A 57,671-nucleotide genomic window follows, 5' to 3' on the forward strand; every position below is an offset into this window, starting at 1 on the left:
TCGCTTTATATATGGAGGATTTGATACTAAAATATCAAAATCACCATTTATCCCATCAAGTAAAGAAGTGTGATGAAGCTCAATATCCACGTCAAATTTAGATATATTTTTCTTAGCCCAAAAAAGCGCTAAATCACTGATGTCACTAGCTACAAATTTAGCTTTTTTTAGTCTTAGAGCCAAACTTATACTTATGATACCGCTTCCAACGCCTATCTCGCAGATCTTAGGATTATCAAATTTTTTAGCGATCTCAAGCGATTTTTGTACTAAAATTTCAGTCTCAAATCTGGGTATTAAAACACCATCTCCTACGTAAAACTCACTATCTAAAAACTCACAAACACCAGTTATATACTCAAAAGGCTCACCGTTTTCATATCTGTAAACAATATCAAAAAAACCTTGCTCGTCTTCTAGCTGAGCCTCTGAGTTTAAAAATATCCATTCTTTGCTAGTTTTTAGATGATAACAAAGCAATTTATTTGCAAGATTTGCGCTATCAAGTCTATTTTTTGCATGTTTTAGCGCGTCAGTTATTTTCAAGCTTAGTTATCCTTTCATAAAGACTAGGATGTGAGTGATAAACAAAGCTATAAAACGGATGAGATAACGGAAAAGCTTTATTTTCATTGCCGAGTTTTTTAAGTGCTGAGATCATATCTTCTTTGGTTGAGTTGTTTGAGCCAAACTCATCAGCGCCAAACTCATGGGATCTTGAATATGCCGAAATTATCGGCTCGAAAAATGCAGAAACTACCGGAGAGTAAAGCAACAAAAATATAAAAAAGCTTCCGCCATCACCATTTAGTCCAAGCGCGTTGTAAATAGAACTTGGTATATTGCCAAAAATAGCAAAAATAATAAATAATAAAACAAACATCAAAGCTATATTTTTTAGTAAATCTTTATGCTTAAAATGTCCAAGCTCATGCCCAAGAACAGCTATAATCTCATTTTTACTAAGCTTTTGCACAAGAGTGTCAAAAAGTACAACTCTTTTTGTAGCCCCAAGTCCGCCAAAATAAGCATTTAGTCTTTTATCTCTTTTACTAGCATCTATCACAAAAACACCGCTACTTTTGAAACCACATTTATTAAGAAGCGAGTTTATAGCACTGTTTAATTCATCATTGTTTAAAGGCGACATTTTGTTAAAAAGTGGAGCTATAATGGTAGGATATATCAAATTTATCATTAAAATTATAGTAAAACTAAGCCCAAAAGCCCATATCCACCAAGCCTTTCCAAGCCACTCAAAACAAAGAAGTATCGCCCATACTACAAGTCCACCAAACACAAAAGTTAAAGCAAACGTTTTTAATGTATCAAGCAAAAAAATCTTTGGAGTGATATTTGAAAAACCAAGTTTTTTATCTTTTACAAAAGTCTCATATATACCAAAAGGAAGCCCAAGAACTGAAGAGATGAGCAAAAAAGCTACTACTAAAAGTGTATTTTGCAAAATCGTATCATCTTTTACTATTAAATTTTGCAAAAAAGATGCACCAAAAACCGACCATAAAATAAGCAAGACACAAGAATATAAATTTGATATTATGCTAAATTTCTCATTTATTATAGCTACATTTGCGGCTTTTTCATAATCAACTTGTTCTAGTACTACTGCCGGTTTTTTGGCGGCTTGTTTTACGAAATTTATTTGTAAAAAACTTAGATAAATTTTATATATGGTATAAATTATATAAATACCGATTAAAAAAAATAGCATTAAATCCCTTTAAATTTTTATAATTTTAATAGATATTATCATAAATGGGTAAATTTATTTTATAAAATTATCGTAAAAACTACTTATAAAAACGACTAAGATCAAAAATGGTATTATATATCTTATGTAAAAAAACCAAATATTTACTATTTTAACTGACTTTTGGCTACCATAAAGTATCTCTTTTTTGGCTTCGTCCTTGAGTACCCAACCAACGAAAATTGCGCAGAGCAAAGATGTGAGTACAAAAAATATCGTAGCGCTTATAGCGTCATAAGCATCAAAAATATTTTTACCAAAAATGCTTACGTTGCTAAGTACATTTGTAGACATAAGAGAAGGTAAATTTCCAAGTAAAAATATACCACCGAGTACTAAAACTATCGCATTTATACGTTTTATATTAAATTTTTCCTCTAAAACAGTTATCAAAACCTCATAAATAGGAAGTGAAGTCGTAAGAGCAGCTATCATAAGTAAGCTAAAAAATGCTATAGCAAAAAATGAGCCAAAATACATATGAGAAAACACAATAGGAAGGCTTTTAAAAACTAGGCTTGGTCCGCTATCTGGCGCAACGCCAAAAGTAAATAAAGATGGAAATATCATAAAGCCAGCAACAACGGCTATAAGTGTATTTAAAAGCCCTGTTATGATAGAAGTTTTTACTAAATTTTCATCTTTTCTAACAAAGCTCGAAAGTGTTATCATAACTCCAAAACCAAGAGATAAGGCAAAAAACACTTGTCCTAAAACATCTATAAAAAGTTTGGCATTTATCTTGCTAAAATCAGGAGTAAGATAGAATTTGATACCTTCTAAAGCACCATCAAGAGTTAAGTTTCTAAGTACCATACCTATCATTAGCAAAAACAAAATCGGCATTAAGAATTTAGCCGCTCTTTCTATACCAGCAACTGCACCACGTACCAAAATCACGAAATTTATAATAACAAAAACTATAGTAGCTATGCTTATAGCAAAAGGTGCATTTATGATATTTTTATCATAGAAAGTAGCAGTGGTTTGTGCAGTAACCACACTAGATAAATTCAAATTTCCAAATAAGATATTATAGATATAGTTAAGCACCCAGCCACCTATGACCATATAATACGCCATAATCCCAAAAGCTCCACAAAGTCCCATCCAACCTACTATTTTCCAAGCTTTATTTATCTTTTTACCGTTTGCAGTGCTTCCAAAAGCATCTACTGAGTTTATATGAAGACGTCTTCCTATAGCATTTTCAACTAGTATCATAGGTATACCGATCACTATCATAGCTATACAAAATGTCAAAACATAAGCACCGCCGCCGTTTTGTCCGACAAGATACGGAAATCTCCAAGTTGCTCCAAAGCCTACCGTTGCACCAGCTACGGCCAAAATATATGTGAGTTGAGAACTCCAAGTTTGTCTATCGCTCAAAATGCCATCCTTAATTTTATTATTTTTGTGAAAGCTCTAGAACTTCGAAATATTCGTTTTCTAGCGAATTTAACTCGCCTTTTTTCTCTTCAAGTTCTTCAAATAAAACTTGAAGTCCTACTTTTTGGTAAATTTCAGGCACAGAGAGTGCGTGATTTAATTCTTTTATGCGATTTTCGATCTCTTCAATGAGAGCTGGATGATTTTGTAAAATTTGGTTTTGTTTATATGAAAGCTTTATAGGCGCCGTTTTTTGTTTTTCTTTGACTTGATCATTTGCTTCAAATTCTTTTTCCATATCATTTAACTGCTTAAGCTCTTCTTCGATATCTAAATATTCGCTATATTCCATATAAATTTGTTCTATTTTGCCGTGTTCATAAGCCCAAAGTTTGTTTGTTATCTTATCTATAAAATATCTATCGTGGCTGACTATAAGTATAGCCCCCTCAAAGCTTAATAAATACTCTTCTAAAATATTTATAGTAGCGATATCAAGATCATTTGTAGGCTCATCAAGTATCAAACAATCATATTCTTTTGTAAAAAGTAGTGCTAGGGCTAGGCGATTTTTCTCTCCTCCACTCAAAACAGAAACCGGTTTGTCTAAAAACTCTTTTGGAAATAAAAAGTTCTTTAGATACCCATACACATGATAATTACGCCCACGTACGATGATGTGATCACCGCCATTTGGACAAAATAGCTCTATGAGCGATTTATCATCATCTATACCGCGTCTTGTCTGATCAAAATATCCTATCTTTATATCTCCACGGTTTATAGTACCACTACTAGCTTCAAGTTCGCCTAAAATTATCTTTAGCAAAGTAGATTTTCCACTTCCATTTGGGCCGACTATACCTATACGCTCGCCTTGCAAAACACGTGCATTAAAATCTTTAAAAAGTTCTTTTCCTGCGAGAGTTTTTGAAAGATTTTTACATTCAAAAAGCATTTTTTTACGATTTTGGTTAAGTCCGCCTTGATTAAAGCTCTTTGAAGCACGCTCAAGCTCAAGTTTAACTTTGCGAATAAGGCTAGGATTTTTCTTAGCTTCCTCTCGCATAGCAAAAACTCTTTGTTTTCTACCTTCATTTCTTTTAAGTCTAGCTTTTACTCCACGCCTTAGCCATTCTTCTTCGCTTTTTAGCTGTTTTATAAGCGTTTCGTGGCTTTTAGATAAGGACTTTAAAATCTCTTCTTTTTTAGTCAGATAATTTGCATATCCTCCATCAAAACTCATCAAATTCCCATCTTCTATCTCGACAGAGCGAGTAGCAAGTCTATCTATAAAATATCTATCGTGGCTTATAAAAACTATAGTTTGATTTGAACTAAGAAGCAGTTCTTCTAAAAATCTGACCATATAAACATCAAGGTGGTTCGTAGGCTCATCAAGTAGCAAAATATCTGGTTTTTTGAGTATCAAAGCACCCAAAGCTACACGGCGAATTTCACCTCCACTAAGAGAGCTAACCGGACGATCTTCATACTCTCTAAGAACAAAACTATCTAGCACACGTTCTATTTTATTTTCGATATTCCAACCGTCTTTGCTTTCTATAAATTTAATAAGATCATCTTGCTTGTGAAGCAATTCTTTATTTTGAGGATCATTTGAGATAAAATTTAAAGTTATTTCATACTCGCTTCTAGCGTCAAATATCTCTTTTAGCTCATTATTTAATGCTTCTCGCACGCTCAAATGTTCGTCAAATTTCGGTGATTGAGCTAACATTTGGATAGAAATTCCGTTTTGCGTTATGACCCTACCACTATCTATTTCGTAAGCACCACACAAGATCTTCATCATAGTGCTTTTTCCGCCACCGTTTTTTCCTATGATAGCGATTCTTTCTTTTTCATTTACACTAAAATCTACCTCTTTTAGTATCTCTTTGTCACCAAATTTTTTACTTACACCGATCAGATCTATGAGCGCCATATTTTAGCCTTTATTCACATCTTTTCTAAAATTCATGAACCATACGGCACAAACTATAGATAAAAACCCCAACCCAACTAGATAATACCCAAGATACATAGGATCAAATTTATGCACCATAGCTACTGCAAATGGTGGAGTAACACCGCCTGCGATAGCATAAGCTATATTATACGAAAAAGAAATTCCGCTAAATCTTATCTTGTTTGGATACAAAGCAACCATAAAAAACGGAGCGCCACAAGGTCCTATACTACCGAAGAATCCAGCTATCAAATAAGCTACAAGCACTGCTTCAAAGCTACCACCGGTATATAAAATCTTAAAATAAGCAAAAACAGCCACGATAAATACAGCAGAAAAACCTATAGTCGCTTTAGAAACCCCTATTTTGTCTGATATTTTTCCATAAACAAAGCATCCAACACACATAAAAACTATACAAGCCATTTGCATATAGATAGTAGTTATCCTACCTACTTCAATACCTGCTTCTTTAAATGCTGCTGGCATAAAATTTGGCATCAGAAGTATCATCACGACTATACAGCCAGTTAGCACCCAGCTAACTAGCATCGACATTATATTGTCTACTTTATTGTATTTTACGACTGTTTTGATAGGCATTTTATCTATATCATTAATAGCTTGCATCTTTTTAAAGATAGGAGTTTCGCTTAAATAAGTCCTTAGATATATAGATATGATACCAAAGATACCACCTATTATAAAAGGTAAGCGCCACATACCGTTTTGTATCTGCTCGTCGCTCCAGATATTTTTAACTATCATAGTAACTACGCTACCTAAAAGTATGCCTGCTACAACAGCTGAAGTCAAAACGCCGACACTAAAATATAATTTAGGCTTTGTAGCGTGCTCACTCACAAAGACCCAAGCTCCAGGAAGCTCACCACCTATAGCAATACCTTGTAAAAGACGTATAAGCACTAAAAATATAGGGGCGGCGTATCCTATAGTCTCATAAGTCGGCATAAGACCAAGAGCAAACGTCGGTATGACCATAAGAAGTATTGAGAGCATAAACATATTTTTGCGACCGTTTTTATCACCAAAATGCGCCATAATAATACCACCAAGAGGTCTAGCAAAATATCCTGCGGCAAATGTTCCATAAGTATTTAAAAGTGCCCAAAAAGAGTCAAGAGTAGAGGGAAAAAATAGATGAGATATATAAGAAGCAAAAAATACAAAAATAATAAAATCGTAGAATTCAAGCATTCCGCCTAAAGACGATAGGCTTAAAATCTTAAGTTCATCCTTATTAAAGCCCCGTTTGCTCATTTGAAGCACCTTTTAATTAAAATTTAAAGGTTAGATTATACAAAAAGTTTTATAAGTGTTTGATTAAAACAGACACTTATAAAACTTTTTGATAAATTTTATTGATAAATTTAGCTTTTTGCGGTTTTTATAGCATCATTTAAGCAGTCAAATATCCTATCTTTACCTACTAAATTTATAAGCGAATATAAATTTTGATCTTTATTTGTCACTATATAGATATCATAACCATTTTTTAGCTGCATATCTATCTCGTCTTCAAGAGCGTATATACCGCTAAGATCAACAAATGGCATCTCCTTTATATTTATGATAGTTTTTTTTGAAGCCAAATGATTTAACGCGTTTGCTATTTTTGAGCTAGACCCAAAGAAAAATGCACCATAAATCGATACTATAGTCAGATCTTCGTCTTTTTGATAATCCACCTTTACTGCTTTATTTACTTGATATACAAGCACCAGCGAAGCCACTAAAACTCCAACTCCCACAGCAAATATAAGATCTACAAAAACAGTTAGTAAAAACACTAAGATCATAACGCTCAGATCACATTTTGGAGCAGTTTTCAACTCTTTTAAAAGTCGATAATCAAATATATCAAATCCAACTTTTATAAGTATCGCTGATAAAACAGGTATGGGCACATAAGATACTAAATCCGAAAAAGATAGCAAAACAAGAGCTAAAAACACTGAGCTAGTTACGCCTGAGAGTCTTGAGTTTCCGCCTAGTTTGATGTTTGTAACTGTTCTCATCGTAGCTCCTGCGCCGACTAAACCACCAAAGAATCCAGCCATCATATTTCCTATACCTTGACCGATGAGCTCACGGTTTGAGCTATGCTTCGTCTTTGTAAGAGAGTCTGCGACAAGCGAAGTAAGAAGCGAATCTATACTTCCAAGAGCAGCTAAAACTAAAGCGTAAGTAAGTATGATAGTTATGTGAGCATAGCTGATCTGTGGTATGATGAATGTCGGAAGAGATGAAGGAATGAGCCCTATGGTTTTTACATCTAAATTTAAAAAATAAGACAATAAGCTAAAAAGTATGAGTGCTAAAAGCGGTGATGGGACGATCGCACTTATTTTCTTAGGAGTAAGATAGATGACTATTAATGCCAAAGCACCCAACATCAAGCTTTGTGAGTTTATATCTATACTAGGCAAAGCCATCAACGCTTCTATAGTTCCGTTTGGATTTGAACCGCCTAGTAAAGGCGAAATTTGAAGCAAGATGATGATGACGCCGACTCCGTTCATAAATCCAGATATCACCGGATATGGTATAAATCTAACAAATCTACCTATCTTAAAAACTCCAAGCAAAATTTGAAAAAATCCAGCCAAAACAAAAACCATTATAAGCAAGCTCATATCGCCCCCAAGAGCTACAACAACGCTAGCAGTAACTACTGTCATAGGCCCCGTAGGTCCTGAAATTTGCGTCTTTGTTCCTCCAAATATAGCCGCAAAAAAACTTAACAAAATAGCTCCATAAAGTCCTGCAGCAGCCCCAAGTCCGCTTGCTATACCAAAGGCCAGGCAAAGCGGTAAAGCTATGACTCCAGCAGTTAGCCCACCGGCGATATCTCCTCTTATATTCAAAATAGCACCTTTAAATTTAAATTTGAAGATTTTATTTTATTCCTTTGATAATAAATTCTTTATTAAATTTAAATGGCTTAAACGTACTTTAATAATAAAATTTAATAAATAAAACCAAATATTTATATACATTTTGATAAAATACAAACTATGAATGCAAATATAATCATCATAGACGACGAAGAAGATCTATGCGAACTTTTAGAGTACAATCTTACTAGATCTGGCTTTAATGTCACGACGTTTTTAGACACGAAACGAGTTGAGCAATTTTTAGAAGAAGAGGATGTGGATCTGCTCATAGTAGATAGAAACCTAGGCGGAGTCGAAGGAGCTAAATTTGTAGAAAACCTAAGACATAAAGGCTACAACGAACCAGTCATCTTTTTAACAGCAAAAAACTCGAGCAAAGACAAGCTAGAAGGCTTTGAAAGTGGAGGAGACGACTACATAACAAAACCTTTTGAAATAAGCGAGCTGATAGCTAGGATAAATGCTTTATTGAAACGTACAAAACGTCAAAGCGAAGTATATAAATTTAAAAATATAACACTAAATTTAGATACGAATGAAGTCATGGTAAATGATAAGATAAAAGAGCTTACGAGACTTGAGTTTTGCTTGCTTTTAGAGTTTATCAAAAACAAAAATACACTGTTAAATAGAGACACGCTCATAAATGAAGTTTGGCATAATGATGAAGCAAACGAAAAAACAGTAAATATCGCCGTCAAACGCTTAAGACAAAAGCTAGGAGCGGCAGGGGATTTTATCAAATCAGTACGCGGCGAAGGCTATAAACTTTGCTAAGGTTATCACTACTTTATATAGTTTTTATAGCTATATTTTTCTTTTGTTTTTGGCTAGTTTTAGGCAATGAATTTATAGAAAAAATATACCTTATCGTTATCGTTAGTCTATTTTTATCTATGAGTTTTTTATATATATCTTATGAACTTTCCATATATAGGATTAAAAAGATCAAAGAATTACTCATAAAAAAAGATAAAAAGCTCAAAAAACAATCCGCCAAACTAAGACTTAGAAATTTACAACTAGAAAATTTGCTAAGTGGTATGAGCCATGAGTTTAAAAATCCACTTGCAGTCATACAAATGTCGGCTCAAACGATACTTGAAGATAAAAATATGAGCGAAGAGTTTAAGCTCAAATTTATAAACAAAATCATCTCAAACTCAAATAAACTAAACAATATCATAAATCGTCTCAGGATAGGCTTTGGCGGAGATATCACACCAAATTTGACTACATTTGACGCAAAAGTTTTATGCAAAGAAGTTGTCGCTAACCTAGATCAAAAATACAAAAACAAGATCATAAGTATAAGCGGAGAAAAAATACTAAAAGCCGACTACGATATGATATATCAAGTAGTTCTAAATTTATGTGAAAATGCTCTAAAATACTCAAACCAAAACGTACAAATTCTCCTAAATGAAAACGGAGTTTTTATCACGGATAATGGGGAAGGTATAGACGAAAACGAGCTAAGACTCATACAAAAAAAGTTTTATAAATCAAAAGAATACGACTGGAATAACTCTTTAGGACTTGGGCTTTATATAGTTAAGTTTATCCTTAAACTGCACGGTTTTGAGTTTGTCATCAGATCTACTAAAGGTGTAGGCTCTACATTTGGCTTTAAGGACAAACCTGCTCCCGGGTTTAGGCTAAAATATCAAGAAAACACAAACGAAGTAGAATTTAAAAAAGGTCAAATTTGAAAAAGCTAAATCTCACCACGCTCGCGACTCCTATATTTTTTGATATGTTGCTTCGCACGCTTACTCTTATCATAAATACGATTATGGTGGCAAAAGTAGATGTTAATTTAGTCGGCGCTATGGGAGCCGGAAATCAAATTTTTAACCTTTTCGTAACTGTTTTTAGCTTTCTTAGCATAGGTTGCAGCGCCCTTGTAGCTCAAAGCTTAGGAGCAAAAAATACGAATTTAGCTGCTAGAGCCATCCATATAAGCCTTAGTTTTAACGCTATTTTAGGTCTATTTTGCGCCGGTTTGATATTTGCAAATACGCATAAAGCTTTAGAGCTATTAAACATTCCAAACGCCGTCATAGAAGATAGTTACAAATACTTACATATGCTTTGTATAGCGCTATTTTTAGAATCCATAAGTATAGTTATGGCTTCTATAATCAGGGTAAAAAACTTTGCTTTTGCCATTATGCTCATATCGGCATTTATGAATTTACTTACTATATTTGGTAACGCTATTGCGTTATTTGGTTTTTTCGGATTGCCAAATTACGGGCTTAGCGGAGTAGCCATATCAGTAGTATTTGCTAGGATAATAGGTATGATAATGCTTGGTTTTGTACTAGTAAAAGTAGCAAAAGTACATATCTACTTCGGATTATTTTTCAAATTTTCTAAAGATATAATCCTAAAAATCCTAAAAGTCGGACTTCCTAGTGCAGGTGAAAACCTACTTTGGATAGGTCAATACATGGTAGCTTTTAGCTTTGTAGCAAGTATGGGCGAAGCAAGCCTTAGCGTACAAACCATATATTTTCAAATTTCTATGTTTATATTTTTAGCAAGTAGCGCTATAAGTATGGCAAATGAGATAATCATCGGACATTTAGTCGGTGCTTGCGAATTTGACAAAGCGTACGAAAAAGCGTTTTACACGCTAAAAATTGGCTGGATTATAACTTTAGTAGTGCTTTTTATCTTTTATCTGAGCAAAGAAGAGATAATGAACGCTCTAAATTTAAACGAAGAACTAAAAGCCATAATGAGACCACTTTTTACGCTTTCTTTGATACTTGAAAGCGGACGCACTTTCAATATAATAATGGTAAATTCGCTCAGGGCTAGTGGAGATGCTAGATTTCCTTTTATCGTAGGAGCCGTGTTTATGTGGGGCGTGAGCCTACCTTTAGGATATATTTTGGGTAAATACCTTGGATATGGAATAATAGGTGTTTGGATAGGATTTTGCGTAGATGAATGGGCGAGAGCTCTAGCAAATACATTACGTTGGAGAAGTAAAAAATGGCAGTCGTATCGTCTAGTTTAAAATTTGGTAAATTTAACGTAACTATAAACTATAAGCCTGTAAAATACCTACGTCTAAAAGTCACTCCAAACGGCGATATAAGTATATCTGCTCCATTCTTTACCTCAAAAATAAATATCTTAAATTTACTTAATAAAAACGAAAGCTGGCTAGAAAATACACTCGCAAAAATAAAATCCAAAGACGATAAGGTTAAATTTTTAGGAAACGCTTATGAACTTAAATTTGATGAAAATATCAAAGAAATTTTGGTTTTAGATACTCAAATTATAGCTTCCTCTAAAGCACAGTTCGATAAATTTCTACACTTAAAAGCCAAAGAAATATTTCAAAAATACATAGAGTTTTATCAACCAAAAATATCCAAACAAGTAACCCACGTAAGCATTAAAAAAATGACTTCTCGCTGGGGTAGTTGCAACTCCAAAAAAGGATATATAAACTTAAATTTAAATTTGATAGCAAAAGATGAACGCTTTATCGAGTACGTCGTACTTCACGAGATGACACATCTAATTTATCCTCATCACCAAAAGAGCTTTTATGATTTCATACAAGGCTTAATGCCAGATTATAAAATAAGAGAAAAAATGTAGTATTAATTTTTAGTACGCATATTTTATTAAGCCAAATTTTGGCATAATTATAACCCTTTTTAAAAATACACCAACAAAGGAGATCCAAATTTGGAAACGATAAACGTTGATTCATACTCTACTCTCGTAGTTATGGTGCTTGTTTTGTTGCTCGGAGCTTTTGTGATAAAAAGAGTAAAATTTTTGCGAGTTTATAATATCCCAGAGCCTGTCGTAGGCGGTATCATCGCGGCAATTTTATTTTTATGTCTTTATAGTTTTAGCGGTATAACGCTTAAATTTGATAGCTCGCTCAAAGATCCTCTTATGCTAGCATTTTTTTCTAGTATAGGGCTTTTAGCAGACTTTGCGTCCCTTAAAAAAGGTGGCAAAAAGTTAGTCATATTTTTATTTGTCATTAGCGGACTTTTAATCTTGCAAAACATAGTTGGTATCGGAGTTGCTCTTGGACTAGGAGAAAACCCTCTCATCGGACTTCTTAGCGGATCTGTTACTATGAGCGGAGGTCATGGTACAGGGGGAGCCTGGGCAAATGAGTTTATAAAAGCACCGTATAATTTTAGCGCTGCTTACGAAGTAGCTATGGCTAGTGCGACATTTGGTCTCATTGCAGGCGGTATCATCGGCGGACCTGTTGCAAAGTATCTTATACAAAAAAATAACTTACAAACCCCAAATATCCATGAAGAAAGCAGTGCTACTCCTATGCTAAACTTCGAATCTCCGCAAAAAACAAAGCTCATCACTCAAGAGTCGTTTATACGCTCTTTAGCTCTCATTGCGCTTTGTCTTTACATAGGAAATTTCGTCGCAGAACATATAAAATCACTAAATATAGGTTTTACGCTTCCTACATTTGTGTACTGTCTATTTACGGGCGTCATCCTTAGAAACTTGCTTCAAGCTCTAAAGATCCACGAAGTCTTTGATAGGGAAATTTCAGTTATTGGAAACGTTAGCTTATCGCTTTTCCTTGCTTTCGCGCTAATGACTATAAATCTCTGGCAGCTAGTATCTTTGGCGCTTCCTATACTAACTATACTTGTAGCGCAAGTAGCCTTGATGATAGCCTATGCGGTATTTATTACATTTAGAGTATGCGGACGCGATTACGACGCTGCTGTTTTGGCTGCTGGACACTGTGGATTTGGACTAGGAGCGACACCTACTGCAATGGTAAATATGCAAACAGTCACAAATAACTATGGTATGAGCCATATGGCATTCATCATAGTTCCACTTTGTGGAGCGTTTTTCATAGATCTAGTAAATGCTTTAGTGATAAACGGATTTCTTGGCTTTTTAGGCTGATACTTATAGTGGAGCAGTTGCTCCACGCAAATCTATATAAATTTATATACTTCTTAAATAGCAGTAAATATAGTGTTGTAAAATTAAAATAGAAATTTGATTTTGAACTTACACATAAGAAATTACTCTTAAATATTACCTTACAACACGCCTAGCTCGTCTTTATACTGCGCAATAATCTTATGAGCTATTTCGCGATGTTTTGTAGCCTTTGATCGTATCTATAATATCTTGTTCATTAAGATATATATTTTCATCTATCGCAAAACCATAAATAATCGAACTTATGCTATCAAATTGCTCTTTTGTGAGTTCATTTTTATATTTATTTAATATATCCAAACTTTTATATAAAGGGCGATCTGCAACCATAATAAATTCCTCATTCAATTAAAAAATTTGTTAATTTCGTTAATTTTGTGATTGTTAAATTATGTTTAATTCAAATAAATTATATTTTTAGCTAAGATACTTTAAGTTAAATACCATCAAGTAAAAACTTGCTTACTCCTTTCTTTTTTTGATTTTGATGCTATTTTTTGTTATATTTGCTATGGCGATTTTATTCATATTTATCCCTTACGTTAAAATAGAATTTGAAATTTAAACAAATAAATTTAAATATTTTTATAATATTTTAATATAAATAATATACTAAATAGATATTTTTGTAGGATATATCTCATTTTAATTGCTATACAAATAGTAATTTTTTATTGAGTTTCATCTATAAAAATGAAGAAATCGAGTTTGAATTTATATAAAGTGTAGGTACTTTAGAATGAGAAATATGGATTTTATCTTTGTAACGCTCATTCTAAAGTTTTATAATAAACAACGGCTAATACCAACTAGCTAGAGTTGAAACATCTTTAAAGCAAATTTAAAATGACTTGACATCTTTAGCTTAGTCGATAAACCTTTTTAAAAGCCCTTCATAAGCATCGATGCGTCTATCTCTAAGAAACGGCCACCATCTGCGCACTTGCTCGCATCTTTTAAGATCGATATCTACTATAGAAGTAATCTCATCACAATCATTAGATCGGAAAAACTCTTCACCTTGAGATCCAAAAACAAAACTATTTCCCCAAAATCTTATACCACTCTTAGCGTCTGGAGCATTTTCAAAACCTACTCTATTTACCGTTACGACAGGAAGTCCGTTTGCTACTGCATGTCCCCTTTGGACTGCCACCCAAGCCTCAAGTTGGCGTGATTTTTCGTCTTCTTCATCGCCATCAAACCAACCGATTGCAGTAGGATAGATAAGAATCTGAGCACCCTTTAGAGCCATAAGACGCGCAGCTTCTGGATACCACTGATCCCAGCATACCAAAACTCCAAGTCTTCCAACGCTAGTATCTATAGGCTCAAAGCCTAGATCGCCTGGAGTAAAATAAAACTTTTCATAAAAGTTTGGATCATCTGGAATATGCATTTTACGGTACTTTCCAGCTTCTTTTCCATCGCTATCAAAAACAACCGCAGTATTATGATAAAGCCCGGCTGAGCGTCTTTCAAATAGTGAAGTTACCAAAACTACTTTAAACTCACGCGCTACTTCTGCCCAGTAAGCAACATCGCTTTCAAAGTCGCACGCTTCATCAAAAACCGCGACATTTTCATCTTGACAAAAATAACTTCCTTGATGAAGCTCTTGCAAAACTACCAAATTTGCACCGTTTTGTGCTGCTTCTTCAATGCGTTTTGTAGTCTGTCTTATAGTCTCTTCTTTGCTACCATAAAATTTATGTGCGATAAGTGCTACTTTCATATCTCCTCCTTATCTCTGTCATCTTCAATGTCAAAATGCGTATCAAACACCCATTTTTGTGTACTAAATTTACTCTTTATATCACTTTCTATATCATCGGCAACTTTGTGAGCTTTGGATAATGATATATTTGGATCAAAAACCAAATGAACGCTAAAAAAGCTCTTCTCACCACTTTTTCTAGTTTTTAGATAGTGATAGCTCTTAACATCTTCTTTTGAGTTTAAAATATCTATTATAGCACGTACAACATCACTAGGCAACGCTCCGTCTAAAAGTATATAAACCCCCTCTTTTACAAGTCCAAACGCACTAAATGCGATATAAATACTAACTACTATACCAAAGATCGCATCCACAACGTCATATCCTGTGATCCATATCACAAATAAAGCTATGAAGATAGCTAAGTTCGTAAGCAAGTCAGTTTTATAGTGTAAAGCATCAGCTTTTATGATAAGATTTCCTGTTTTTTTATAAACCCTTCTAAGATATAAAACCAAAAGCCCTGTCAACACCATAGATATAGCCATAACTAGCATAGCGCTCGTAGTTTCTACACTTTTTGCACCATTTAGCAACTTTTGTACGCTAGAATAACATATAAAAACAGCTATACCGACGATAAAAGCACCCTCAAACAGAGCGACCAAAGCTTCTACTTTGCCATAGCCAAAGTTAAACTTATCATTTGGGTTTGCATTTGATTTTTTTAAAGCAAAATAATTTAGCACAGAAACAAGGCAGTCGAGCATAGAGTCGATCGCAGAGCTAAGAACAGCCAAAGAGCCACTTGTTATACCTACTACAAACTTAACTATTGCTAAGATGATAGCAACAGCGCCAGCAACGACAGGCGCACTCATCTTATCCCTTTAAATCTGTTTTGACTAGAGCAGTGAAGTGAGCCATTTTGACGCACAAAAACACTACTATCTACGCCGATCACGTCTAAATTTGGTAAAGCATTTTGCAACGCTCTTAATGCAAATTTATCTGCTTTTTCATCTCCATACGTCGGCACTATAAGAGCTCCATTTATAAAGATAAAATTGCAGTACGTCGCTGCTAGTCTGCGATCTTCATAAAATAACGGTTTTGGGATAGGAAGTGCTAAAAGGTTAAAACCAGTCTTTTCAAGCTCATTTTTCATCAAATTTAACTCATTGAAATGCTCGTCACTCTCATCATCACAGGCGGAGTAAGCTATTGTGTCTTTTGAGATAAATCTCGCTAAAGTATCGATATGGCTATCTGTGTCATCACCTTTTATAAATCCGTGATCTAGCCAGATTATTTTATTTAATCCAAAAAGATCAATTAGCTTTTTTTGCAATTCTTCTTTTTCAAGCTGGTTTCTATTGTCATTTAGCAGGCATTTGCTAGTAGTGAGCATTACTCCATCACCGTTAAACTCGATGCTTCCACCCTCTAAGATGAGCTGAACACTTCTTAGTTCGCCTTTTAGGGTCTCAAAAAGCTTTTTATTTACTGCGTTATCTAACATGCTATCAAATTTAGAGCCCCACGCATTAAATTTAAAATCATAGCTTATAGTTTTAGCACCATCTAAAACATCGATAGCACCGTAATCTCTTATCCAAGTATCATTCGTATCTATGCACAAGAACTCTACATTTTTAAATTTAGAAAATCTAACAAAGTCGTTAATTTGAGGAGCTATAAGAAGGACTTTTTGATACTTGCAGATCTGGCTTACTAACTCTTCATATGATCTTAAAATATCATCAAGATATGGCTTCCAGTCTGTATTAACATGTGGAATGCTAAGAAGTATTAACTCTTGATCATCCCATTCTGCGTAAGTTTTTATCATAAATGCTACCTTGAAACTATAAATTTAGAAGTTTGCAAGGATAGCATATAAGGATTTAATATTTTATAAAATTAATCCAAAAGAAGCTTTAGCTCATTTTCAAAAGCCGATTTTGGATAAAGCCCCAAAAACTGCTTTATCTTTTTTCCATTTTTATCAAATATATAAGTGACTGGAGTCCCCATAACTCCGCCTACCACGCTAGATAAATAACTAACTGATTTAGGAGCCGAAGTACTCATAAAAGAGATGCCTTTTTCTTTTAGCGTAAATATATCGCCATCATATCCGGTCGTATCACCCATCACTCCATATACTTTTATCTTTCCGTCATACTCTTTAATGAGCTCATTTATGATAGGTACTTGGCTCTCGCAAGCCCCGCACATAGTAGAAAAGAAAAATAACATATATGGCTTATCCCAGCCTACTATCTTTAGCTCTTTTTTAGCAGTATCATATGTAGTATCAAAGCCGTTTTTATCATTTAAAGTCATATGATGTCTTGAGCCATTACCACAACCTATCAAAATAAATGCAAATATAAGCGAAAATATCAAATTCTTCATCGTAAATTCTCTATTCTTTCAAGTTTTCCATGTCTTAGATAGACTACTTTATCCGCGTATCTGCCAAGCTCCTCATTATGAGTGATGAGAAGTAGAGTTTTACCCTCGCTTTTTAGTTTTTGAAAAGCTTGTAAAATTATTTTTTCATTTGCTTCGTCTAAATTTCCAGTTGGCTCATCAGCTATTATAATATCTGGGTTATTTATGAGAGCTCTTGCGATACAAACACGTTGTTGCTCACCACCGCTAAGCTCGCTTGGCTTGTGACTTATCCTATGAGCAAGCCCTACTTTATCAAGAGCGTCTTTAGCACTAGCTTTATCTACACAGCTATGATAAAACTGGCTTATCATCACGTTTTCTAACGCGTTTAAGTATGGTACTAAGTGAAATTGCTGAAATACTAATCCTATCTTTTTGCGTCTAAACTCTAGAATTTGTTCTTGACTCAAAGAGTTTATATCGCTATTGCAAAGTCTATACTCTCCGCTTGTTGGACTATCCATAAGGCTTAGGATATTTACCAAAGTACTTTTTCCGCTTCCGCTAGGTCCCATTATGCTTATCCATTCACCTTTTTGTACGCTAAAACTTATATTGTCGATCGCTTTTACATCACCAAAATGTTTAGATATTTTATTTAAGCTTAAAACTTCCATTATTTATTCCCTTAGTAAATTTGCTATATTTTGATTTAACGCTTTTTTTATCGGATAAAAGCTTGCTAAAAGCGCAAAAACAAGACTTATAACAATAGCCAAAACAAGACTGACAAGTCTAAAATCAACTCCACTTGAAAATATTATATGCCCTAAAAATATAGCAAGAACGTATCCTAAAAATCCACCTAAAATAGATCCGACTATACAAATAGTAAAAACTTCGCTAAGTATGAGCTTTAAAAGCGAAGCTTTACTTGAACCTAGTGAGCGTATAAGCGCAAATTCCTTTACTTTTGAAAAAAGTATAGATGACAAAGTTGTATTTATACCAACGGTCGTTATAAAAAGTATAGTCACGCCGATGAGAAACATCAAAAGTTTGATCTTATCTAGGATTTGCCCCTGTGCTTTTGAAATTTTACCGATGATTTCAAATTTAATATTTTCGTTAGTTGCATTTTCAATGCTCTTTTTGATATTATCAAAATCTCCGTTTATTATGGCATTTGCATAGTTTATGAGATTTTCTTTACCGAACATATCCTGAGCTAAGTCTAAAGATACCATAAGTAGGTTATCTTCTTTTTGTCCGTCATATACGACACCTTTTATGCGAACTTTATACACTTCATTACTTGATGGCGTAATCTCTAAGATATCTCCTGGTTTTGCGCCTATGATCTTAGCAAGATCAGCACCGATAAGGGCAAATTTATCTCCGTCATCACTAGCTATAAACTCACCACTTTTTAGATCTATATAAGGCATAATTTTTCTTAAATTCGCAAAGTCCAGCCCCATAATGACTGCGTTACTCACTCCTATATTCGCTACGCCAAAAAGATATTTGTTTGATGCTTTTAGGTTTTTCATATCTTTTAAAATGGCGTTTAATTCGTTTTCGTTTATATAATTATTTTCCAAATTTAAAGGACTTATGACAACATTTGCACCGTAATTATTTAACTCACTGCTTACTTTTTTATCAATATCTGTATATAAATTTATAAGAGCGGACGCGATCGCTGCACCAAATAAAATAGATATAAACATCACAAAGCTTCCGCGCCTACTGCTTAGTATACTTTTAAAGATGATCTTTATAAAAAATATTTTATTTTCTACCATATAACACCTCAGCCGGAAGTAAATTTATAACGCTCTTAAGCGGTAAGATAGAGCCAAAAACAGATATCAAAAAACCAAAAAATATACTAAGAGGTAAAACTATAATGCTGATACCTGCGAAACTTCCAAATATCTGATAAGACAAGACAAAGCTAAGAGCGTACCCAGCCAAGCTTCCTAATAATGAAGCGCATATACAAACTGCAAATATCTCGGCTACAAACTGCATATAAATGATAAAATTTGTAGCTCCTAAAGCTTTTAAAAGTCCTATTTCTTTTTTACGTCTATTTATCTCACTGACCATAAGACTCGTGATACATATACTTGAAACTATCAAAGATAGCACGCTTGCTATCGCCATTAAACTCTGAATTTTTTTAGTTATACCGCTTTGTGTTTCGCTCACGCTAAGCACTGCTTTTGCCGTGGCGTTTGGATACTCTTCGCTAATCTGATAAGCAATAGAGCTTACATAAGCAGAGCAATACCACTTATCATAAGCCACGCTATCTAAGCTATCAAGATCACGTCTTGCCTTTACAGAAAGGTCATTTTCAGGGATACTCATCGCAGAAACTTCCGCTTTGTCTATTAAATTTGGTTTATTTGCCAAGCTCTGAGCTAGTTTTAAACTAGTGATTACCTTCTTGCTTTCATTCTCGCTAGAGTGCAAGACTCCTACGACTTGAGCGTTTATATCTCCTAGTTTTAAAGTATCTCCTACTTTTAGTCCAAGCCCATCACCGGCTAAAACCTCGCTCATACTATCATCTTTTGGATATCTGCCATCAACCACCCAAAAAGGATACAAACTTTCTACTCCGCTTTTAAAATCAGGTTCATCACTTACGTTTATATTTTTATCAAAATACGTCCCTACGACATCAAAACCGTCTACTTTTAGATTTAAAAACGGAGCAAATGCAGTGATATTATTTCTCCAAAATATCTCTTTTATCTTATGAAGATCGCTCTCTTTAAGGTAATCCTCGTTTTTAAGCGGTAAAAACTCTTTGCCGCCTATCTCTATGCTGAGATTTTGAGATTTTGGAAGCACTACTATATTTGAGCCATAACTCCTTAGCTCACGAGCGACTTGATCGCCTATATTTAAAGTGATATTTAACATACAAGCTATAAGCGTTACGGATAAAAATATGGTCAAAAATGCTAGCATTTTACTACCTTGCGAGTGTAAAATAGACGAGCTAATGATCTTTATAAACATTTATTTATTCTCCTTAAGCAAACCATCTATAGTTACGTATTTTTCGGGATTTGCCTCAAATTCGGCTTGATTTTTCTCATCTTCAAAAAAATACGTCCTGCCATAATAAACATAAGTAAATTTAGAATCGTTCAAAATCTTATTTTTGCTCACTGGATCAGTGACTTCTTTTTTAACGATTTTAGAAAAAAACGTAGCGCCTTTTTCTATGGTTTTTAAATTTATACTAATCTCTTTTCCATCAAATTTATACTCAAACGGTATAGGATTGCAACCGCCTGGTTTTCCTACGCTTGGTAGAAATATACGGACATTGCAACTTATGCAGATGAGATTGTCGCCGCTTTTGATATAACCCATATCGCCGCATATCGCACACGCATCAAAAACAGCTACTGGAGCTAGTTTATCTTTAAAACGATTTACCAAGAAAAATCTCACTTCATGGCCGTCATCTGTTATGTAAGCAAATCTATGAAGCTTAGAATCCATAACCAAATTTGCATCAAATTTAAACTCGCCGCGGACTGGTTCTACTAAAGTCGGTTCGCTGATCTTAGGTGGTTTTGAAGACACTAAGAGATAAAACAAGCTAAAAAATGAGATCAAAAAACATGTTAAAAAGCAAAATATTACCACTCTAAAATACGCCGTTCTTTTAGCGATATTTATCCTATATAAAACGATATCTTTTTTGCCGATCTTTTTTGGTAACCAAAATAGATGAACCAAAGCCAAAAGCATAAACAAAATAGACAAAACGACTGGTAAAAAACTATTAAAATAAATAGTTTTTGCTACGACGCTAAGTAAATTCGAATATGCCCCCACTAAACCATCTTGCATCAAGCTAAGAGTTAAAAACGAGACTCTATCGGCTAAACACAAGATTACCAATATATATAAAAATATATATCTAAATAAATTTGGCGTATTTTTTAAAATAGCTCTTGATACGAAATAAACAGATATGAGCGACAATAAAGCTAAACTAACCATAAAAAGATTGCTCAAGCTAAGACTATCTAGCAGATCTCCTGCAAACACCATAAAGTTCATGCTTATAAATCCATACTCATAGCCGTATCCAAACGCTAAGAAAAAGCTAAATACATTTGAAAAATATGAGCTTTTAAATTTGATACAAACCGGAGTTAGTAAAAGCATAATTATACAAAGAGTGTCAAAAATGATCTTGCCACTATCGGTGTTTATAGATATTTTAAAAAGTCCAAATACAAAAAGTCCAAAGCAAAGCCCGAAAATGGATGGTAAAAGTATGTTTTTTATATGTTTTTCGTGATCTATAAACGCAAGGATAAAGCTTGGTCCAAACAGAGCCAAAACCACTTGATAAAAAAATATCGTCATAAAACTACCTTATTTAAATTTAAAAAATACCCTCAAGCAGATACTTTTTAAATTTAAATCCAGCCGAAGCCGGATCTAAAAATCGTAAAGATTATTCCTTTGGAGCGCCTGTATATTTAAATGTATATTTTGCATCAAAAGGAGCCCACCATTTTGCAACGCCTGTCGCTTTGTCTGCGTGACGTCCAAAACCTTGCGTACTTGGATTGTCTATATGAAATGTAAGCTCGTAGTTACCAACACCAGAAGTCATTTTTAAGTTTGCACCGTAGTGAGGACCGTCACTTGCTACCATAGGCATAAGAGTTCCGTTTATAACTTTACCATTATCTAAATTTTTAAGCGTATAAGCTATCTTAAGATACGGTATCCACTCACCCTCGCCAAAACCATTTGCATTGCCTTGCACGGCGTGGATATCTGCTTCAAGGTGGATATCTGCTAGGCTAGGAGCTAGGTCGATACCTTTTGGCTCCATATCAATAGGTTGAAGATAAACCGCTGCTATTTCCATACCATTTTTTTCTATAGGCTCACCAATTGGTTGTTCTGCTGCCATAGATAACACTGCTGCAAGGCTTAAAGCCAACATTCCTGAAAATATTTTTTTCATACTTATTCTCCTTTATTAAAATTTGATTCTCGTTTTTTTATTATAAAGACTCCAGATATTAAAGCTAGTATCATCAAAAATTGCGGTACTAAGCTCTCATAGTAAGGATAAATTCCAAGCCATGATATAGTAGGTATATTTTCAGCTATACTAGGCACGAAAAGCTTACCCTCTACAAGCTCCATAACTCCTTTTCCCACAAACACTATAGACATATAAAATATAATCGCAGAAGTTGCTATAAAAAACGGCTTTATAGGAATTTTCAAAGAAAATGCTTTTATGATAAAGTATGCTACGAAAAGTGCTACGACACCTACTACAAAACCTGCTCCTATCATACTAAAGTCATAACTAGAACTCGCATCAAATATCAAAGCTTGATAAAACAGCACCGTCTCTGCACCTTCTCTATATACTGCTAAAAATACGGTCCACCAAAGAGCTTTGCTATCTCCGCTACTTAGACTATCGCTGATATGACCTTGTATATAGTGACTCCATTTTTTAGCTCCAGCGTTGCTAAGTAGCCAAAATCCTACGTAAAACAGAAGTAATGTAGCCACAAGCATAACAACGCCTTCTAAGATCTCTCTGCTTTGTCCGGCCAAACTAACGCCAAATATCAAATTTATAGCATAAGCCGTCACAAAACTAAGGATAATAGCTACTCCAACTGAACTATATACTAAATTTAAATGTCCTTTATTTCCGGTTTTTATCAAATATGCAACGACTGCTGCTATAATGATAAGAGCTTCAAAACCTTCTCTTAAAATAATACTAAGAGCGTAGATAAACAGAGCCATCCCGCCTATTTCGCCACTAGTTTTTTCCAAACTAGCTTCAAGTTTTGAGTAGAGAACTTCTTGCTCAAGAGCTATTTTATCGCTACTAGCCCCACTTTTCATCAAAGAGACTATCTTGCTAAAGCTAGCTTCGGTAGCAGTTTTAAGTGGATTATCTATCGCTCCTATTTTGTTTTCCATACCGCTAGCTTCGTATTCGTCAAAATATATATCCCCAGCGTCACTTATAGCATCACTCACGTTTCCGCTCTCATAAAGCTTAAGCACGTCAGCCATTTTTTGCTTTATATTTTGCACGACAGGAGCGTAATCAACCTTTTTATCTTCTACCGCTTCGATCTGTGGTGCTAACGCGTAAGACTCTTTTGGAAGCTTATTTGCAGCAGTTTGTATAAGCTCATCTATATCTTTTATGGATTGAATAAACGTTTCTTTATTTAAATTTATATTTTCACTTATTACGACGCCCATTATCTGTTGTATCATCTGATCCATTCGCCCAGTCGCGTATCTCCTAATAGCGATCTCTAACCCAGTATTTCTATACAAATCAAATTTGATTTTATTCATAGCTGCCTTTATAGCTTGTGCATCTTTAGCATCATAGGCGCTAATGACTATTTGCAAATCAGCATTTATCTGCTTTAAAGTATCACTCCATGGATTGTCGCTCACTTCTATACCAGCAGCGCTTAGGCCATTATCTTCGCTTTTTTCTGCCACCAGCTTAACTCCGCCTTTAATAGTTGGCAAGACTTCTTTTATCTCGGCGTTTAAGTTATCTATCATAGCTTGCAAAATTTGCTCGTTTTGTGAAGCTTTTATAGCTTTTCTTATATCTCCAAATTGCTTCTCCATCGCATAAGCTTTTTTTTGACCTAAATTTATACGAATTCCGCTTTCTAAATTTTCAAAATGGCTAAAGTAGGCACTTTGGGTCAATTCTCTTGCTTCTTTGGATTTTCCATCTTTATATAGTTGCATAACATTTATAAAGATATCTTCTATACTTTTTGCTTCTTTATCGTAATCAATACCAAAAAGATGAACTTGCATAAGCATAACCAAAATAAAACTAATAATTACTTTCATAAATTTAACCTTAAAAGTATAATACTAATGAGAGTTATTCTCATAAATTGAGATGAAAATATACAATGATGAAGCTTAAAATAAGATAAATATTATAGAATTTATTGATAATAGATATTAAATTTATAATTAGGATCTTGCCCAAATATAGACATTATGGAGCAAGATCAAATAACATTGTCATCTTTAATATAAAAATAATCTACAGCACAAAGAAGTATAATAAACGCAAAAATTATAAATGAATATATCATTTTAATTATCTTTTAAGCTGATTGACTATAGAAAGCATATCATCACTCGTAGTGATAGCTTTTGAGTTTGCTTCATAAGCACGTTGTCCAGTGATAAGATCAGTCATCTCTTCAACAAGCTGTACGTTACTCATCTCAACAAAATGTTGTTTTATCTGACCAAAACCGTCAGTTCCACCATTTCCGACTACAGGAGCTCCGCTTGCCGCAGTTTCTAAAAAGTTGTTATCTCCCATAGCATGCAGTCCAGCCGGATTTATAAAATTTGCAAGTTCTATCTGCCCTATTTGTGTCATCTGTTGATTGCCCGGCTGAAGTACAGAAACGGTTCCATCAACGCCTACTGAAATCTCAGTAGCGTCAGCAGGGATATTCATCTCAGGAAGTAGCCTGTAGCCGTCGCTATTTACTATATTTCCATCGCCATCAAGCTTAAAAGCGCCATTTCTAGTATAAGCAGTGGTTCCATCTGGAAGTTGAACTTGAAAAAATCCATTGCCCGCTATTACCATATCAAGAGCATTTCCTGTTTCTTTAAAATATCCTTGAGTAAAAACTTTTGTTATAGCAGTCGGTCTAACACCAAGACCCACTTCCATACCAGTTGGGCTCATCGTCGTCGTGCTAGTAGGAGTTCCTGCATATTGCATAGTCTGATACATAAGATCTGCAAATTCGGCACGATTTTTCTTATATCCTATAGTATTTACGTTTGCGATGTTGTGTGAAGTAGTATCTATCTGCGTTTGTTGAGCTACCATTCCAGTAGCTGCGGTATAAAGTGATCTTATCATAATTTATCCTTATTATGCTTTAGCCAAAGCTAATTTATTTGTTGCTTCTTGATTTAAATCATTCATATGTGTATTCATAACCCTTTGATACATATCAACAAGCCTATTTGTTTCTATAAGTCCCACCATTTCCAAGACTGGATTTACGTTTGAAATTTGAACATATCCTTGAGCTACAGAACCACTATCCTCGACATCTCTTAATTCATTTAAATTTGGTATCGTATAAAGATTATCGCCCTCTTTTTGTAAATTTCTAATCTCTCTTGGCTGAGCCATAAAAAATCTACCTAAAGCCTCATTTTGATTATATACATTTCCGTCTTTGTCTATATTTAGAGTAGCACCCTCAGGAACTCTGATGCCTCGAACGATTGCTGGTTGATTTTCATAGTTGTTTGGCAATACTCTATATCCATCTTTTGTCACGATATAACCTTCATTGTCCAAGCTAAAAGCACCGTTTTTAGTCAGTCTCTCTCCATTTGGTGTATCTACAAGAAAAAATATATCCGATTTTCCTATAGCTACATCTAAGGGATTATTTGAAACCTTAAGTCCGCCTGAACTAAAATCCGTATATTGTTCATCTATATGAGGCACTCTATCAATAGTACGATTTAAAAATTTAGCAGCATCTTTTGTATTATTTTCTAATGGTAAAATATCTCTTGTTTCTTTAAATATTCTCTCAAAGTCAGCGATAACGACATCATCTCTTTTGTAGCCGATAGTATTGATATTTGCTAGATTATTTGTGATGACATCAAGCCTATTAAACTGTGTAACCATAGCTCCTGTTGCTTGATAATAGCCGTTTTGCATATCTTCTCCTGCGTAGATTTTCTTAACTAAATCCAGTATAAGCAACTTGTATTCCAAATTTAAAAATGATAGATTTTATACCCTTACAAAAAGTTCATTTTATATATTTTTATATATTATTAATAAAAATTTGGGTATAATCCACAATTCTTATTAATACAAATCAGATAAAATCAATACGAATAAAGGAGCTTTATATGAGTGCAGCAAAAGAGATTTTTGCACAAATTGAAGAGTTATTTAAAGAAAATTCAAAAGGATACGTAACTTTTGAAAAGCTTGTAAGACTATTTGACAAAGCTCCAACGGCTGCTGCTATAAAAAAAGTAGAAGCTTTAGCAGAGCTACACAAAATACAGCTAATCAGCGCCGTAGAAGCAGCAAAATTAAAAACATTACAAGACGCAAAAACAAAAGAAGAAGATAGATTAAAGATCATAGATAATCCGCTCGAAGAAGAAGAATTCGACCTTACTAGCGAAAACGAACTTTTAGAATGGTCTCGCTCAGACAGCCCTGTAAGAATGTACCTAAGGGAAATGGGGCAAATTTCACTGCTTACAAAAGAAGAAGAAGTAGAGATCAGCAAAAAAATAGAACTCGGAGAAGACATCATCATAGACGCGTTTTGCTCAGTTCCATATCTTATAGATTTTATTCTTGACTATAAAGAACCGCTTATAAATAGGGAACGTCGCGTAAAAGAGCTATTTAAGAGTTTTGATGAAGAAAATGACGAGAGTGAAGACGAAGATGAGAGTATAGAAGAAGAGTACGAATACGATGAAAATGATGATTCTGAAAATAAAAACTCTGCTCTTAAAAAAGTTACACCTAAAAAACTAGACAAAAGATCCGAAAAAGTCATAGAAAGCTTCAAAGCGCTTGAAAAAGCTAAAAAAGAATGGATGAAAATCGTATCTAAACAAAATATCTCAGTAGAAGAAGAATCAGATCTAACTGCTAAGCTAAATTTGACATTCAAAAAGAAAGTCCTAAAAGATAAACTTATGGATCTTGGACCTACAAGCAAACTGATCAATGAGATAGTAAAATCCATGGAAACAGCGCTAAAAAGCGATGATGACTTTGATAAAGAGCTAAAACGTTTAGAATACCGTCTTCCTATGTTTAGCCCTGAGCTTAAAAAAAATCACCAAAGCATCCTTAAAGATATCACTAAATTAAGCAAAGAAGATATCACCGCAAGAGTTCCAGAAGCCACTATGGTTTCTACTTATGTGGAGATCAAAAAGCTATTTCAGACAAAAGAGGCTAGCAAAACAGGATTTAACCTTGAACCAAAAGATCTAAAAAACGTATTAGATCAGATCAAACGCGGCAAAAACATCAGCGATGATGCAAAAGCTAGAATGGCAAAATCAAATTTAAGGCTAGTCGTAAGCATAGCCAAACGCTACACTAACCGTGGTTTGCCATTTTTGGATCTTATCCAAGAAGGAAATATAGGACTTATGAAAGCCGTAGATAAATTTGAGTACAAAAAAGGCTATAAATTTTCTACATACGCTACATGGTGGATCCGTCAAGCCATAAGCCGCGCGATAGCTGATCAAGCACGAACTATCCGCATACCTATCCATATGATAGAAACAATAAACAAAATAAATAAAATAAACAAAAAATATCTTCAAGAAGAAGGTAAAGAACCAGATGTTAGCGTCATAGCTAAAGAAGTCGGTCTAAGCGTAGATAAAGTAAAACAGGTCATAAAGATCACAAAAGAACCTATCAGTCTTGAAGCTCCTATAGGTAGTGAAGATGATGGAAAATATGGAGATTTTGTAGAGGATAAAACAACTCTTAGCCCTATGGAACAGATCTTAAAAGGCGACTTAAAAGAGCAAATAGACGACGTATTAGATCAACTAAATGATAGAGAAAAAGCCGTCATCAGAATGCGTTTTGGTTTGCTTGATGATGAGAGCGATAGAACGCTTGAAGAGATAGGAAAAGAGTTGAACGTCACAAGAGAACGTGTGCGCCAAATAGAAAGCTCAGCTATCAAAAAACTAAAACACCCAAAAGTCGGTAGAAAACTTAAAAACTATATCGAGGGAAACTAAGCTAACTCTCTAAAACAGAGATAAAAAGGCGGTTTAACCGCCTTTTACACTATACTAAAGTTATACTTATCCTAGCAAATTTGCCATTTGAGATTGTAGCATTTGCGCATTGTGAGCCATCATCATAGTCGAACTATTTATCTTTAGATTTGCATTTGTAAGATCATTTACATTATTTGCCAAATCATTATTTTGTAACTGACTTTCACTAGCTTTCGCAGATGTTATGGTGCTTAAATTTGAGTTTATACCACTCATCAAACCATTTTGTGCGCTTCCGATATCAGAACGAAGAGAATTTATACTGTCCATAAAAGATTTTATGGAATTTTGGTTATTTACATCTACTGAATTTATATTTGGAGCGCTTAAATTTATAGAAGTTACGCTATTTCCGGTATTAAAATTTAAAGTACCACCAAATATGCTATTTCCGTTATATGAAGCCGAATTTATAGAGTCAGTGATAGATGTCTTTATAGCATTTGCCTCACTGTTTATAGCCCGTCTTTCGTTTGCACCAAATGCTGCGTTATTGCTTCTAACAGATAGTTCATTTAGCCTATCTGCTCCAGAGCTTATATTTTGTAACACTCCATCTGCTATTTGAAGCATACCAATAGCATCATTCGCATTATTTACACCTTGAGACAGAGTATTTGACTGACTTAGCAAAGAGTCACCTATAACCAAATTTGCACCATCTGTTCCATTTAAAGCACGCTGTGCCGCTATATTTTCAAGAGCTTTATTTGAACTGTTTTGAGCATTATTCAAATAATAATTTTGCATACTATTTGTATTATTTACTTGCATATTTCACCTCCATTGGCGATTTATATATTTTATATCTTTATATTTAAATTTAAACTTAATTCTCATATCTAACTTTTACGGAAAGTTCATGAGCGCCCAAACCTTCGGCTTTTGCCAAATTCATACAATCTCTACCTAGTCTATCTATGGAAGCTTTATTCATAGATATGATAGAACTTTTTTTCATAAAATTGCCTACTCCAAGAGGTGAGAAAAATCTAGCACTTCCACCTGTAGGCAATGTATGGTTTGGTCCAGCTAGATAGTCACCTATCGCCTCTGGCGTAAAATGACCTAAAAATATAGCTCCAGCATGTTTAATACGTGGTAAAAAGTCAAACGCGTTGTCAGTAGCAATCTCTAAGTGTTCTACTGCTAAGGCGTTCATTAGTTCTATACTCTCATCCATATCTTTGGCTACTATTATGGCAGATTTGTTTTCTATACTAGCTCTAGCTATATTTTGACGACTAAGCGTCGGAAGTAAATTATATATTTCGTCTTTGACTTTATTTGCAAAATCAGCGTCAAAAGTCACCAAAAAGCTGCTTGCTATCTCATCATGTTCTGCTTGAGATAGTAAATCTATGGCTATATAATGAGGATTTGCCGAATTATCTGCTATGACTCCTATCTCGCTAGGTCCTGCTATCATATCTATATTTACATCACCAAATACAAGTTTTTTAGCAGTTGCGACAAAAATATTTCCAGGTCCGGTTATAACATCAACTTTCTTTATGGTTTTTGTTCCATAAGCCATAGCTCCAACGGCACTAGCACCGCCTACTTTATAGGCTTCGTTTATACCAAGAAGATGCATAGCTGCTAAAAGTAGTTCATTTACTTCACCGCCAACAGCAGGAGTGCAAACCACAATATCTTTTACACCTGCTACGATAGCTGGAACCGCGTTCATAAGCAAAGAGCTAGGATATGCTGCTTTTCCACCTGGGATATAAAGCCCAGCCCTATCTACTGCAGTAATCTTTTGTCCTAATATAGAACCGTCATCTTCAAAACTAAGCCAAGTTTTTTCCAGCTGTTTTTCATGGTAGCGTTTGATCCTTTCAAATGCTACTTGCAAAGACTCTTTTAATTCGTCGTTTATAGAGTCATAAGCATTTTTCATCTCACACCGAGTTATGGCTAGATTCGATTTTACTTCCCAGTGATCGAATTTGGCTATTTGCTCATTTAGAGCTTCATCGCCACGTTTTTTTATATCTTCTATTATGTTAGTGACTATGCCCATAACATTTTGCATATCCAAATTTGAACGATTTACCAATTTATCAAATTCAATATCGAAATTTTTATCATTACTATACAATATCTTCATAATTTCTCCTTTTAAATGCTCATTATATCATAATCTAATTTAAATTTTCGCTCATATCTAGGAATCAAACTTTCGTTTCCTATGACACCGCCTTGATGGATGTATAAAATTTCATCGCCAAATTTATCTAAATTTGACAATAAAGTTAGCCAACCTACACTATCATAAAGCAGTTCAAATTCTATATTTGTCTGTTTTTTTAGCTGAATATAAATCTCGAAAAGTTCTTTTTTTAAATCGCCAAAATGATATTTTTTAGGCGGATTGAGCACCTTTAGCTTTGAGTCTGTATCCAAATCTTTTATCTGCGAATTTAGATAAAGAGCATCACCAACACAAGGAGTAGTAAAAACATCAAACTCCGGTAAATTTTTTGATAGATAAGTCGCGCTCGTACCGGTTCCACTCGGTAAAAAAATATCAAATTTAAGCCCTTTTTTCATAGCAAAATCTCTGATCAAATTTGCTTGAGTTTTAAATCCAACCTCAGCCTCACGCATAAAAACACCCTCTTCTACAAACAAATCTTCATGTGTTTTCAAACTCAAAGCGAATTCACGACGTTTTTCATGGGTTATAAATTTCATTTTGTTACGCAAAGCATGAGCGTAGTTACCAACTGGATTTTGTAAAAGGTATGAGCTTATATGATCGCTAACATAGATAAACTCGAGATTTTTAAGTCTAGCAAATACGCTCAAACTATACATCGCATTTGACTGGTTAGAACCGTAACTAATGATGCGTTTTACACCACTTAGATCTAAATTTAAAAAATACTCAAGTTTTCTAGCCTTATTTCCGTTAAACTCACCACCTATCAAATCATCTCTAAGCACCCAAAAATCACGATCGTGAAATCTTATGCATTCAAAATTATCTATTTTTTGTCTCCAAAATATTTTTTATCTCTTGCATAGCGGATTTATCCGAAATACTAAACTTTATCTCGATCCTACGCGAAGCCTCTTTATCTTCAACACCGTTTTTATATATCAAATCACTAAAGCTTCTACCGCTTGCTATCAGGTATTTTTGGAGATCTGGATCTTTATAAAATGAGTATATAAATTTCATAACCTCATAAGCTCTTTTTTGAGAAAGCTCTAAATTATACAGATAGCTTCCATCGCTATCGGTATGTCCTTCTATGGTGATTCTATCGATATTTGGTCTTATATCGCTACTAAGTAAAACATCAAAATAAGCACCCAAAGTGCGCCTTAGATCGAACCTGGCTTCGTATTTCAATACAAACGAATTCGTATCAAAAAGCACAGAAGATGGAAGAGAAATAGAACCAGAATCACTATCTATCCTTATATCGCTTCCAAGTTTATCTTTAAGATTTGATATCACTTTTACTTTGATACCGCCAAGACTTTTTAAGCGCTCTTTTGTAGCATTTAGATCACTTAAAAGCGTATCGTATTGAGTTTGAATTTGAGCTAAATTTGCTTTTAAATTATTTATTTGGAGATCTTTTTGACTAAGCATTACGTTTAATTCTTCGTTTTCTTTATTTACCAAGCTCAAAGTGCTGTTCGTATCGCTAAGTTCTAAATTTAGCTCCCCTAATCTTTTGTTAAAAAGTTCATTTATTTCACTCAAAGCTAAATTTTGATTTTGCGTAGCTTGTAGTTTTTGCATAAAATCTCTTATAGCTTGTTCTTTTTGATTTATTTTATCATTGCTGATCTTTAAACTCTCTTCTTTTGAGTTTAAATCGAGTTTTAGACGATTTAAATCACTTTGAGTAAGGACGTACTTAACTACTATAGCGCCTATCAAAAGTATAAAAACAAACAAAAGTCCTGCCATCAAATCGGCGTAAGCTATCCAAAAATTGCTACTTTCGTCTTTGTTATCACGAATCTTCATTAGATTTTGCTTCCAATTTCTCTAAAACGACGTTTGCATCTTTATCTATCTCTTGCAAGCTTTTCTTAAGATCTTCTATGATGTATGAGCTCTCATCTTTAGATGATGATTCTTCATCAAAAACATCTCTAAACGCCTTCATACCATCTATCAGTCCGGCCTTAAAGCCGTCTAAAGCAAGAGTTTGTTTGTCTAGAATTTTAGTACTAAAATCCTCTAGGCTATTTTTAAAATTATTTATGTCTTCATCAAATGAATTTATGGCTCTTTCTAACTTAACAATCTTATCTTCGCTAGCGCTTTGCAACCTTGCATAATGCTCGCTTAAACGAATTTGTAAATCTTTTAAATTCAGATTAAACGAATGTAAGACGTTTAAGATTTCGGCATGGACTTTAACTATATCTTTTTGATCTCTTTGAGCTTTAAATAACATATCCATAGTGTGTTTTATATACTCACTACTTAGTTTTACTGCATCTTCTTCCACTCTTAGCATATTTGAGAAGCTTTGGAATTTTCTTTCTACGGTCTTATCAAGTTCATCAAAAAATTCACGCTTTCCAACATGCTCAAATATCGTACTAACTTTTTCAAAGTTTTTAAGACTCTCTTGCATATAGCGCTGCTCTATCTCTTCTTTACTCCAAAAAAATAGCTTTGTAGCATTTTTCTGTCTATTTATAAGCCTTGCAAATCTATTCATTCCAAATTTTTCAAAAAATATCCACCAAAGAGCTAAAAAAATACCATAAATCGATACGTAAAACGCTGTTCCTACGCCACTAAGCAGATATGAAATTTCGTTTTCAAGAGCAATTGTATTTGTAGAGCTAAAGTTCGGCATAGAAATAGCGATACTCAAAAAAGTGCCCAAAATTCCGAGCATAGGAAAAACCCCCGCACCGACTGCAGCGTAATTTTCATCTCTTACATCGGCCGAATATTTTTTAACAAATTCATCAAAGCTAGCATTTGATTTGCTCTCTTTTCCTATTGTTAGCAGACTTTTCATTATATAATTTTTAAGCTCTTTTTTAAACTCATCTTTTCTTTGCTCAAATACAAAGCAACCAAACTCGGCACTATGTCTAGCAAAGATCATAGCTATAAATAAAATGGCTCCCATCATTATGACTGTGTGAAGCTGGGTATTGAATTTTATAACATTGAAAAAACCAAGAAGAAAGATAGCATATATCAAGATAGGAAGAAAAATTATCTTTAAATAGACCAAAAATGCTTGCCTACTTTTTCCCTCTGGTAAAACAAGCTCATTTAAACCGTCATTTTTATCCATAAATATCCTTAAATTTATCTAAATTTAAAAATCAAAAAAATATCTAAATTTAAATAAATTTTGGTAGCAAAAAGCTACCAAAATATCAGTTTCTGCCCACGCAATTCAGGTTTTCAAAAGCTTCTAAAAGTCTTTTTATAACGCTTTCCTCACCGTTTCTTAGCCATTTTCTAGGATCATAATATTTTTTATTTGGCTTGTCTTGCCCCTCTGGATTTCCGATTTGTCCTTGCAAATAACTATGGTTAGCAGCTTCATATTCTCTTACACCGTTCCAAAATGCCCATTGAGTATCTGTATCTATGTTCATCTTTACGACACCATAACTAACGGCGTCTTTTATATCTTTTATGTCACTACCGCTACCACCGTGAAAAACGAAATTGATCGGTTTTTCATCGCTTAATCCAAATTCGTTTTTAACATAAACTTGTGAATTTTTAAGAATTTCAGGACGAAGTACGACATTTCCTGGTTTATAAACACCATGAACATTTCCAAAACTTGCAGCTATGCTAAATTTATCACTTACTTCTTTTAGTTCTTTATAAGCATAAGCAACATCACTAGGCTGGGTATATAAAAGCGAGTTATCAACACTTGTATTATCTACGCCATCTTCCTCACCACCAGTCACGCCAAGCTCTATTTCTAAGCTAATGCCTAGCTCACTTAGATCTTTTAGATATTTTTTACAAGTAAAAACGTTTTCTTTCAAACTTTCTTCGCTAAGATCAAGCATATGAGAACTAAAAAGAGGCTTCCCAAAAACTCTTTTATGCTCACGGTTTGCCTCTATAAGTCCATCTATCCACGGGAGTAGTTTTCTAGCAGCGTGATCGGTATGAAGCACGACTGGCACTCCGTATGCTTCAGCTAACAAATGCACATGCTTCGCTCCTGCCACAGCCCCCAAAATATCCGCCTTAGGACATGCTTTTCCAGCTATAAATGAAGCTCCACCGTTGCTAAATTGAATAATTACTGGCGAGTTTACTTTTTTTGCCGCTTCTAAAACCGCATTTATAGAGTTGCTTCCTACTACATTTACAGCAGGGATAGCAAAGCCTTCTTTTTTAGCGTGAGCGTAGAGTTTTGTGATATCATCACCACTTAGAACTCCAGCTTTTACAATATCCAAAACCCCCATTTTTTATCCTTATTTATACTCTATCTTAGCGTCTTTTTTAAGAGCATCTACTTTCTTTTGCATAGCAGTTTTAAACTCTTCGCTTTTTAGTTGGTTTTCTATGTTTGTTTTTACTTCATCAAAGCTAAGAGTTGTTTGATCTTTAGCATCTTCTTTGAGTATGATGTGATAACCAAATTGACTTTGTACAGGAGTTTTTGTCATCTCACCTTTTTTTAGTTTAAATGTAGCGTCTGCAAACTCAGGAACCATTTGAGAAGCTTTAAACCAACCAAGCTCGCCACCGTTTGCAGCAGAACCTTTATCTATAGATTTACTTTTAGCAAGTTCTGAGAATTTACTTTGAAGCGCATCACCTTTAAGACCATTTAGGCTTTTTATAATGTCTTTAGCTTCTTTTTCTGTTTGAACCAAAATATGTTTTGCTCTGCTTTGAGCTGGCATTACAAATTTATCTTTGTTTTTATCATAAAAATCTTTAACTTTAGCGCTATCTACTTTAAGACCGTCGAATTGTTTTTTCATCCATAAATTTATAGCAACGTTATCAGCAAGCTCATCTAAAAGTTTTTTAAACTCAGGATCTTTTTCTATACCTTCGCTTTTTGCTTGTTTTAGCATAAGTTTTCTCTCGATAACTCTAGTAACAAGATTTTTTTTCATCTCAGCAGGAATTTTATCAAGATCTGAACTATGAGCAGCGCCCAAAGCTGGAGCTAGATCAGCGTCAGTTATCTCTTCTCCATTTACTGTAGCTAAAACAGCAGCATTTAAACTAACGGCTGCAGCTAAACTTAAAGCTAAAATCATACCTTTTTTCATACATAACCCTTTAAAATAAATTTAATAAACGAATTAATTATATCCAAATACTAGTTAATATTTTTTAAAATTTACGTTTTTTAGGTAAAATTAGCCAATGCGAACAAAACAAGATATACAAAAGATCAAGAATCTATTTTTAGAAAATTTCAGCGGTGCAAAAAGTGAGCTTAAATTTAAAAATCTATACGAGCTAATAGTTTGCGTTATGCTCTCAGCTCAATGCACGGATAAAAGAGTAAATTTGATAACACCGGCACTTTTTGAGGCTTATCCAGATATAAAAGCTTTAGCCGGTGCAAATCTTAGCTCGCTTAAGATGTTTATAAACTCATGCAGCTTTTTTAACAATAAAGCTTCGAATTTAATAAAAATGGCAAAATCCGTAGTGGAAAATTTCGGCGGCGAAATTCCGCTAAACGAAAAAGACCTAACTAGTCTTGCAGGAGTCGGACAAAAGACCGCCCACGTCGTGCTTATAGAACATCAAGAAGCAAATTTGATGGCTGTAGATACTCACGTATTTAGAGTATCTCATAGGCTAAATTTAAGTAGCGCAAAAACTCCGCAAGCAACAGAGATCGATCTAAGCAAAGCGTTTAAAACAGAGCTTAACACGCTTCATCAAGCTATGGTTTTATTTGGTAGATATACTTGCAAAGCCGTGCGTCCAAGATGCGATGAATGCTTTTTACAAAGTCTTTGCAAGTGGAAAGATAAAACTATCTAAGTTTGCTTAGCAACTCATCTAACACGCTAACAACATAACAAACTTGCTCTTTTGTTATCACATAAGGCGGCATAAAATAAATAGTGTTTGCAAGAGGTCTTAGCAAAAGTCCTTTTTGCAAAGCTTGTTTGTATATCAAGTGTCCCATTCTTTTTTGCTTAAAGTTGACAAGATCAAAAGCCAGTATCATTCCTGTTTGTCTGAAGTTGTCTATGAAGTCATACTTCAAAAGCTTACTAAACTCAGATTTTATAAATTTAGATAATCCTTTGTTTTTTTCTATAACATTTTCTTTTTCAAAAATATCAAGAGTAGCGTTCGCACAAGCGCAAGCAAGCGCATTTCCGGTGTAACTGTGAGAGTGTAAAAACGCTTTGTTGCTTTCATAAGTTCCATAAAATTCATTATAAATTCGGTCACTAGTCACCACAACGCTAAGTGGAAGATAGCCACCAGTTATCCCTTTACTAAGACATAAAAAATCAGGAACTACGTCGCAAAGCTCTAGCGCAAACAAGCTTCCAGTTCTACCAAAGCCGACTGCGACTTCATCAAAAATGATATCTACATCATAGCTTTTAGCAAGTACACATGCCTTTTTAACGAAATCCGCGCTATACATATTCATATCTCCAGCACACTGAACCAAAGGCTCAAGTATAAATGCAGATAGCTGCTCGTGATGATTTTCTAAAACATTTTTTAGATCATTCAAAGCCTCTTCGTCGCTTACTTCCATACCTTTAAAGTTCATCGGCACTTTAGTTTGAACGGTTTTTATCAATATATTTTTATAGATTTTTTTGTAAAGTTCCACATCTCCAACACTAAGAGCTGCTATAGTTTCGCCATGATACGAGTTTTTTAAATTTAAAAACAGCGGTTTGTTTTTGCCAAGAAGCAAATTTTTATGATAACTCATCTTTAAAGCTATCTCTATAGCACTACTTCCATTATCGCCATAAAAGCATTTATTTAGTGGCCTAGGAAGCAAATTTATCAGTCTATTTGAAAGCTTTATAATCCCCTCATGACTAAAACCAGCCATGATCACGTGCTCTAAATTCATAGCTTGCTCACTAAGTTTTGCACTTATATATTCATTTGAATGCCCAAAGATATTTACCCACCAACTAGAGACGCAGTCGATGTACTCATTGCCATCAAAATCACTAAGCACGGCTCCCTTGCCAGATTTTATAGGAATGATAGGAAAGTTCTCGTGATCGCTCATCTGAGTGCAAGGATGCCAAATATGCTCTAAATCCAACTTTGATAGTTCTAAATTTGTCATTTTAGTCCTTTTTTGTTTAATTTTTGGTGCATTATAAAACTTGATACTAAAACTATGATAAAAAAATATCTTAAAAATAAGAGATAAATTCAGCTACTTTTGACAATATTTTTAAATTTAAAATTTCTCAAACTAAAACACAAATCCCTCGTAAGGAGAATTCTCACAAATACATTTTTTGATTTTATTTGCCTCTTTTCTGATGATTTGTCTCATCGTAAGAGTTTGTTCACCGATCTTAAAGGTCTCACAAAGCTTGCTTATCATCTGCATTTCGATCTTTTTTATAGCATCATTAGTAAAACGGATCCTACCAGCATCACTCGCAAAATCTTTAACCGTGATCTCTTTTTTATTAAGCATTGTAAATATTAAATTGTCACCAATAATAGGCTTAAAAATCTCTGCTAGATCAAGATGTAAGCTCACCGCCCTATAATTTGGCTCATGCAAAAATCCAATCCTAGGATCGAGCTCTGTTTTGTAAATTTCACTCAAGCAAACATTGTAAATTCTAGTATTTACATAGCTTATAAAACTATTTATTTTATCCAAAGGCGGACGTTTTGAGCGCACCGTAAATTTGAAACTTTTGTTATCCTTTATGATCTCATTCCAACGCTCAAAATATGCTTTTGCAAAAGCGCCTTCACAAGCCATAATTCCAGATATTTCGGTAGTTTTTTCAAGTGCTGTTATAAAAGGTTTTTCGTCAAATTCTATATCTCGTTTATGACAATTTCTAGCCGCATTTTGCATTCTAGCTTTTGTGATCTGTCTTGCTATATAGTTTCGTTTAACCAGATCATCAAATGATCTAAGCTGTTCTAAAAGTACGAATCCACTTTTATTTACCGAATTTGGGGTATTTGGATAGAAATTTCCACGAAAACTACCAAATGGACTGAAAAAATGAAGCATTATGTTTTGATCTGCTAAAAATGATAACGTATAGCTATCTATAAAAACTTTAGCAAGTAAATAAATCTCATCAACCGCATTTATAGGAATGATTTTAGTATCACAAATTTGCTCAAATTCATCAAATTTGTCAAAATATAAGTTGTCGTCTTTGCGGCGAAGCAAGCCATTGCTAAGAATAAAATGTGTTCTATCATTTTTCATTTTTAACCTTTAGCTAAAAAGTGGTTCATTTTTATCCAAACCTATAACCGTACGATGTGAATACTTTTGCGTATCAAAAGTATATATCACGATAGAGTCAAACTCCTCTACGCACGCTTTTTGAAGCTTGTTTGTAAGAGATTTCAGATCGCTTGCTCTAATCTCACCCTCAAATACGGAATACTGCACTCTAGAAAGATACTTTTCTACTAATTTTTGAACTTTTCTAGCGTTATTTTTCTCTTTTTCTTTAGCATTTTGAATATCATAAAAAAGTATCGCGTACATATTTTTCCTTTAGCTTTAGATTTATATAAAAATATCAAAAACAGTAGTCGTTATATGCACAATTTTTACAAATTTTCTTAAAACTTGCGATAGGGCATTTTGGATCATTCACCAAATTTACAAGTTCTTTTAGAATACATCTCATTTTTGTAAAATTCTCATCATTTCCATCTACATTAAGCACGGTTTTACCACAAATCACTTTTCCGCTAATAAGCTTTAGCTTTAAGTTTGTTTTTAAAATATACATATAAAATAGGAGTTGATTTACGGCAGCATCTGGATTTTTAAGCGTTTTTTTATACTCAGTGATCTGGTAATGTCCTTTTGATTTTGATAATTTATCAAATTTAAGATTTGAAAATGGAAAATCTTGTAAATTTGACTCTTTGATCTGAGATAAAGCCTTTCCAAGCAGCATATTTTCATCATCTTGTCTAGCGTGTATATGATGCGCATAAAGCCAAGCTTCACGTCTACAAGTAGTAAAATAATTCACCAAAGTTCCGCTTATTTGCTCTTCTTCAAACATATTTTCTAGCTAAAAGGGTTTTTTATAAAATTACATTTCTTAAAGCCTACGTTCTTATCATACTCACTAGCAAAACAAGGCAAGGCTTTAACTCCTTTGATAAACTCAATATCTTTTAATCCTGTTTGGATTTTACCAAAATCGTTATTTGAGATATTTATACTGCACGCCATAAGTTTTTTGATGATTTTATCTATTTTATTTAGTTTGTTAAATTTATCTAAATTTTGATTTTGTAAGTCTCGATACTCAGCCTCTAATCTATCGATGAAATCGCTTGTAGGTTCTATCACAAGCATTCTTTTGCATTTTTCGACTTCTAAGATTTCACTAATTTTTGAGTTTATAGAAGCAAACTCTAGGTTTTTTATCTCATCTTTGACATAATATGACTCTAAATTTGTATTTATTTTTTTAAAATACAAATTTGCAAAACCAAGAATTTCACTTTCGCAAAGGTCGTTTGGTTTTAAGATATCTGAGATGATAGAGTTGCTAATCTTTTGCAAATTGCCATAAATAACGTCAGAATATTTGCAGATATCATCAAAAACGTAAAGCTTTCCTTTTTTTCCTCCAAAATGTCTATTGATGCGTCCGGCCGTTTGTATGATAGAGCTGATCGGTGCGATCTCTCTAAAACCGATCTCAAAGCTCACATCAACTCCAGCTTCTATCGACTGAGTAGAGATAAGCAAAATCTTTGTATTATTTTTAGATAATTTATTTTGAATTTTAGATATAACCATTTGCTTATGCTCATCAACCATATAACTTGTTAGAGAGTAACATTCGAAGTCGTCTTTAAATTTATAGTAAAGTTCTTGGGCTTTTTCTACTGTATTTACAACTACTAAAGTATGATTTTCTTTGGCTGCTTCAGAGATCTTTTGTTCTAGAATTTCTTGATTTTTATCTATTTGCAACCAGCAAATATCATATCTTTTTTGGTTGCTAAAATAGTCTAAATTTGATATTTCTCTAAATTTATTGCTATTTATGATAGGCATAGTTGCAGACATAAATATAAAAACAGTATTCAGCTGTTCTGAAATAATCTCACAAAGCCTTAAAAAATCCATACGAATTTGATAAGGTATAGCCTGAGCCTCATCAATGATGATGACACTGTTTTTTAGCTGATTAAACTTAACATTATCTTTGTTTGAGTTGCCAAAAATAGTAAAAATAAGCTGATAGAGAGTCGTTACATTTATATCGCCGCTAAATGAATCCATGATAAATTTGATCTTAGAATATCTATCTGAGTCGATATCTTCATTTATCGTAGTTTTATGATGAATTTTAAAAATAGTATTTGTTGAGCCATAAATTTCATTAATGATATCATATGCTTGATCAATAATAGTCGTAAACGGAAGCGTGAAAATAACTCTATCTTTTTTAAATTTGAGTGCGAAATTTAACGCAGTAAGCGTTTTACCATACCCAGTCGGCGCAGTAAGCGTAAAAAGCTTATGATCTTTATCGAAATTATTTAAAACAAATTTTCTAAATTTGTCTCTTTTTTGATGAGGTTTTAAATTTTTTATATGACTTTCTAGTAGAGATAGATCTATATTTCTTGGCGTTATTTTAGAGTCACTAAAGATCGCTTCGTATTTATCACTATAAATCAAATTCGAATACAGACTCTTGAAATTTATAAAATCTTGATAATCAAACTTTTGCCTAAATTTTCTATGCATCAAAAATAATTCGATTTTTTTAGTCTTATCTTCTAGCTCATTTTTAGAAAATGCAATATTTTCATATATATCTATCATTTTTGCATTTTGGATCACTTCGTTTGCAAAATCAAGTTCTTTAACGTTTAAGCAAAAATTATCCCTGATAGCATCATATAAATTATGAACTTCACCATGATGTGATACAATCGCCAAAAAGCCAAAAACAATATCTAGATCATCACCGATATAATTTTCTAAAAATATATAAGCAGAAAGAAGTGAATGATTTTTATCTGCGATAGAAGCATTAGTATTTCGTATATATTTTTGAAATGCGATTTTTAACTTTGCTATATCATGAAATATTTTTACTTTTTTAACAAACTCAGAATCGCTCACATCGAGCATACGCCTTATATGATCGATATATAGCTTGTCTGGATGCGACCAAAACACATCAGACAAAACAGACTGTATCGCCGTCGATCTCATATATATTTCCACTATTTTTTGCATTTAAACTCTGTCCGCCGTTTATCTCAATCACAAAATCTTTAAAATCTTTAAATATCCTACCCTCTTCTACCTTACAAGCCATTCTTGATGATGTCAATCTCACGTCATAATTATCTGGCTGAAATATAAAGTCTTCTTGCAAGACAAAAGTCGCTACTTCTACTAAGCTTTTTGTAACTTTTTCACATTTTTTTATCTCTACAAATTCAAAATCAGCAATACAAAAATTTATACCCAAATAAGGCGTAAAAGCAGTTTTATGCTCTCTTAAACTCGATATAATTTTCTTTTTAAATTTATCTTCTACATTTTCTAAATTTAAAAAAATAGTATAAGACGGGGTACAAAGCAGTTCTCTATAAAACTGCTTTTTTTCGCTTGAGTTTTGATACCCTTCTTCAAGGTTAAAATTCGTAGAAAGCGCAAATTTTATACCATTAAAAACAAATATCTTTTTTCTTATCTGAGAATTTATTTTTACGCTATAAAGCAAATTTTCAAGTTCCCAGTATTCGTCAAGCCCTATCACAGCTCCAAGAAGACCCATTATAGTGGTTTTTGGAGGCACAGGATAAGTAAGACTCGAATAAATCGTAGCTGGATGAGAAAAATGTGCATAATCGCCAGTTAGCTTAAATGCAATTATATCGCCGCTCATAGCTCAAATTTAACCCATTTTTTATCGATCTGAGCTTGATTTATTATCTCAAATTCGGCCTCTGTGATATACTCTATCTTTTCTATGTTATCTGAATATTTTTTTAATTTTGTATTTAATTTATCAAAATTTACGTTAAAATCTTTGATATTTCTAAATGCCTCTTCTTCTTTTGTCGAAGTCAGCTCAATACTATTATTTAAATCTCCTGCGTAAGTATTGTCTTTATAACTTATAATCAACATAAATCTAGGCATTTGTCCCATTTTCGTACGAGTTGTTAAATTTTTTGTGCCATTCCAAAGAGCTTTGATAATCTTAGTAGCATCATTTTCGCTAAATTTGGTCTTGGCTGCATTATAATTATCCATAATTCCATAAGTCGCAAAAAATGCATACGGTAAAAAGTCCTCTTCTCTAAATGTTTTAGCATCTTTATCGGCCCCACTAGCAAATGCTCCAGTGCCTTTTATATGTTTTGTTTGCACTTTATGTAGCGACTTTGACATACGAAATTGAACTGGTCCAGTAAATGAAACTCCAGCAACTTTTATATTTTTATCTTTTTTCATCTCATCTTTATCAGAGATAGGCAAAACTCCGCCAAATGCTCTAATGTCTATAAATTTGGTTAGAATTTGATCTATTACTTCATTTTTACTTTTTTTAATATCTATATTTTGACGAATAGCATTTTTACAATCTAAAATATTTTCATCTCTTCTATATTCTTTAACAAAAACCTGATCTTCACTTTCTTTCATAAGTTCATCTCTGATAGTTCTTTTTATACGCACATCCGTTGTCTCTGCGATATTCGTCTCTTCATCTATCCTTGGAGCATTGCTATTTAGCATATCGCCATTTGGGTTAAAATTCTCGCCATCCCATAAAAATAGTATCTCTTTTTTAAGCATTTTCTTCTCCTTCTTTTTTAGTTTTAATATATTTATTAAAATCGCTTCCACCCATAGCAAATGCTAAAGCAATATAAGAGCTTTTTACTATACTTTTATCAGCCAAAGAATCTGCCAAAAAAGGCATTAATTTATCATTGATATATGTGATTGTAGAAATTGGATTTGTCTGACCGCTAATAGAGCATAATTTTCGCACTGTCTCTTCGGATTTTTTCCAAATTCTATCAAGGCTATCTTTATTTATTTGTCCGCAATTATTTAGCCATTTTGCGTAAGAGCTACTACCGTTGTTGTTTATTGCGAGTTGCCAATTTATTAAATTTGCTGAAAGCATTCCGAGTAAGTATGCACTTTTTAACGTATTGTTTTCTTTCAAAAATTCGGTGCTTTCAAAAAGATAGTCGATTTTTTGTTTTTTATCCATTTTTTCTTCCAACTTTATCTCCTTTTGTAAGATTATTTCTTCTTTCGTCGTTTTTATAGTGTTAAATAGCTCCATATAACGTTTGATAGCATCTATGCTTCTTTCGACATAATATCCATTGAAATATTTATCCCAGCTAACAAGATATGCGTAAGATTTGTTTGTAGATCCATAGTAAATAAGCTGCGCAAATTTGTCAAAAATCACATCATTGTCTAGCTTTACTCTAGATAATAATATGCTCATAATTTCTAATCTATCTTCAAATAATCTTTGAAGATAAATAAAATTATCTTTATTATCATCGTCTTTATTTTTAAAAGCTTTTACTCTTACTTTATCCATTTGCCTACTAACATGAGTTATGAAAGATGGTAAAACATCATCTATTATTAGATACAAATTTACAGCAGAATTTGATTTTTCATAAAATAAAATAGTATTTAAGATGGGTAAATTTTTTTGTGAGAATGCTGATAGTTCAAGACCTCTATGTATATAGACCTCTGCATTTGCAATTTCCGAAATATTTTTTTCTTTTTTTATCTCGCTCGAGGATTCAATTTGTACTTTTTTTAAAATTTCTAAAGCATCTTTTAAAAAATCATCATCTTTAGATAATGTTGTTGGGATTAGAGCCATTTTTAGACCATAAAAGTTGTACGACAAATTTTTATCCATAACTTCATAACCCATTTTAATAAGTTTTGCACTATCTGAGTTTAAAGGTAAAAGCCTAGATTTTATCCATTTCATCTTATCTGGAAGTTCGTTTGACGAACAAAATGCTAAATTCGCATCAGCCCCTATACCAAATTTATTTGTGAGTATGTCATATCCATTTTCTTTTACTTCCCCACCACTAGAAATATGATCTAGAAAAACTTGCTTATAATAAGCAGATATTGGTCTATTTTGGTAAGCGAGTGAAAAACAAGTGGCTGATTTATCTTTTGATTTATTTTCTTCTAAATTTGATATCTCATCTATTTTATCACTAAAATAATTTTCATCTATATTTTGAAGTATAAGCAATCTCTCATCTTTTTTAATCTCTTCATTATTAAATTTAGATAATAAATTTTTTATCGCAGTCAAGATGGATTTTATAAACTTTTTACTATCTTTTTTAATATCGTTTGGTTTAAATATATTATTTGGAAACAAATTTCCCGAATTTGCCCCTACTCCAAATCTACATATTATTAAGTCATCTTTGGATAAATTTAAATTTACCTCAATATCTCTACTATCTATATCGAAAAGATAAGTTGTAATAGATTTATACTCGAAAGCTTTATTTTTTATTTTTGCTTCATCATTTACATATATAGAGCCTATTTCGGAAAAAACCTTAGTTATATCGCCCAAATTTAACTCCTTTTTTGATTTTCGTAGTATAACAAATAAAAAAATATTTGTCAAGTTATTATTATTATAAAAAATATAAAATAATTTTAATACTTAAATTTAAAAGAATATTTGTTATATTTTTTTGGATAAAATATATACGAGCAAGGGTCTCCTTTATAGGATTTAAAATTTATTTTAAAATATATACATTACTCTTGCTCTACTTCTAAAAATCCACATCCATAATTCATACATCCACTTCCCACACCAGCACTAAGTAATAAATTCGTAAGTTCAGGTTTAGCCTTTATATTCCATTTCGCATACCATGCCTTTAGCGGCGTATCACCTTTATAATAAAACTCTTTGGGTCTATTTAAATTTTGCCATTTAAGTTCCAACGCAAACTCACCATCGTATGGTTTTTGCATCAAAGTTTCATATCTTTGTAAAGCATTGATTTTCATCATCTCAAGATGCCTAGAGTCTTGTGGTTCAAGATACACCTTATATCCTAAAAGCCCGGATACTGCGCATGCTACAAATCCTTTTAGAATGACTTGTTCTTTATCTGTCAAATTATATATAAACTCTAAGTTGGTATCAACTAAATGTATATCGCCAAATTTAAGCCCATCTTTTAAAATAGCACAAGCCATCCGCTCTTCTAGACTATGTTCAAATGCGCTAAAATAAATCTTTATAAAATTATCAGTCAAATCAAAGCTAAAATTTACTCTTTTAAATATTTTCCCGCTACTATGTTTAAATCCAGTATGTTCAGCAGGTGGAAGTTGATTATATATATAGCCTTGGATCAACCTACCCAACCCTCTTTTTATATAAAAATTCTTAGATGGTATACGAGAAGTTATAACAAGCATCTTTCCCTACTCCTTTAAGCTATCTACTTTATCATTTATATCTTTCTTAATTTTAACTTTTTTATCTTTGATCTCTTTTTTATTTTTACTGTTTTCTTTATTTATCTCTTTGTTCTTATTGTTCTTAAGCTCTTTTATTTTATCTGAGTTCTTTTTTATATCTTTTGTTTTATTATTTGCTTTTGTTTTTAAATTTGATAGGTCAGTATTACCCGAAGTAGTAAGATCAGCTTTTATAGCTTCATATCTTTTATCCCCTATACCTTTTATGTTTTTGATATCTTCTATGCTGTTAAACTTGTTTTTAGATCTATACTCTATGATAGCATTAGCTTTAGCTTCTCCTATTCCTGGAAGCTCCATAAGCTCTTCTTTAGTAGCAGTATTTAAATTTACTGCAGCGTAAGTTAAACTAGCAAGTAAAGCTATTAAACCAAATAATCTCATCTTAACCCCTTTTTAATGTAATATAGTGGATTATATGATATCAATCTAAAAATAAAACTTAAATATAATTCAAACATGATAAAAATTATATAAGAGAGTATAATGGTAACACAGTTCAATGATTTAATACCTTTGCCCCCCCCTAAATTCAAACCATACTATAAAATAAATTTATTTGAATAAAAAATTTATGATTTTGAGATACTCATAATAACCTAAAAATAATTATAATAGTATAATTTATAATAACCATAAATATTTTTAAATCTTTATAATAATTTGGAAGAATTGTTATGTTTTAAAGAATACCCATAATAATTTAAAAAGGTTTGCAATATTTATAATAATTTAAAAGAATTCGCAAATATTTAAAAACTCTTTATAAAAATATTAAAAGTTTTACTAACTTAATCTTAAATATTATAAAGATATCTTTATAGTAAAGTAGTCAAAGAAACTACTTTTAAAAGAATTACATTAATTATAAATTGGTACTATTTTATTAGAAATATTTAATAGTAACGAGTTTTATATATTTATAAATTTAGATACATAGTAATGTATAAATACCATAAGATATTTATACACAGTATTTAAAGATGCTTTTATACTTAGTACTTACTTTATAGGTTTTATTAGATGTGGGGTAAATGTTTTACATTTATCAGGTGTATTTTTATCTATTTTCATATTGCGATATAGAGCCTTGATCTAAGCTAAGAATAATCATTTATAAGCATAAATTTATAAATGATAGATACGAGAGTTTTTTAGTTTAAAGTCATAAACAAGTATACATAATATTTATCTACTTTAACGCTTGAAAGCAGTATTAATAGGTATAAATCAATCTAATGATTAATACCATTGCATTTACAGCTAAATTATAATCTAGCTGTTTGATTTATAATAAGCTAAAAAAGTATATAAATTTGCATATTTTACGTATTATTTATGGAGTTAGTTTGTTTTATAGCAGATATCTATAGAACAGTTTATCTAAGCTATGTTTATTCAATTATCTACAGTATTTGTTTTACTAAGACTATAATAGTTATTTATTGCACACAATATTATAAAAGATAAAATAAGTAAAGATACTTTAAAAAAAGTGATATAAATTTAGTAGCTTAGATATGTAAATAAAACTTTTAATAATAAGTTTAATTAATATTAATTAGCTATGTGGGAATTGATTTAAATGAAATAAGAGTTAAAACATAAACACAAAGCCCGCAGCGACCTACTTTTCCACATCCCAGTAAGGGAGAGTATCATCGGCCATGATGAGCTTAGCTTCTTGGTTCGAGATGGAGCAAGGCGTTTCCTCATCTGTATAGCCACGGGCAGTGTTAAATAAAAGAATAAAAATAGTTTAACTATTCTCTTATTTAACACTGTTGTGTTATTTATCGTTAAAGTCTTTTTGGTTTTAATTGCAGTAAAACATGTTCTTTGTAAGGTATTTATATCCTTAACAAGGAAGTGATGCTTATATAAAGATAAGCAAACGAGCTATTAGTACTGGTCAGCTAAAGGACTTTCATCCATTACACACCCAGCCTATCAAACTAGTAGTCTACTAGAGCTCTTAAAAGAAGATTCATCTTGGAGTTGGCTTCGAGCTTAGATGCTTTCAGCTCTTATCACATCCCGGCTTAGCTACCCAGCGATGCTCTTGGCAGAACAACTGGTACACCAGTGGCCAGTTCGACCCGGTCCTCTCGTACTAGGGTCAACTCTCCTCAATCTTCTTACGCCCACGGCAGATAGGGACCGAACTGTCTCACGACGTTCTGAACCCAGCTCGCGTACCGCTTTAAATGGCGAACAGCCATACCCTTGGGACCTGCTCCAGCCCCAGGATGCGATGAGCCGACATCGAGGTGCCAAACCTCCCCGTCGATGTGAGCTCTTGGGGGAGATCAGCCTGTTATCCCCGGGGTACCTTTTATCCTTTGAGCGATGGCCCTTCCACACAGAACCACCGGATCACTAAGACCGACTTTCGTCTCTGCTTGACGTGTATGTCTCGCAGTTAAGCTGGCTTATGCCTTTATACTCTACGAACGATTTCCAACCGTTCTGAGCCAACCTTTGTAAGCCTCCGTTACATTTTGGGAGGCGACCGCCCCAGTCAAACTACCCACCAGACATTGTCCTACCTAAGGATAACTTAGGCTAGTTAGCTACCCGAATAAAGAAGAGTGGTATCTCAACAATGGCTCACCATAAACCAGGGTCTATGGATCAAAGCCTCCCACCTATCCTGCGCATCTTTATCCAAGTAGCAGTGTCAAGCTGTAGTAAAGGTCCACGGGGTCTTTCCGTCTTGCCGCGGGTAGGAGGAATTTTCACCTCCACTACAATTTCACTGGATCCCTCTTTGAGACAGCTCCCATCTCGTTACGCCATTCATGCAGGTCGGTATTTAACCGACAAGGAATTTCGCTACCTTAGGACCGTTATAGTTACGGCCGCCGTTTACTCGGGCTTCGATCAAATGCTTCGCATAGCTAACATCATCAATTAACCTTCGAGCACCGGGCAGGCGTCACACCCTATACATCCTCTTACGAGTTAGCAGAGTGCTGTGTTTATGGTAAACAGTCGGGAGGGACTCTTTGTTGTAACCTTCTTTGCTTTGGGAGTAAATCTTAATACAAAGTTAGGCACACCTTATACCGAAGATACGGTGCTATTTTGCAGAGTTCCTTAAAGAGAGTTCTTCCACGCGCCTTAGAATACTCATCCCACCCACCTGTGTCGGTTTACGGTACGGGCAATTATTACTAAACTTAGAAACTTTTCTTGGCTCGATAGTATCATGGATTCTCAATCTACTCCGAAGAGCGTCATGAGCCTTTTAGGTCTCGGATAAAGAGTTACGGATTTGCCTATAACTCAACCTACACCCTTAGACTAGCACTTCCATCCGCTAGCTCCACTAACTTTAAGCGTCCTTCCATCGCACATAATAATTGGTATTGGAATATTAACCAATTTTCCATCGCATACCCCTTTCGGACTTTGCTTAGGACCCGACTAACCCTACGATGACGAGCATCGCGTAGGAAACCTTGGGTTTTCGGCGTCTAGGATTCTCACCTAGATTATCGCTACTCATGCCTGCATGCTCACTTCTATCCGCTCCAGCACTCCTTACCGGTATACCTTCAACGCTGAATAGAACGCTCTCCTACCACTTAGTTAAAAACTAAGTCTAAAGCTTCGGTACTCATTTTAGCCCCGTTATATTTTCCGCGCAGAATCACTAGACCAGTGAGCTATTACGCTTTCTTTAAAGGATGGCTGCTTCTAAGCCAACCTCCTGGTTGTTTAAGTAACTCCACATCGTTTTCCACTTAAATGAGATTTAGGGACCTTAGCTGTTAGTCTGGGTTGTTCCCCTCTTGACGACGGATTTTATCACTCGCCGCCTGACTGCTGTGATTACACTTTGCGCATTCGGAGTTTGATAGGGTTTGGTACATTGGTGTATGCCCTAGCCCATTCAGTGCTCTACCTCACAAAGTTACTACACAACGCTATACCTAAATATATTTCGGAGAGAACCAGCTATCACGATGTTTGATTGGCCTTTCACCCCTATCCACAAGTCATCAGGAGCCTTTTCAACGGCCGTCTGTTCGGTCCTCCACTGGCTCTTACACCAGTTTCAACCTGCTCATGGATAGATCACATCGTTTCGGGTCTGCAGCATCTGACTATACGCCCTATTAAGACTCGCTTTCGCTACGGCTCCGGGTTTCCTTAACCTCGCCAGACACCACAACTCGCAGGCTCATTATGCAAAAGGCAGTCCATCACACGTCATAAAGAATCGTGCTCTGAATGATTGTAAGCAAATGGTTTCAGGTTCTATTTCACTCTGATCACCTCAGTTCTTTTCACCTTTCCCTCACGGTACTTGTGCACTATCGGTCTAGTAGTAGTATTTAGGGTTGGAGAGTGGTCTCCCCAGCTTCAGACAGGATTTCACGTGTCCCGCCCTACTCAGGATACTGCTAAGTATGAACGCACTTTCATATACGGGACTATCACCCTCTATGGTCAACCTTTCCAGGTTATTCTATTAGTTAGTTCAAGTCTATGTTGCAGTCCTACAACCCCGTTAGTAAACTAACGGTTTGCCCTCTTACGCGTTCGCTCGCCGCTACTAGCGTAATCTCTTTTGATTTCTTTTCCTGTTGGTACTAAGATGTTTCAATTCCCAACGTTAGCTCCGCATTGCGGTAGTATATATCACTATATACTGGGTTGCCCCATTCAGAAATTCCCGGATCAAAGCCCCTTGACGGCTCCCCGAGACTTATCGCAGCCTGGCACGTCTTTCATCGCCTCTACTAGCCAAGGCATCCACCATTTGCTCTTAGTAGCTTACCTTTTTTAGTTCGCATCTGAGCAAAGCTCAGATTTACGACAAACTTTAAAAAAGTTTGAACAAACTAAAGTCCCTACAAGTAGGGTTACCCTATGATTGCTATCAAACTAATTAAAAATTATCGTTACGAATTTTATATTTTTGTTTAGATTATTATTCTAATTTGCATCACTTCCTTGTTAAAGATAAAAATAAATAACTAATCTTTCTAAAAGAAAATCTTTTATAAAAATATAGGTATTAAATTTACAATGTTTAAATATTGACTTATAAGACGGAAAGCATTAACCATCATTAAGTAAGTTTTAGAACTTAATAGATTATGATGTTAAACTTAATAGTTAATATGTTTAGTTATTGGGATAACAGATTGTTTAATTAACTATTTGCTAAAGTAGTCTCTATTTAAAGCTTTAACAAGTCCTGTAAAATTGTTTTATTTTATTAAAACTTGATTGTGACTTTAACAATGATATTTTAAATAACTTTTAGACTAAAGTCTAATTAGAAAGTTTAGATATTAAATCAAGCTCTCTAATTAGAGTTTAGAATATAATATAAATTTAAACTATGGTGGAGAATAGCGGGATCGAACCGCTGACCTCCTGCGTGCAAAGCAGGCGCTCTCCCAGCTGAGCTAATTCCCCCCTTGTCAATCTCTCAAACCTAAACAAGCGTGATTGAGCTATCGTATCTTTCTTTTACTAGTAGTTGTGAGACGTACTAGTATTGTACTCTAGAAAGGAGGTGATCCAACCGCAGGTTCTCCTACGGTTACCTTGTTACGACTTCACCCCAGTCGCTGATTCCACTGTGGGCGGTAGCTAATTTAGCATTCCGACTTCGAGTGAAATCAACTCCCATGGTGTGACGGGCGGTGAGTACAAGACCCGGGAACGTATTCACCGTAGCATGGCTGATCTACGATTACTAGCGATTCCGGCTTCATGCTCTCGAGTTGCAGAGAACAATCCGAACTGGGACATATTTTATAGATTTGCTCCATCTCGCGATATTGCGTCTCATTGTATATGCCATTGTAGCACGTGTGTCGCCCTGGGCATAAGGGCCATGATGACTTGACGTCGTCCACACCTTCCTCCTCCTTACGAAGGCAGTCTATTTAGAGTGCTCAGCCGAACTGTTAGCAACTAAATACGTGGGTTGCGCTCGTTGCGGGACTTAACCCAACATCTCACGACACGAGCTGACGACAGCCGTGCAGCACCTGTCACTAATTTCTTGTAAACAAGCACTATCTTATCTCTAAGATGTTATTAGGATATCAAGCCCAGGTAAGGTTCTTCGCGTATCTTCGAATTAAACCACATGCTCCACCGCTTGTGCGGGTCCCCGTCTATTCCTTTGAGTTTTAATCTTGCGACCGTACTCCCCAGGCGGTATACTTAATCCGTTAGGTGCATTACTGCCGTGACTAGCACAGCAACAACTAGTATACATCGTTTAGGGCGTGGACTACCAGGGTATCTAATCCTGTTTGCTCCCCACGCTTTCACGCATTAGCGTCAGTTGAGTTCCAGCAGATCGCCTTCGCAATGGGTATTCCTGGTGATCTCTACGGATTTTACCCCTACACCACCAATTCCATCTGCCTCTCCCTCACTCTAGATTATCAGTTTCTCAAGCAGTTTAACAGTTGAGCTGTTAGATTTCACAAAAGACTTGATAATCCGCCTACGCGTCCTTTACGCCCAGTGATTCCGAGTAACGCTTGCACCCTCCGTATTACCGCGGCTGCTGGCACGGAGTTAGCCGGTGCTTATTCGTTGGGTACCGTCATGGTTCTTCCCCAACAAAAGGAGTTTACGCTCCGAAAAGTGTCATCCTCCACGCGGCGTTGCTGCTTCAGGGTTTCCCCCATTGAGCAATATTCCCTACTGCTGCCTCCCGTAGGAGTCTGGACCGTGTCTCAGTTCCAGTGTGACTGATCATCCTCTCAGACCAGTTATGCGTCATAGCCTTGGTAAGCCATTACCTTACCAACTAGCTGATACAATATAGTCTCATCCTACACCGAAAAAACTTTCCCAACTTAACTTATGTTAAGAAGGAGTATGGAGTATTAGCAGTCATTTCTAACTGTTGTCCTCCAGTGTAGGGCAGATTAACTATACATTACTCACCCGTGCGCCACTAAGTATTAAAAGAGCAAGCTCTCTTAATACTCCGTTCGACTTGCATGTATTAGGCACGCCGCCAGCGTTCACTCTGAGCCAGGATCAAACTCTCCATAAAAGTTGAATAAATAATTATTCGTATTATGAAGTTTTTAATCTAAAAAACTTTTTAATGTTTTTATATATTAAAAAGTATAAAGATAATATAATTATTTTATACTAATAGAACTAACTTTAAAAGTAGTTCTGGCTCAATCGATCACTTGTTTAGATTTCAAAGATTGACTTTAAAAAATAGTTTAACATTTATAATTTTAAAAAACATCGAAAATAAAAAAATGATTTCTAACTAGAAGAGTTAAAAGGTGTTTCTCATTTCGTGAGCTGGAATTATACAAGAGTGAAGCTTAAATACAGATTAAATATACTGAACAATTGATGAGAAGTTTTTTAGGTTTTTTATTGGGGGGGGGATTAGAAGATTATAGTTGGTGTGTTGTGTATGATATAGCTAAGAAAAAACTGAGATCGGAAATAGTTAAAGAAAATTTGAGAGAATATTTACATCATTAAATATTATATCTTTACTATCATCGCTTATTTTAAATTTTGCCTTGTAAGAATTAGGTGTTTTGATGAGAATACCTGCCTCTACAATCTTGTCTTCATACATAGCAAGAAATGGAAGAAAACTAGAAATACTATTTGTCAGTTCCAAATTTCCGGCGAATTTTATACGCTCTTCTATCTCATCAAAATTAGCGATATTTGAGCTAGAATCTATCCAAAAAGAACAATCTAGCGTAAATTTATCTCCATTTGTATTTTCAAAACTAAATTTTTCAATATTAAATCTCGGATTTTTTCTCATTATATGCAATATTTCATTATTAATATCATAATAGCTTGATTTTTTTAAACCGTAAATAATATTTTGATATGAAATTTTATCGATATTTTGTGCATTTGATAAAAAATTGAAATTTTTAAACTTTACGCCTAAAATATCAATATTTTTGATATTTAGATCATTTACAAACCAAGCAGTATCATCTTGCGATGAGACCTGCCAAAAAGAGCTGATATCGTCAAAATATAAATTTACAAAATTTGAAACTATATCTATTTTTGATATTTTAGTCGTCGTATTTGCATCTGTAAGTGCAGTTTTATCTATATTCATAATATTTATAGGAATTTTTGGCTTTATAGCGTACGATAAATTTGTGATATTTGCTTGCATATCATCTATGCTAAATTTGGCATAATCCAAAGTCGCATTTACGTCTTTTATCATATCTTTTGAAATGATTGCGGATAATTTTGCAGAAGAAATATCTATGCTAAGATCATTATATTTGAATTTAGCAGGCAAAATATACGTATCCGCCACAGAGTCGCCATTAAATTTAAAATATGTATTTAAATTTATAAACTTTTCATCACCGAAAATAGATCTTACAAAATCTATATATGGCGAATTTAAAACAGTGATATAACCAGTACTAAAAGCAGAAAAAACGTCTTGCTTACCACTTAAATTTAGCCTTATTTTTATAAATTCATTAGCATTGAAAATCTCTTTTAGATTATTGTTTTTAAGCTCAATATCTATAAAAGAATCAAATTTAAAAAAATCCGAAGAAAAGTTTTTATCAAGTACATTTATATATTCATCGCTTTGTAAATTTAAAAGTACAGACTTACTATTTTTTTGGAAAAACCACCAAACGCTAAACTGCGTAGCTAAGGCACATATAATTAGTAAAACGATAAAAATGACTGTTTTTTTCATCATAACTTTATCTAACTTTTTTTGTCGCCAAGCTAAAATAAAACCATATCAAAACCAACAAAGCAACCATCATAACTGGAATTATAAATGTATTGTCTCCAAAATAGTTCATAATTTTTTGTAAAAAGTCACCGGCTTTATAACTAAGAATGCCAAGACTAACAGCCCAAACCACAGAACAAATGGCATTTATAACGATAAATTTATTCATACTGTATTTCGTGATGCCGATAGCTATAGGCACTAATGTTTTTAAACCATATATATATTTTTTAATAAATATAATCTTATCCCCGTATCTTTTAAATAGAATTTGAGCCAAAGCAAGCTTTCTCTTATGCGACTTAAAATACGGCAAAATAGAACTTTTATTGTATCTACCAAGATAAAAAAGAATCATATCGCCTATGAAATTTGCAATGGCGGCTATAGATATACAAACCCACAAATCAAGCTTTCCAATGTAGCTCAAAAGCCCAGCTGCTATGATGGCAACCATACCTCCACCAAGCGAATAAAAAAACAAAATAATATAACCATAAGTTGATAAAGAGTTTAGCATATCTTGCATAAATGATCCTAAAAAGAAACGTTTAAAGCTTCTATCAAAGCATTAAATCCATATGAATTAGTATCAAATTTCATCTTTTTATCGACGCTTATAACAGATCCGCCAAGCTTTGCTCCTGCAAAATAACCACTATTATTTGAATAAGCATAAATATCATCAGAAAATGTAAAATCGCTTAATTTGCCAGCATTTGCACCAACGTTATTAAAGCTAGCAGAAGCATCGGCGCTTATCGTAAATTTAGCATCTTTGATGTCTTGAACTATACTATTTTTAAGTACAAAAATAACCAAATAGCTATCTTCATAACCTATCTGAAACCCTAGACTACCACCACCCATTTTAACACCTATAGGCATCCAAGAATCTGCATTTTTAACCATCATAACGCCTTTTCCGATGCTACCACCGATTATAAATCCGGCTTTTACAAATTTAGGTAAAATCACTACGGCGCTTGATTTTTCTACAAGGCTAGAAGCAGGTATGCCAGAATTCGCTTTTAACACGACTTTATAAGCATTTGCGCTATCTAAAAGCAACTCATCATCACAAAAAACAAAACTGCAAAACAAAGCTAAAATTAAAAATATTTTTTTCAAATTCACTCCTTATTTAGCAAATTCAATCGCTCTAAGTTCTCTTATAACATTTACTTTTATCTCACCTGGAAACTGCACTTTTTCTTGTATCTCATCAGCTATTTCTTTTGCAAGTAGCACGGCTTCATCGTCATTTACAAGCTTAGCATTTGCTATAACTCTTATTTCACGTCCCGCATTTATAGCATAAGCTCCTTTGATCCCTTCTTTGCTAGTTGCGATATTTTCTATCTCTTCAACTCTTTTTAAGAAGCTCTCAAGCACTTCTCTTCTAGCACCAGGGCGTGCCGCAGAAAGTGCATCTGCAGCACAAACTGCAGCACATTCTACGCTTAAAGCTTCTTCATGTCCATGGTGAGCATAAATAGCATTTATAACTACTGGATGTTCTTTGTAACGCTTACAAATTTCAGCACCCAAATCAACATGGCTTCCCTCATACTCATGAGTTAATGCTTTACCTATATCATGTAATATTCCAGCACGTTTAGCTAGTTTTTCGTCTCCGCCTGTCTCAGCAGCGATGATGCCTGCTAGATGAGCAACTTCAAGACTATGAGCCAAAGCGTTTTGCCCGTAACTTGCTCTAAATTTAAGCTTACCTATAAGTTTAACGATCTCAGGATGCACCTTACTAATACCAAGATCTATCAAGATATTTTCACCCTCTTCTAAAATACTCTCTTCAAACTCATCGCAAACTTTTTTATGTAGCTCTTCGATACGAGCCGGTTGGATTCTTCCGTCTTCTACCAAAAGCTCTATAACCCTAGTAGCGATAGCACGGCGATACAGATTAAAACTAGATAAAACTATAGCGTGAGGCGTATCGTCTATGATGACATCAACTCCTAGCACCATCTCAAGAGTCTTTATATTGCGCCCTTCTTTGCCTATGATGCGTCCTTTTAACTCGTCGTTTTTGATATTTACGACATTTATAAGACGTTCAGCCGCAAACTCTCCTGCGTATCTACTAGTAGCTTGCGCAAGGATATAATTTACTCTTTTTTTTGCCTCTCTTTTAGCCTCTTCTTCGTATTTTCTAACAATATGAGCTATATCCGCGCGACTTTTTTCTTCCACTTTCTTTAGTACAACTTCACGCGCTTCTTCTTCTGTAAGTCCAGCAGAATGCTCTAAAACCCTAAGCGCTTCGCTAAGTTTATCTTGATAAGTCGCTTTTAAATTTAGACCTTCTTCATAAAGAGTCTTTGCTTCATTTCTTGACTTTTCTAGCTCTTCTTTGCTATTTTTTAAAATTTCGTGTTCGCTTAAAAGAACTTGTTCTTTTTTTGCAATTTCATCAAATTTTTGATTGAATTCTTTTTGAAGTTTGCTTCCTTTTTCTTCATACCTTTTTTTTGCTTCAAACTCAGCTTCGCTTACCTTTACTTTTGCATCTTTTAGTATGCTTTCTGCTTCAAATTCTATAGCTTTTGCTTTTGCTTTTGCTTGCTCCAAAAAGACATTATAGTTTGCATCATTTATCTTTTTGGCTGCAAAATACCCTGCTCCAGCGCCTGCTACCGCGGCAGTGAGCCCTATAAAAATCTCTATCATAATTTCCCTTTTTTATATAATTTTTTCTAGGGGTTATATAAAAATCACACTTTATATCGTGTGAGTCACAAATTTTTTCTTTTGTATAAAAATCTTCGATCTGGACAAAAATAACTACCGGTTTATATGCGAGAGTATCAAAAAATCTATCGTAATAACCAAATCCATGTCCGATTCTAGCCATATTTCCGTCAACCCCAATCACAGGAATAACAGCCACGTCTATACGCCCAAAAAAGGCGTTTGAATCATTTGCCTCTTTTACTCCAAATTTGGACTCATTGAAAGGCAATCTCAATTTTACCATTTTTAAACTTTTATCTACCATAAAAGGCAAAAATATATTGTGCGATTTTATCAATCTTCGTCTCAAAATAACTA

At 34.0% G+C, this 57,671-nt stretch carries 48 protein-coding genes, 1 tRNA gene and 3 rRNA genes (2 of these 52 cut by a window edge); 7 read left to right on the forward strand and 45 right to left on the reverse strand.

Annotated features, from left to right (window positions below; all coding sequences use genetic code 11):
- The 6 genes from prmC to CHHT_RS05760 all read right to left on the reverse strand — a co-directional run.
- A protein-coding gene (gene prmC / locus CHHT_RS05735) for a peptide chain release factor N(5)-glutamine methyltransferase (protein ID WP_034960859.1) crosses the window boundary here: on the reverse strand, positions 1 to 546 show its 5' portion. It extends 255 nt beyond the left edge of the window; 546 of the gene's 801 nt are visible here — the first part of the coding sequence; it begins with the start codon at positions 544 to 546; the stop codon falls past the left edge of the window.
- Positions 533 to 1,732 carry a M48 family metallopeptidase gene (locus CHHT_RS05740; protein WP_034960857.1) on the reverse strand — a complete coding sequence of 400 codons (1,200 nt, stop codon included), beginning with the start codon at positions 1,730 to 1,732 and terminating at the stop codon, positions 533 to 535. The genes prmC and CHHT_RS05740 overlap by 14 nt, the downstream gene beginning before the upstream one ends.
- A 54-nt stretch (positions 1,733 to 1,786) precedes the next feature.
- On the reverse strand, positions 1,787 to 3,163 hold the full coding sequence (locus CHHT_RS05745; protein WP_034960854.1) for a sodium-dependent transporter: 1,377 nt from the start codon (positions 3,161 to 3,163) through the stop codon (positions 1,787 to 1,789).
- Between the two features lie 19 nt (positions 3,164 to 3,182).
- On the reverse strand, positions 3,183 to 5,111 hold the full coding sequence (gene abc-f, locus CHHT_RS05750; RefSeq protein WP_034960852.1) for a ribosomal protection-like ABC-F family protein: 1,929 nt from the start codon (positions 5,109 to 5,111) through the stop codon (positions 3,183 to 3,185).
- Positions 5,112 to 5,114: 3 nt separating this feature from the next.
- Complete coding sequence (locus tag CHHT_RS05755) at positions 5,115 to 6,416, reverse strand: MFS transporter (RefSeq protein WP_034960849.1); 1,302 nt, start codon at positions 6,414 to 6,416, stop codon at positions 5,115 to 5,117.
- A 110-nt stretch (positions 6,417 to 6,526) separates the two neighbouring features.
- Complete coding sequence (locus CHHT_RS05760; protein ID WP_034960845.1) at positions 6,527 to 8,023, reverse strand: SulP family inorganic anion transporter; 1,497 nt, start codon at positions 8,021 to 8,023, stop codon at positions 6,527 to 6,529.
- A gap of 150 nt (positions 8,024 to 8,173) precedes the next feature.
- On the opposite strand from CHHT_RS05760, the gene CHHT_RS05765 reads away from it, so the two are divergent.
- From CHHT_RS05765 to gltS, 5 genes are all read left to right on the forward strand, one after another.
- Positions 8,174 to 8,833, forward strand: a complete 660-nt coding sequence (locus CHHT_RS05765) for a response regulator transcription factor (protein WP_034960842.1) — start codon at positions 8,174 to 8,176, stop codon at positions 8,831 to 8,833.
- A complete protein-coding gene (locus tag CHHT_RS05770) occupies positions 8,827 to 9,768 on the forward strand; it encodes a sensor histidine kinase (RefSeq protein WP_082864084.1) in 942 nt (313 codons plus the stop codon). Before CHHT_RS05765 ends, CHHT_RS05770 begins: the two co-directional genes overlap by 7 nt.
- The gene (locus CHHT_RS05775; protein ID WP_115608580.1) at positions 9,765 to 11,087 is read left to right on the forward strand and encodes an MATE family efflux transporter; all 1,323 of its coding nucleotides are present in this window, start codon (positions 9,765 to 9,767) and stop codon (positions 11,085 to 11,087) included. Before CHHT_RS05770 ends, CHHT_RS05775 begins: the two co-directional genes overlap by 4 nt.
- Positions 11,063 to 11,683, forward strand: coding sequence for a M48 family metallopeptidase (locus CHHT_RS05780; RefSeq protein WP_034960839.1), 621 nt, complete (start codon positions 11,063 to 11,065; stop codon positions 11,681 to 11,683). Before CHHT_RS05775 ends, CHHT_RS05780 begins: the two co-directional genes overlap by 25 nt.
- A 90-nt stretch (positions 11,684 to 11,773) precedes the next feature.
- Positions 11,774 to 12,994, forward strand: coding sequence for a sodium/glutamate symporter (gene gltS / locus CHHT_RS05785; protein ID WP_074898769.1), 1,221 nt, complete (start codon positions 11,774 to 11,776; stop codon positions 12,992 to 12,994).
- Between the two features lie 180 nt (positions 12,995 to 13,174).
- Here the strand turns inward: gltS and CHHT_RS05790 are convergent, their stop codons facing one another.
- From CHHT_RS05790 to CHHT_RS05850, 13 genes are all read right to left on the reverse strand, one after another.
- Entirely contained in the window at positions 13,175 to 13,366 is a 192-nt protein-coding gene (locus tag CHHT_RS05790) for a hypothetical protein (RefSeq protein WP_232051110.1), read from the reverse strand.
- Between the two features lie 535 nt (positions 13,367 to 13,901).
- Positions 13,902 to 14,771, reverse strand: a complete 870-nt coding sequence (locus tag CHHT_RS05795) for a carbon-nitrogen hydrolase (RefSeq protein WP_059425683.1) — start codon at positions 14,769 to 14,771, stop codon at positions 13,902 to 13,904.
- Positions 14,768 to 15,637: a cation diffusion facilitator family transporter gene (locus CHHT_RS05800; protein ID WP_034960835.1), complete on the reverse strand. Its 870-nt coding sequence runs from the start codon at positions 15,635 to 15,637 to the stop codon at positions 14,768 to 14,770. The genes CHHT_RS05795 and CHHT_RS05800 overlap by 4 nt, the downstream gene beginning before the upstream one ends.
- Entirely contained in the window at positions 15,634 to 16,608 is a 975-nt protein-coding gene (locus CHHT_RS05805) for an agmatine deiminase family protein (protein WP_034960832.1), read from the reverse strand. The genes CHHT_RS05800 and CHHT_RS05805 overlap by 4 nt, the downstream gene beginning before the upstream one ends.
- A gap of 71 nt (positions 16,609 to 16,679) precedes the next feature.
- Positions 16,680 to 17,177 (reverse strand): TlpA family protein disulfide reductase, encoded by a 498-nt coding sequence (locus CHHT_RS05810; protein ID WP_064019796.1) that lies wholly within the window; start codon positions 17,175 to 17,177, stop codon positions 16,680 to 16,682.
- The gene (locus CHHT_RS05815; protein WP_034960829.1) at positions 17,174 to 17,836 is read right to left on the reverse strand and encodes an ABC transporter ATP-binding protein; all 663 of its coding nucleotides are present in this window, start codon (positions 17,834 to 17,836) and stop codon (positions 17,174 to 17,176) included. The genes CHHT_RS05810 and CHHT_RS05815 overlap by 4 nt, the downstream gene beginning before the upstream one ends.
- Positions 17,837 to 17,839: 3 nt before the next feature.
- Positions 17,840 to 18,967, reverse strand: coding sequence for an ABC transporter permease (locus tag CHHT_RS05820; RefSeq protein WP_034960827.1), 1,128 nt, complete (start codon positions 18,965 to 18,967; stop codon positions 17,840 to 17,842).
- A complete protein-coding gene (locus CHHT_RS05825) occupies positions 18,954 to 20,198 on the reverse strand; it encodes an ABC transporter permease (RefSeq protein ID WP_034960825.1) in 1,245 nt (414 codons plus the stop codon). Before CHHT_RS05825 ends, CHHT_RS05820 begins: the two co-directional genes overlap by 14 nt.
- Positions 20,199 to 21,569, reverse strand: coding sequence for a Fe-S-containing protein (locus tag CHHT_RS05830; RefSeq protein ID WP_034960822.1), 1,371 nt, complete (start codon positions 21,567 to 21,569; stop codon positions 20,199 to 20,201).
- 91 nt (positions 21,570 to 21,660) lie between these two features.
- Positions 21,661 to 22,182 (reverse strand): iron transporter, encoded by a 522-nt coding sequence (locus CHHT_RS05835; protein WP_034960820.1) that lies wholly within the window; start codon positions 22,180 to 22,182, stop codon positions 21,661 to 21,663.
- Positions 22,183 to 22,184: 2 nt separating this feature from the next.
- Positions 22,185 to 24,083 carry an FTR1 family iron permease gene (locus tag CHHT_RS05840; RefSeq protein WP_034960818.1) on the reverse strand — a complete coding sequence of 633 codons (1,899 nt, stop codon included), beginning with the start codon at positions 24,081 to 24,083 and terminating at the stop codon, positions 22,185 to 22,187.
- A 259-nt stretch (positions 24,084 to 24,342) separates the two neighbouring features.
- Positions 24,343 to 25,131: a flagellar basal-body rod protein FlgG gene (flgG, locus tag CHHT_RS05845; RefSeq protein WP_034960816.1), complete on the reverse strand. Its 789-nt coding sequence runs from the start codon at positions 25,129 to 25,131 to the stop codon at positions 24,343 to 24,345.
- 12 nt (positions 25,132 to 25,143) lie between these two features.
- Complete coding sequence (locus CHHT_RS05850; RefSeq protein WP_059425744.1) at positions 25,144 to 25,956, reverse strand: flagellar hook-basal body protein; 813 nt, start codon at positions 25,954 to 25,956, stop codon at positions 25,144 to 25,146.
- A gap of 197 nt (positions 25,957 to 26,153) precedes the next feature.
- On the opposite strand from CHHT_RS05850, the gene rpoD reads away from it, so the two are divergent.
- Positions 26,154 to 28,043 carry an RNA polymerase sigma factor RpoD gene (gene rpoD / locus CHHT_RS05855; protein ID WP_034960813.1) on the forward strand — a complete coding sequence of 630 codons (1,890 nt, stop codon included), beginning with the start codon at positions 26,154 to 26,156 and terminating at the stop codon, positions 28,041 to 28,043.
- A gap of 66 nt (positions 28,044 to 28,109) precedes the next feature.
- On the opposite strand, the gene CHHT_RS05860 is transcribed toward rpoD, so the two are convergent.
- From CHHT_RS05860 to CHHT_RS05890, 7 genes are all read right to left on the reverse strand, one after another.
- Complete coding sequence (locus CHHT_RS05860) at positions 28,110 to 28,859, reverse strand: flagellin (protein ID WP_034960811.1); 750 nt, start codon at positions 28,857 to 28,859, stop codon at positions 28,110 to 28,112.
- Positions 28,860 to 28,914: 55 nt separating this feature from the next.
- The gene (gene hisD, locus CHHT_RS05865) at positions 28,915 to 30,201 is read right to left on the reverse strand and encodes a histidinol dehydrogenase (RefSeq protein ID WP_034960807.1); all 1,287 of its coding nucleotides are present in this window, start codon (positions 30,199 to 30,201) and stop codon (positions 28,915 to 28,917) included.
- Positions 30,202 to 30,212: 11 nt separating this feature from the next.
- The gene (locus CHHT_RS05870; RefSeq protein ID WP_232051111.1) at positions 30,213 to 31,040 is read right to left on the reverse strand and encodes a 1-aminocyclopropane-1-carboxylate deaminase; all 828 of its coding nucleotides are present in this window, start codon (positions 31,038 to 31,040) and stop codon (positions 30,213 to 30,215) included.
- Between the two features lie 37 nt (positions 31,041 to 31,077).
- Positions 31,078 to 32,076, reverse strand: a complete 999-nt coding sequence (locus CHHT_RS05875) for an OmpA family protein (protein ID WP_172506207.1) — start codon at positions 32,074 to 32,076, stop codon at positions 31,078 to 31,080.
- Positions 32,069 to 33,382: a MotA/TolQ/ExbB proton channel family protein gene (locus CHHT_RS05880; RefSeq protein WP_074898770.1), complete on the reverse strand. Its 1,314-nt coding sequence runs from the start codon at positions 33,380 to 33,382 to the stop codon at positions 32,069 to 32,071. The genes CHHT_RS05875 and CHHT_RS05880 overlap by 8 nt, the downstream gene beginning before the upstream one ends.
- A gap of 85 nt (positions 33,383 to 33,467) precedes the next feature.
- On the reverse strand, positions 33,468 to 34,532 hold the full coding sequence (fbaA, locus tag CHHT_RS05885) for a class II fructose-bisphosphate aldolase (RefSeq protein WP_034960801.1): 1,065 nt from the start codon (positions 34,530 to 34,532) through the stop codon (positions 33,468 to 33,470).
- A gap of 9 nt (positions 34,533 to 34,541) precedes the next feature.
- The gene (locus CHHT_RS05890) at positions 34,542 to 35,354 is read right to left on the reverse strand and encodes a peptidylprolyl isomerase (protein WP_034960799.1); all 813 of its coding nucleotides are present in this window, start codon (positions 35,352 to 35,354) and stop codon (positions 34,542 to 34,544) included.
- Between the two features lie 97 nt (positions 35,355 to 35,451).
- On the opposite strand from CHHT_RS05890, the gene nth reads away from it, so the two are divergent.
- Complete coding sequence (nth, locus tag CHHT_RS05895; protein WP_034960797.1) at positions 35,452 to 36,084, forward strand: endonuclease III; 633 nt, start codon at positions 35,452 to 35,454, stop codon at positions 36,082 to 36,084.
- Here nth and CHHT_RS05900 read toward each other — a convergent pair.
- The 19 genes from CHHT_RS05900 to CHHT_RS05990 all read right to left on the reverse strand — a co-directional run.
- Positions 36,077 to 37,378, reverse strand: coding sequence for an adenosylmethionine--8-amino-7-oxononanoate transaminase (locus CHHT_RS05900; protein ID WP_034960796.1), 1,302 nt, complete (start codon positions 37,376 to 37,378; stop codon positions 36,077 to 36,079). The genes nth and CHHT_RS05900 overlap by 8 nt on opposite strands.
- Positions 37,379 to 37,510: 132 nt before the next feature.
- Complete coding sequence (gene cas1 / locus CHHT_RS05905) at positions 37,511 to 38,503, reverse strand: CRISPR-associated endonuclease Cas1 (protein ID WP_034960794.1); 993 nt, start codon at positions 38,501 to 38,503, stop codon at positions 37,511 to 37,513.
- A gap of 9 nt (positions 38,504 to 38,512) precedes the next feature.
- Positions 38,513 to 38,791 carry a CRISPR-associated endonuclease Cas2 gene (gene cas2 / locus CHHT_RS05910; RefSeq protein ID WP_034960791.1) on the reverse strand — a complete coding sequence of 93 codons (279 nt, stop codon included), beginning with the start codon at positions 38,789 to 38,791 and terminating at the stop codon, positions 38,513 to 38,515.
- Positions 38,792 to 38,825: 34 nt separating this feature from the next.
- Positions 38,826 to 39,323: a Dna2/Cas4 domain-containing protein gene (locus CHHT_RS05915; protein WP_034960789.1), complete on the reverse strand. Its 498-nt coding sequence runs from the start codon at positions 39,321 to 39,323 to the stop codon at positions 38,826 to 38,828.
- A gap of 5 nt (positions 39,324 to 39,328) precedes the next feature.
- Complete coding sequence (gene cas3, locus CHHT_RS05920) at positions 39,329 to 41,530, reverse strand: CRISPR-associated helicase Cas3' (RefSeq protein WP_255199052.1); 2,202 nt, start codon at positions 41,528 to 41,530, stop codon at positions 39,329 to 39,331.
- Entirely contained in the window at positions 41,472 to 42,188 is a 717-nt protein-coding gene (gene cas5, locus CHHT_RS05925; protein WP_034960787.1) for a CRISPR-associated protein Cas5, read from the reverse strand. The genes cas3 and cas5 overlap by 59 nt, the downstream gene beginning before the upstream one ends.
- Positions 42,185 to 43,105, reverse strand: coding sequence for a type I-B CRISPR-associated protein Cas7/Csh2 (gene cas7b, locus CHHT_RS05930; RefSeq protein WP_034960784.1), 921 nt, complete (start codon positions 43,103 to 43,105; stop codon positions 42,185 to 42,187). The genes cas5 and cas7b overlap by 4 nt, the downstream gene beginning before the upstream one ends.
- The gene (locus CHHT_RS05935) at positions 43,098 to 44,903 is read right to left on the reverse strand and encodes a TM1802 family CRISPR-associated protein (RefSeq protein ID WP_034960781.1); all 1,806 of its coding nucleotides are present in this window, start codon (positions 44,901 to 44,903) and stop codon (positions 43,098 to 43,100) included. Before CHHT_RS05935 ends, cas7b begins: the two co-directional genes overlap by 8 nt.
- 191 nt (positions 44,904 to 45,094) lie before the next feature.
- Positions 45,095 to 45,769, reverse strand: coding sequence for a CRISPR-associated endoribonuclease Cas6 (locus tag CHHT_RS05940; RefSeq protein WP_059434300.1), 675 nt, complete (start codon positions 45,767 to 45,769; stop codon positions 45,095 to 45,097).
- Positions 45,770 to 45,775: 6 nt separating this feature from the next.
- Entirely contained in the window at positions 45,776 to 46,216 is a 441-nt protein-coding gene (locus tag CHHT_RS09430) for a ComEA family DNA-binding protein (protein ID WP_051663812.1), read from the reverse strand.
- A 1,230-nt stretch (positions 46,217 to 47,446) separates the two neighbouring features.
- A 5S ribosomal RNA gene (gene rrf / locus CHHT_RS05950) occupies positions 47,447 to 47,564 on the reverse strand.
- Positions 47,565 to 47,714: 150 nt separating this feature from the next.
- Positions 47,715 to 50,623: ribosomal RNA gene (locus CHHT_RS05955) — 23S ribosomal RNA — on the reverse strand.
- Between the two features lie 569 nt (positions 50,624 to 51,192).
- Positions 51,193 to 51,268, reverse strand: a tRNA-Ala gene (locus CHHT_RS05960).
- A 93-nt stretch (positions 51,269 to 51,361) separates the two neighbouring features.
- Positions 51,362 to 52,877: ribosomal RNA gene (locus tag CHHT_RS05965) — 16S ribosomal RNA — on the reverse strand.
- The 16S, 23S and 5S rRNA genes sit together here with 1 tRNA gene alongside, the layout of an rRNA operon.
- Before the next feature lie 420 nt (positions 52,878 to 53,297).
- Positions 53,298 to 54,557 carry a YdgA family protein gene (locus tag CHHT_RS05970; protein ID WP_115600619.1) on the reverse strand — a complete coding sequence of 420 codons (1,260 nt, stop codon included), beginning with the start codon at positions 54,555 to 54,557 and terminating at the stop codon, positions 53,298 to 53,300.
- 4 nt (positions 54,558 to 54,561) lie between these two features.
- Positions 54,562 to 55,125 (reverse strand): DedA family protein, encoded by a 564-nt coding sequence (locus CHHT_RS05975; protein ID WP_034963891.1) that lies wholly within the window; start codon positions 55,123 to 55,125, stop codon positions 54,562 to 54,564.
- 8 nt (positions 55,126 to 55,133) lie between these two features.
- On the reverse strand, positions 55,134 to 55,727 hold the full coding sequence (locus tag CHHT_RS05980) for a lipid-binding SYLF domain-containing protein (protein WP_034963889.1): 594 nt from the start codon (positions 55,725 to 55,727) through the stop codon (positions 55,134 to 55,136).
- Positions 55,728 to 55,736: 9 nt separating this feature from the next.
- Positions 55,737 to 57,290, reverse strand: coding sequence for a ribonuclease Y (gene rny / locus CHHT_RS05985; RefSeq protein WP_034963887.1), 1,554 nt, complete (start codon positions 57,288 to 57,290; stop codon positions 55,737 to 55,739).
- Positions 57,211 to 57,671, reverse strand: partial view of a 5-formyltetrahydrofolate cyclo-ligase gene (locus CHHT_RS05990; protein WP_034963885.1) — the 3' portion only. 181 nt of this gene lie beyond the right edge of the window; the window shows 461 of its 642 coding nt (coding positions 182-642); its start codon lies off the right edge, out of view — the gene reads right to left on this strand; its stop codon occupies positions 57,211 to 57,213. Before CHHT_RS05990 ends, rny begins: the two co-directional genes overlap by 80 nt.

It is taken from the genome of Campylobacter hyointestinalis subsp. hyointestinalis, assembly GCF_013372145.1.
In the GTDB taxonomy this organism is placed as follows: domain Bacteria; phylum Campylobacterota; class Campylobacteria; order Campylobacterales; family Campylobacteraceae; genus Campylobacter; species Campylobacter hyointestinalis.

Excerpts from the sequence above, each read along its gene's own strand:
- CHHT_RS05740 (WP_034960857.1), bottom strand. The coding sequence starts at position 1,732 with ATGCTATTTTTTTTAATCGGTATTTATATAATTTATACCATATATAAA.
- abc-f (WP_034960852.1), bottom strand. The coding sequence starts at position 5,111 with ATGGCGCTCATAGATCTGATCGGTGTAAGTAAAAAATTTGGTGACAAA.
- CHHT_RS05755 (WP_034960849.1), bottom strand. The coding sequence starts at position 6,416 with ATGAGCAAACGGGGCTTTAATAAGGATGAACTTAAGATTTTAAGCCTA.
- CHHT_RS05765 (WP_034960842.1), top strand. The coding sequence starts at position 8,174 with ATGAATGCAAATATAATCATCATAGACGACGAAGAAGATCTATGCGAA.
- CHHT_RS05780 (WP_034960839.1), top strand. The coding sequence starts at position 11,063 with ATGGCAGTCGTATCGTCTAGTTTAAAATTTGGTAAATTTAACGTAACT.
- CHHT_RS05790 (WP_232051110.1), bottom strand. The coding sequence starts at position 13,366 with ATGGTTGCAGATCGCCCTTTATATAAAAGTTTGGATATATTAAATAAA.
- CHHT_RS05795 (WP_059425683.1), bottom strand. The coding sequence starts at position 14,771 with ATGAAAGTAGCACTTATCGCACATAAATTTTATGGTAGCAAAGAAGAG.
- CHHT_RS05800 (WP_034960835.1), bottom strand. The coding sequence starts at position 15,637 with ATGAGTGCGCCTGTCGTTGCTGGCGCTGTTGCTATCATCTTAGCAATA.
- CHHT_RS05805 (WP_034960832.1), bottom strand. The coding sequence starts at position 16,608 with ATGATAAAAACTTACGCAGAATGGGATGATCAAGAGTTAATACTTCTT.
- CHHT_RS05810 (WP_064019796.1), bottom strand. The coding sequence starts at position 17,177 with ATGAAGAATTTGATATTTTCGCTTATATTTGCATTTATTTTGATAGGT.
- CHHT_RS05815 (WP_034960829.1), bottom strand. The coding sequence starts at position 17,836 with ATGGAAGTTTTAAGCTTAAATAAAATATCTAAACATTTTGGTGATGTA.
- CHHT_RS05820 (WP_034960827.1), bottom strand. The coding sequence starts at position 18,967 with ATGGTAGAAAATAAAATATTTTTTATAAAGATCATCTTTAAAAGTATA.
- CHHT_RS05825 (WP_034960825.1), bottom strand. The coding sequence starts at position 20,198 with ATGTTTATAAAGATCATTAGCTCGTCTATTTTACACTCGCAAGGTAGT.
- CHHT_RS05830 (WP_034960822.1), bottom strand. The coding sequence starts at position 21,569 with ATGACGATATTTTTTTATCAAGTGGTTTTGGCTCTGTTTGGACCAAGC.
- CHHT_RS05835 (WP_034960820.1), bottom strand. The coding sequence starts at position 22,182 with ATGAAAAAAATATTTTCAGGAATGTTGGCTTTAAGCCTTGCAGCAGTG.
- CHHT_RS05840 (WP_034960818.1), bottom strand. The coding sequence starts at position 24,083 with ATGAAAGTAATTATTAGTTTTATTTTGGTTATGCTTATGCAAGTTCAT.
- flgG (WP_034960816.1), bottom strand. The coding sequence starts at position 25,131 with ATGATAAGATCACTTTATACCGCAGCTACTGGAATGGTAGCTCAACAA.
- CHHT_RS05850 (WP_059425744.1), bottom strand. The coding sequence starts at position 25,956 with ATGCAAAACGGCTATTATCAAGCAACAGGAGCTATGGTTACACAGTTT.
- rpoD (WP_034960813.1), top strand. The coding sequence starts at position 26,154 with ATGAGTGCAGCAAAAGAGATTTTTGCACAAATTGAAGAGTTATTTAAA.
- CHHT_RS05860 (WP_034960811.1), bottom strand. The coding sequence starts at position 28,859 with ATGCAAGTAAATAATACAAATAGTATGCAAAATTATTATTTGAATAAT.
- hisD (WP_034960807.1), bottom strand. The coding sequence starts at position 30,201 with ATGAAGATATTGTATAGTAATGATAAAAATTTCGATATTGAATTTGAT.
- CHHT_RS05880 (WP_074898770.1), bottom strand. The coding sequence starts at position 33,382 with ATGGATAAAAATGACGGTTTAAATGAGCTTGTTTTACCAGAGGGAAAA.
- fbaA (WP_034960801.1), bottom strand. The coding sequence starts at position 34,532 with ATGGGGGTTTTGGATATTGTAAAAGCTGGAGTTCTAAGTGGTGATGAT.
- CHHT_RS05890 (WP_034960799.1), bottom strand. The coding sequence starts at position 35,354 with ATGAAAAAAGGTATGATTTTAGCTTTAAGTTTAGCTGCAGCCGTTAGT.
- nth (WP_034960797.1), top strand. The coding sequence starts at position 35,452 with ATGCGAACAAAACAAGATATACAAAAGATCAAGAATCTATTTTTAGAA.
- CHHT_RS05900 (WP_034960796.1), bottom strand. The coding sequence starts at position 37,378 with ATGACAAATTTAGAACTATCAAAGTTGGATTTAGAGCATATTTGGCAT.
- cas1 (WP_034960794.1), bottom strand. The coding sequence starts at position 38,503 with ATGAAAAATGATAGAACACATTTTATTCTTAGCAATGGCTTGCTTCGC.
- cas2 (WP_034960791.1), bottom strand. The coding sequence starts at position 38,791 with ATGTACGCGATACTTTTTTATGATATTCAAAATGCTAAAGAAAAAGAG.
- CHHT_RS05915 (WP_034960789.1), bottom strand. The coding sequence starts at position 39,323 with ATGTTTGAAGAAGAGCAAATAAGCGGAACTTTGGTGAATTATTTTACT.
- cas3 (WP_255199052.1), bottom strand. The coding sequence starts at position 41,530 with ATGCAAAAAATAGTGGAAATATATATGAGATCGACGGCGATACAGTCT.
- cas5 (WP_034960787.1), bottom strand. The coding sequence starts at position 42,188 with ATGAGCGGCGATATAATTGCATTTAAGCTAACTGGCGATTATGCACAT.
- cas7b (WP_034960784.1), bottom strand. The coding sequence starts at position 43,105 with ATGCTTAAAAAAGAGATACTATTTTTATGGGATGGCGAGAATTTTAAC.
- CHHT_RS05940 (WP_059434300.1), bottom strand. The coding sequence starts at position 45,769 with ATGCTTGTTATAACTTCTCGTATACCATCTAAGAATTTTTATATAAAA.
- CHHT_RS09430 (WP_051663812.1), bottom strand. The coding sequence starts at position 46,216 with ATGAGATTATTTGGTTTAATAGCTTTACTTGCTAGTTTAACTTACGCT.
- CHHT_RS05970 (WP_115600619.1), bottom strand. The coding sequence starts at position 54,557 with ATGATGAAAAAAACAGTCATTTTTATCGTTTTACTAATTATATGTGCC.
- CHHT_RS05975 (WP_034963891.1), bottom strand. The coding sequence starts at position 55,125 with ATGCAAGATATGCTAAACTCTTTATCAACTTATGGTTATATTATTTTG.
- rny (WP_034963887.1), bottom strand. The coding sequence starts at position 57,290 with ATGATAGAGATTTTTATAGGGCTCACTGCCGCGGTAGCAGGCGCTGGA.